Source organism: Arsenicibacter rosenii, from assembly GCF_001870735.1.
GTDB classification, from domain to species: Bacteria; Bacteroidota; Bacteroidia; order Cytophagales; family Spirosomataceae; genus Arsenicibacter; species Arsenicibacter rosenii.
On sequence record NZ_MORL01000022.1, the window covers coordinates 1 to 57,671 of the forward strand.

47 protein-coding genes, 1 tRNA gene and 1 riboswitch (1 of these 49 running past the window's edge) are annotated in these 57,671 nt (G+C 50.7%); of the genes, 21 read left to right on the forward strand and 27 right to left on the reverse strand.

The features are described from left to right. Window positions 1-178: 178 nt before the first annotated feature. Window positions 179-252: transfer RNA gene (locus BLX24_RS24405), tRNA-Gln, on the reverse strand. Between the two features lie 132 nt (window positions 253-384). Next, window positions 385-1,266: an ACP S-malonyltransferase gene (fabD, locus tag BLX24_RS24410; RefSeq protein WP_071505845.1), complete on the reverse strand. Its 882-nt coding sequence runs from the start codon at window positions 1,264-1,266 to the stop codon at window positions 385-387. 440 nt (window positions 1,267-1,706) lie between these two features. Between fabD and BLX24_RS24415 the strand changes: the two genes are divergently transcribed. Genes BLX24_RS24415 through BLX24_RS24425 form a run of 3 tightly spaced genes read left to right on the forward strand, consistent with a single transcriptional unit; the run spans window position 1,707 to window position 5,195 of the window. Continuing rightward, window positions 1,707-2,402 (forward strand): succinate dehydrogenase cytochrome b subunit, encoded by a 696-nt coding sequence (locus tag BLX24_RS24415; protein ID WP_071505846.1) that lies wholly within the window; start codon window positions 1,707-1,709, stop codon window positions 2,400-2,402. A gap of 51 nt (window positions 2,403-2,453) precedes the next feature. Beyond that, window positions 2,454-4,391: a fumarate reductase/succinate dehydrogenase flavoprotein subunit gene (locus BLX24_RS24420; RefSeq protein WP_071505847.1), complete on the forward strand. Its 1,938-nt coding sequence runs from the start codon at window positions 2,454-2,456 to the stop codon at window positions 4,389-4,391. Window positions 4,392-4,442: 51 nt separating this feature from the next. Continuing rightward, window positions 4,443-5,195, forward strand: a complete 753-nt coding sequence (locus tag BLX24_RS24425) for a succinate dehydrogenase/fumarate reductase iron-sulfur subunit (protein WP_071505848.1) — start codon at window positions 4,443-4,445, stop codon at window positions 5,193-5,195. Between the two features lie 74 nt (window positions 5,196-5,269). Here the strand turns inward: BLX24_RS24425 and BLX24_RS24430 are convergent, their stop codons facing one another. From BLX24_RS24430 to BLX24_RS24445, 4 genes are read right to left on the reverse strand one after another with little or no spacing between them, the layout of a single operon-like run. After that, complete coding sequence (locus BLX24_RS24430; protein ID WP_071505849.1) at window positions 5,270-6,520, reverse strand: ABC transporter permease; 1,251 nt, start codon at window positions 6,518-6,520, stop codon at window positions 5,270-5,272. 50 nt (window positions 6,521-6,570) lie between these two features. Continuing rightward, window positions 6,571-6,996, reverse strand: a complete 426-nt coding sequence (locus BLX24_RS24435; RefSeq protein WP_071505850.1) for a GNAT family N-acetyltransferase — start codon at window positions 6,994-6,996, stop codon at window positions 6,571-6,573. Continuing rightward, window positions 6,990-7,913, reverse strand: coding sequence for a hydroxymethylbilane synthase (gene hemC / locus BLX24_RS24440; RefSeq protein WP_071505851.1), 924 nt, complete (start codon window positions 7,911-7,913; stop codon window positions 6,990-6,992). Before hemC ends, BLX24_RS24435 begins: the two co-directional genes overlap by 7 nt. Before the next feature lie 38 nt (window positions 7,914-7,951). Continuing rightward, window positions 7,952-8,749, reverse strand: coding sequence for a polysaccharide deacetylase family protein (locus BLX24_RS24445; RefSeq protein WP_177225916.1), 798 nt, complete (start codon window positions 8,747-8,749; stop codon window positions 7,952-7,954). A 167-nt stretch (window positions 8,750-8,916) separates the two neighbouring features. On the opposite strand from BLX24_RS24445, the gene BLX24_RS24450 reads away from it, so the two are divergent. Then, window positions 8,917-9,336 carry an Hsp20/alpha crystallin family protein gene (locus BLX24_RS24450; RefSeq protein WP_071505853.1) on the forward strand — a complete coding sequence of 140 codons (420 nt, stop codon included), beginning with the start codon at window positions 8,917-8,919 and terminating at the stop codon, window positions 9,334-9,336. A gap of 153 nt (window positions 9,337-9,489) precedes the next feature. Here the strand turns inward: BLX24_RS24450 and metH are convergent, their stop codons facing one another. Further along, window positions 9,490-13,266, reverse strand: a complete 3,777-nt coding sequence (metH, locus tag BLX24_RS24455; protein ID WP_071505907.1) for a methionine synthase — start codon at window positions 13,264-13,266, stop codon at window positions 9,490-9,492. 91 nt (window positions 13,267-13,357) lie between these two features. Beyond that, window positions 13,358-13,530, reverse strand: a riboswitch (SAM riboswitch). 94 nt (window positions 13,531-13,624) lie between these two features. Between metH and BLX24_RS24460 the strand changes: the two genes are divergently transcribed. From BLX24_RS24460 to pseC, 8 genes are all read left to right on the forward strand, one after another. Beyond that, window positions 13,625-14,506, forward strand: a complete 882-nt coding sequence (locus tag BLX24_RS24460) for a Ppx/GppA phosphatase family protein (protein ID WP_071505854.1) — start codon at window positions 13,625-13,627, stop codon at window positions 14,504-14,506. A 306-nt stretch (window positions 14,507-14,812) separates the two neighbouring features. Continuing rightward, a complete protein-coding gene (locus tag BLX24_RS24465; RefSeq protein WP_177225917.1) occupies window positions 14,813-15,718 on the forward strand; it encodes a GNAT family N-acetyltransferase in 906 nt (301 codons plus the stop codon). 76 nt (window positions 15,719-15,794) lie between these two features. Continuing rightward, complete coding sequence (locus tag BLX24_RS24470; RefSeq protein WP_071505856.1) at window positions 15,795-16,700, forward strand: hypothetical protein; 906 nt, start codon at window positions 15,795-15,797, stop codon at window positions 16,698-16,700. Window positions 16,701-16,703: 3 nt separating this feature from the next. Continuing rightward, window positions 16,704-17,720, forward strand: a complete 1,017-nt coding sequence (pseB, locus tag BLX24_RS24475) for a UDP-N-acetylglucosamine 4,6-dehydratase (inverting) (RefSeq protein WP_071505857.1) — start codon at window positions 16,704-16,706, stop codon at window positions 17,718-17,720. A gap of 30 nt (window positions 17,721-17,750) precedes the next feature. Beyond that, window positions 17,751-18,143 (forward strand): hypothetical protein, encoded by a 393-nt coding sequence (locus BLX24_RS24480; RefSeq protein WP_071505858.1) that lies wholly within the window; start codon window positions 17,751-17,753, stop codon window positions 18,141-18,143. Beyond that, the gene (locus BLX24_RS24485) at window positions 18,140-18,562 is read left to right on the forward strand and encodes a helix-turn-helix domain-containing protein (RefSeq protein ID WP_071505859.1); all 423 of its coding nucleotides are present in this window, start codon (window positions 18,140-18,142) and stop codon (window positions 18,560-18,562) included. The genes BLX24_RS24480 and BLX24_RS24485 overlap by 4 nt, the downstream gene beginning before the upstream one ends. Beyond that, window positions 18,546-18,968 carry a hypothetical protein gene (locus tag BLX24_RS24490; protein WP_071505860.1) on the forward strand — a complete coding sequence of 141 codons (423 nt, stop codon included), beginning with the start codon at window positions 18,546-18,548 and terminating at the stop codon, window positions 18,966-18,968. The genes BLX24_RS24485 and BLX24_RS24490 overlap by 17 nt, the downstream gene beginning before the upstream one ends. Before the next feature lie 15 nt (window positions 18,969-18,983). Continuing rightward, entirely contained in the window at window positions 18,984-20,162 is a 1,179-nt protein-coding gene (gene pseC / locus BLX24_RS24495; protein WP_071505861.1) for a UDP-4-amino-4,6-dideoxy-N-acetyl-beta-L-altrosamine transaminase, read from the forward strand. A 301-nt stretch (window positions 20,163-20,463) separates the two neighbouring features. Here pseC and lpdA read toward each other — a convergent pair whose 3' ends face one another. Next, on the reverse strand, window positions 20,464-21,885 hold the full coding sequence (gene lpdA / locus BLX24_RS24500) for a dihydrolipoyl dehydrogenase (protein ID WP_071505862.1): 1,422 nt from the start codon (window positions 21,883-21,885) through the stop codon (window positions 20,464-20,466). A 185-nt stretch (window positions 21,886-22,070) separates the two neighbouring features. Between lpdA and prfB the strand changes: the two genes are divergently transcribed. The 5 genes from prfB to BLX24_RS24525 all read left to right on the forward strand — a co-directional run bounded on the left by prfB (window position 22,071) and on the right by BLX24_RS24525 (window position 26,473). Then, a protein-coding gene (gene prfB / locus BLX24_RS24505) for a peptide chain release factor 2 (protein ID WP_143092794.1) occupies window positions 22,071-23,148 on the forward strand; the annotation gives its coding sequence in 2 pieces (ribosomal slippage) (window positions 22,071-22,130 and window positions 22,132-23,148; 1,077 coding nt in all). 231 nt (window positions 23,149-23,379) lie between these two features. Continuing rightward, window positions 23,380-24,111 carry a copper homeostasis protein CutC gene (locus tag BLX24_RS24510; RefSeq protein WP_071505864.1) on the forward strand — a complete coding sequence of 244 codons (732 nt, stop codon included), beginning with the start codon at window positions 23,380-23,382 and terminating at the stop codon, window positions 24,109-24,111. A gap of 54 nt (window positions 24,112-24,165) precedes the next feature. After that, window positions 24,166-25,827 (forward strand): sodium:solute symporter family protein, encoded by a 1,662-nt coding sequence (locus tag BLX24_RS24515; RefSeq protein WP_071505865.1) that lies wholly within the window; start codon window positions 24,166-24,168, stop codon window positions 25,825-25,827. Between the two features lie 33 nt (window positions 25,828-25,860). Next, complete coding sequence (locus tag BLX24_RS24520) at window positions 25,861-26,061, forward strand: hypothetical protein (RefSeq protein WP_071505866.1); 201 nt, start codon at window positions 25,861-25,863, stop codon at window positions 26,059-26,061. Between the two features lie 58 nt (window positions 26,062-26,119). Further along, entirely contained in the window at window positions 26,120-26,473 is a 354-nt protein-coding gene (locus tag BLX24_RS24525; protein ID WP_071505867.1) for a YraN family protein, read from the forward strand. A gap of 3 nt (window positions 26,474-26,476) precedes the next feature. Here BLX24_RS24525 and BLX24_RS24530 read toward each other — a convergent pair whose 3' ends face one another. The 14 genes from BLX24_RS24530 to BLX24_RS24590 all read right to left on the reverse strand — a co-directional run bounded on the left by BLX24_RS24530 (window position 26,477) and on the right by BLX24_RS24590 (window position 41,163). Continuing rightward, complete coding sequence (locus tag BLX24_RS24530) at window positions 26,477-26,947, reverse strand: hypothetical protein (protein ID WP_071505868.1); 471 nt, start codon at window positions 26,945-26,947, stop codon at window positions 26,477-26,479. A 123-nt stretch (window positions 26,948-27,070) separates the two neighbouring features. Next, on the reverse strand, window positions 27,071-28,210 hold the full coding sequence (locus BLX24_RS24535) for a 2-isopropylmalate synthase (RefSeq protein ID WP_083422154.1): 1,140 nt from the start codon (window positions 28,208-28,210) through the stop codon (window positions 27,071-27,073). A 517-nt stretch (window positions 28,211-28,727) separates the two neighbouring features. Then, the gene (leuB, locus tag BLX24_RS24540) at window positions 28,728-29,798 is read right to left on the reverse strand and encodes a 3-isopropylmalate dehydrogenase (RefSeq protein ID WP_071505869.1); all 1,071 of its coding nucleotides are present in this window, start codon (window positions 29,796-29,798) and stop codon (window positions 28,728-28,730) included. 60 nt (window positions 29,799-29,858) lie between these two features. Then, complete coding sequence (locus tag BLX24_RS24545) at window positions 29,859-30,245, reverse strand: GxxExxY protein (protein ID WP_071505870.1); 387 nt, start codon at window positions 30,243-30,245, stop codon at window positions 29,859-29,861. 27 nt (window positions 30,246-30,272) lie between these two features. Further along, window positions 30,273-31,559, reverse strand: a complete 1,287-nt coding sequence (ilvA, locus tag BLX24_RS24550) for a threonine ammonia-lyase (protein ID WP_071505871.1) — start codon at window positions 31,557-31,559, stop codon at window positions 30,273-30,275. Window positions 31,560-31,703: 144 nt separating this feature from the next. Beyond that, window positions 31,704-32,747 (reverse strand): ketol-acid reductoisomerase, encoded by a 1,044-nt coding sequence (gene ilvC / locus BLX24_RS24555; RefSeq protein ID WP_071505872.1) that lies wholly within the window; start codon window positions 32,745-32,747, stop codon window positions 31,704-31,706. 163 nt (window positions 32,748-32,910) lie between these two features. Next, window positions 32,911-33,213, reverse strand: coding sequence for a GIY-YIG nuclease family protein (locus tag BLX24_RS24560; RefSeq protein ID WP_071505873.1), 303 nt, complete (start codon window positions 33,211-33,213; stop codon window positions 32,911-32,913). 102 nt (window positions 33,214-33,315) lie between these two features. Beyond that, entirely contained in the window at window positions 33,316-33,849 is a 534-nt protein-coding gene (gene ilvN / locus BLX24_RS24565; RefSeq protein ID WP_071505874.1) for an acetolactate synthase small subunit, read from the reverse strand. Window positions 33,850-33,851: 2 nt separating this feature from the next. Next, complete coding sequence (ilvB, locus tag BLX24_RS24570; RefSeq protein ID WP_083422155.1) at window positions 33,852-35,624, reverse strand: biosynthetic-type acetolactate synthase large subunit; 1,773 nt, start codon at window positions 35,622-35,624, stop codon at window positions 33,852-33,854. A 46-nt stretch (window positions 35,625-35,670) separates the two neighbouring features. Then, the gene (gene ilvD, locus BLX24_RS24575) at window positions 35,671-37,368 is read right to left on the reverse strand and encodes a dihydroxy-acid dehydratase (protein WP_071505875.1); all 1,698 of its coding nucleotides are present in this window, start codon (window positions 37,366-37,368) and stop codon (window positions 35,671-35,673) included. A 317-nt stretch (window positions 37,369-37,685) separates the two neighbouring features. Next, the gene (locus tag BLX24_RS34095) at window positions 37,686-37,901 is read right to left on the reverse strand and encodes a type II toxin-antitoxin system RelE family toxin (RefSeq protein ID WP_218160718.1); all 216 of its coding nucleotides are present in this window, start codon (window positions 37,899-37,901) and stop codon (window positions 37,686-37,688) included. A gap of 12 nt (window positions 37,902-37,913) precedes the next feature. Beyond that, complete coding sequence (locus tag BLX24_RS24580; RefSeq protein ID WP_071505876.1) at window positions 37,914-38,135, reverse strand: hypothetical protein; 222 nt, start codon at window positions 38,133-38,135, stop codon at window positions 37,914-37,916. Between the two features lie 97 nt (window positions 38,136-38,232). Next, the gene (locus BLX24_RS24585) at window positions 38,233-40,668 is read right to left on the reverse strand and encodes a 3-hydroxyacyl-CoA dehydrogenase/enoyl-CoA hydratase family protein (protein ID WP_071505877.1); all 2,436 of its coding nucleotides are present in this window, start codon (window positions 40,666-40,668) and stop codon (window positions 38,233-38,235) included. 24 nt (window positions 40,669-40,692) lie between these two features. Further along, on the reverse strand, window positions 40,693-41,163 hold the full coding sequence (locus BLX24_RS24590; protein ID WP_071505909.1) for a MarR family winged helix-turn-helix transcriptional regulator: 471 nt from the start codon (window positions 41,161-41,163) through the stop codon (window positions 40,693-40,695). A gap of 465 nt (window positions 41,164-41,628) precedes the next feature. Between BLX24_RS24590 and BLX24_RS24595 the strand changes: the two genes are divergently transcribed. The 3 genes from BLX24_RS24595 to BLX24_RS24605 are packed head-to-tail and all read left to right on the forward strand — an operon-like array spanning window position 41,629 to window position 47,173. Further along, window positions 41,629-42,888, forward strand: coding sequence for a TolC family protein (locus BLX24_RS24595; protein WP_071505878.1), 1,260 nt, complete (start codon window positions 41,629-41,631; stop codon window positions 42,886-42,888). Between the two features lie 28 nt (window positions 42,889-42,916). Next, window positions 42,917-44,008 (forward strand): efflux RND transporter periplasmic adaptor subunit, encoded by a 1,092-nt coding sequence (locus BLX24_RS24600; RefSeq protein WP_071505879.1) that lies wholly within the window; start codon window positions 42,917-42,919, stop codon window positions 44,006-44,008. Between the two features lie 51 nt (window positions 44,009-44,059). Next, window positions 44,060-47,173, forward strand: a complete 3,114-nt coding sequence (locus BLX24_RS24605) for an efflux RND transporter permease subunit (RefSeq protein WP_071505880.1) — start codon at window positions 44,060-44,062, stop codon at window positions 47,171-47,173. Here the strand turns inward: BLX24_RS24605 and BLX24_RS24610 are convergent. The 3 genes from BLX24_RS24610 to BLX24_RS24620 form a co-directional block, all read right to left on the reverse strand. Beyond that, window positions 47,170-48,270, reverse strand: coding sequence for a hypothetical protein (locus BLX24_RS24610; protein WP_071505881.1), 1,101 nt, complete (start codon window positions 48,268-48,270; stop codon window positions 47,170-47,172). The genes BLX24_RS24605 and BLX24_RS24610 overlap by 4 nt on opposite strands. After that, on the reverse strand, window positions 48,267-48,917 hold the full coding sequence (locus BLX24_RS24615; protein ID WP_071505882.1) for an ABC transporter ATP-binding protein: 651 nt from the start codon (window positions 48,915-48,917) through the stop codon (window positions 48,267-48,269). Before BLX24_RS24615 ends, BLX24_RS24610 begins: the two co-directional genes overlap by 4 nt. Before the next feature lie 148 nt (window positions 48,918-49,065). After that, entirely contained in the window at window positions 49,066-50,418 is a 1,353-nt protein-coding gene (locus BLX24_RS24620; protein WP_071505883.1) for a vanadium-dependent haloperoxidase, read from the reverse strand. 196 nt (window positions 50,419-50,614) lie between these two features. Here BLX24_RS24620 and BLX24_RS24625 point away from each other — a divergent pair, with 196 nt between their 5' ends. Then, window positions 50,615-52,117 (forward strand): bifunctional metallophosphatase/5'-nucleotidase, encoded by a 1,503-nt coding sequence (locus BLX24_RS24625; protein WP_083422156.1) that lies wholly within the window; start codon window positions 50,615-50,617, stop codon window positions 52,115-52,117. Window positions 52,118-52,139: 22 nt separating this feature from the next. On the opposite strand, the gene BLX24_RS24630 is transcribed toward BLX24_RS24625, so the two are convergent. Further along, window positions 52,140-55,502 carry a VCBS repeat-containing protein gene (locus BLX24_RS24630; RefSeq protein ID WP_071505885.1) on the reverse strand — a complete coding sequence of 1,121 codons (3,363 nt, stop codon included), beginning with the start codon at window positions 55,500-55,502 and terminating at the stop codon, window positions 52,140-52,142. 1 nt (window position 55,503) lies between these two features. Continuing rightward, window positions 55,504-57,671, reverse strand: the 3' portion of a protein-coding gene (locus BLX24_RS24635) for a VCBS repeat-containing protein (RefSeq protein ID WP_071505886.1). It continues 1,171 nt past the right edge of the window; 2,168 of the gene's 3,339 nt are visible here — the last part of the coding sequence; the start codon falls outside the window, past its right edge; it ends in the stop codon at window positions 55,504-55,506.

Here is a 57,671-nt window from a genome sequence, read left to right on the forward strand (position 1 = left end):
AAGATTAACTATCTCGCAACTTGGATTAGTCTCTAATAGGAATTTATAAACGAAATAAAGAAACATTTCTTATATGATATATTATTGGTTTATAGTTTACTGATACTAAGTGCTTATGGTATAAAACCCCTGAAATGTAAAAAGCCTGCAAGTGTTAGCTTGCAGGCTTTTTTGGGGTTGGTTGCCCGAGAAGGATTCGAACCTCCACAAACAGAACCAAAATCTGTCGTCCTACCCTTAGACGATCGGGCAATCCTGAATTGCGAGTGCAAAGATAATGCACTTTTGTGTCATTTGTCAAGAATCCGGCCTAAAAAAATGTGTTTTCAGCCAGATTCCTGACCTTAACAAATTGATAACAAAAGGCTTATTGCCCGAAAAAAATTAAACACCAGCGGTTTCCGCTGCCGGCGAAATCTTCTTGACCAGCCCTTGTAAGACCTTTCCGGGGCCGCACTCGATGAATTGCGTCGCGCCATCGGCAACCATAGCTTCTACTGACTGTGTCCAGCGTACCGGTGCGGTCAGCTGAGCAATCAGGTTCGCTTTGATCGCTTCGACGTCTGTAGATGGCTGTGCGTTTACGTTCTGATAAACCGGGCACTTAGGCTGGCTAAAGGTTGTATCGGCAATGGCACGGGCCAGTTCTTCCCGGGCCGGTTCCATCAGTGGTGAGTGGAACGCACCGCCTACCTGCAATGGCAGAACGCGTTTCGCGCCGGCTTCTTTCAGTTTCTCACCCGCTATCCGGACACCTTCGAGGCTACCCGAGATGACCACCTGGCCCGGGCAGTTGAAGTTGGCCGGGACCACCACTTCGCCGGTGGCGGCCACTTCGGCGCAGATGGTTTCAATTTTATCGTCGGCCAGACCCAGAACCGCCGCCATCGTCGATGGCTGGAGTTCACAGGCTTTCTGCATCGCTGCCGCCCGCTGTGACACCAGTTTCAGGCCATCTTCAAACGAAAGCGCGCCTGCTGCGACCAAGGCCGAAAACTCACCCAGGGAGTGGCCTGCTACCATTTGTGCATCAAACGAATCGGTGGTCAGCGCCAGAGCGACCGAATGCAGGAAAATGGCGGGCTGGGTGACATTGGTTTGCTTCAGCTCTTCGTCGGTGCCTTCAAACATAACTTTTGTAAGGCTGAACCCCAGGATTTCGTCGGCTTTGTCGAACAGTTGACGGGCTTTTTCGGAGTTCTGGTATAAGTCCTGCCCCATTCCCTTAAACTGGGATCCCTGGCCCGGAAAAACGTATGCTTTCATACTTATATTTGAGGTAAAATGCATGCATTCATGCCCTTAGTGGATAAGATGCCATGCAAAGAGACAGCACAAAATAAGAGGGATTCAAAAACTAATCCAAAAGCGGCCGTTATTCGCCCTAGATAGTAACCAATAATTGATTTTATGTAACTAATTATGGATGGCTTACGTTGCTATAGTAAAGCAAAGTCCGATGTTTGTTTAAAGATTTTTTCAGAATATTAAACAAAAAAAATAAACAACCGGTTAGCCATTTAGTTTTTGGTAACTGTTTGTACCAATTTCAAATAAGTGCTCATAATTGCTAAAATAAGCATAGAAAGTTGGATGCATCGGGTTTGTGCTTTAGTTTTGGCACGCCTGTATAGGTAGTCAACCTGAAGGAGTTGCCTGAAGGATTAATTACAAACTTTTTCCGTATAAACTGTGCTTTACGCCGTATGTCTTGGGTAACACAAACGCTTTCCAGTTCCCTTGGTCGCAAGGTTATTATGTCGCTGACGGGGTTATTTTTATGTTCGTTCCTGATCGTTCACGTAGCAGGTAACCTCCAGTTGTTTAAGGGCGATGGCGGTCGCGCGTTCAATGAATATACCTACTTCATGACGCACAATCCGCTGATCATTACCGTTTCGTATCTGTTGTACACCTCAATCATTGTGCATGCTTCGATGGCGCTGATTCTGACGCGTCACAACCAGGATTCGCGTCCGGTGAAGTATGCGTACGCTAAGCCGGAAGCCAACAGCCCATGGTCGTCGCGGAATATGGGTGTGCTGGGTACTGTGCTGCTGATTTTTATCGTGCTGCACATGCGTACGTTCTGGTTCGAAATGCACTTTGGCAGTGTGCCGATGGCCGAGTATGACGGCAAGGAATACAAAGACCTCTATACTGTGGTCGTGGCTGCGTTCTCGCAGTTGTGGTACGTGGCAGTATATGTTGTGTGTATGATTGCGCTGGGCTATCACCTGGTGCATGGTTTCAAAAGCGGTTTCCAGACGCTGGGTATCCGCCACAAGAAATACACACCGCTGATTGAATTCCTGGGCACATTCGTGTTCGCCATTGTTATTCCGGCTTTGTTTGCCGTGATGCCAATTTACATGTATTTAAAAGTTAACGGGATTATTTAATGCAGGAATGATTGGGTGATTCACTCAATCGCTAATTCACTCATTAGCTTTATGAAACTGGAGTCAAAAATTCCTGAAGGGCCGCTCGCCGAAAAATGGGCACGGCACAAGTTCGGTCTGAAGCTGGTTAACCCGGCTAACAAACGTAAATATGAAATCATTGTAGTGGGTACGGGTCTGGCAGGCGCCTCAGCGGCAGCCTCTCTGGCCGAACTCGGCTACAATGTAAAAGCATTCTGCTTCCAGGATAGTCCGCGCCGGGCGCACTCTATCGCGGCACAGGGTGGTATCAATGCTGCTAAAAACTATCAGAATGATGGTGACAGTGTGTACCGGTTATTTTATGACACCGTTAAAGGCGGTGACTACCGGGCGCGCGAAGCCAACGTGCACCGGCTGGCCGAGGTCAGCGTCAATATCATTGACCAGTGTGTGGCACAAGGTGTTCCGTTTGCACGGGAGTACGGCGGATTGCTGTCGAACCGTTCATTCGGCGGGGCGCAGGTGTCCCGGACGTTCTATGCCCGTGGTCAGACCGGACAGCAACTGTTGCTGGGTGCTTATTCAGCACTGAGCCGCCAGGTAGCTACCGGTAAAGTGAAGATGTATACCCGTACTGAAATGCTTGACCTGGTGGTTGAAGGCGGCAAGGCACGGGGGATCATCACACGGAACCTGGTAACGGGTAAAATTGAATCGCACTCAGGTCATGCGGTATTGCTGTGTACGGGTGGATACGGTAACGTATTCTATTTGTCAACTAACGCAATGGGCTCGAACGTAACGGCGGCATGGCGCGCACACAAAAAAGGGGCGTTGTTTGGCAACCCTTGCTTTACGCAGATTCACCCAACCTGTATTCCGGTAAAAGGAAATTACCAGTCGAAGCTGACGCTGATGTCGGAATCGTTGCGTAACGACGGCCGTGTATGGGTGCCGAAAACGGTTGAAATGGCTGAGCAGGTGCGCAAAGGCCAGCTGAAACCAAGTGCTATCAAAGAAGAAGACCGTGACTACTTCCTGGAGCGCCGTTATCCGTCATTCGGTAACCTGGTGCCCCGCGACGTGGCTTCACGGAACGCAAAATACGTATGTGACGAGAACCGTGGTGTTGCTTCAACCGGCCTGGCCGTATTCCTTGATTTTGCCGATGCGATCAAGCGTGACGGTAAGAAAACGATTGAAGCTAAATACGGTAACCTCTTTGAGATGTACGAAAAGATTACCGACGATAACCCGTACGAAACGCCGATGATGATCTATCCGGCGGTTCACTATACCATGGGTGGTCTGTGGGTGGATTATAACCTGATGACGACCGTACCGGGTTGCTACGCCCTGGGTGAAGCCAACTTCTCGGATCACGGTGCAAACCGGCTCGGTGCTTCGGCACTGATGCAGGGGCTGGCTGATGGCTACTTCGTTATTCCTTACACAATCGGCGATTACCTGGCTACCATCGGGCCATCTGACAAACTGCCGGTAGACCATCCTGCGTTTAAACAGGCTGAAGCCGCAGTTAATGACCAGATCAAACACCTGATGTCGCTGAAAGGCAAGAAAACGGCCGAAGAAATTCACCGTGAACTGGGCCTGATCATGTGGGATTACTGCGGTATGTCGCGGAGTGCCGAGGGGCTGAAAAAAGCGAAAGGACTGATTCAGGAGCTGCGTAAAGAATTCTGGTCGAACATCCGGATTACGGGTGATGCCGACGAACTGAACCAGGCGCTTGAGCTGGCCGGTCGTGTTGCCGATTTCCTTGAACTGGGCGAACTGATGGTTGATGACGCCCTGAACCGGCAGGAATCATGCGGTGGTCACTTCCGGGAAGAATACCAGACAGAAGATGGCGAAGCACAGCGTGACGATGCGAACTTTGCGTACGTTGCTGCCTGGGAATACAAAGGCGAAAACCAGCCGGAAGTATTACACAAGGAAGAACTGGTGTTCGAAAACGTTAAACTGACTCAGCGTAGCTATAAATAAGTTATCGGCAGCCGGATCCGAAACGGCAGCCATCTGTTAATCGCAGAAGCCATGAAAATTAACTTACAAGTCTGGAGACAGAAAAATAGCAATACAGCGGGGAAAATGGTTGAGTACAAACTCGACAATATTTCACCGGATATGTCTTTCCTCGAAATGTTCGACGTCCTGAACGTTGAACTGATGCATAAAGGCGAAGAGCCTGTCGCGTTTGACCACGACTGCCGCGAAGGGATCTGCGGGATGTGCTCTATGTACATCAACGGTCGTGCACACGGTCCGCAGACAGGGGCTACGACTTGCCAGCTGCACATGCGTTCATTCAGCGATGGCGATACCATCGTTGTGGAGCCATGGCGCGCCCGGGCTTTCCCGGTTATCAAAGACCTTGTAGTCGACCGGACCGCATTTGATCGTGTGGTACAGGCGGGTGGTTATGTATCGGTTAACACCGGTTCGGCGCCGGATGCCAATGAAATTGCGATTTCGCGCGAGGTGGCCGAAGAAGCGATGGATGCGGCTCAGTGTATCGGTTGCGGGGCCTGCGTAGCGGCTTGTAAGAACGCATCGGCGATGCTGTTCGTAGCGGCTAAGGTTTCTCACCTGGCTGTGTTGCCGCAAGGGAAACCGGAACATCTGGCGCGTGCTGAGAAAATGGTGGCACAGATGGACGAAGAAGGCTTCGGTGCCTGCTCGTTTACGGGTGCCTGCTCGGTAGAGTGTCCGAAATCAATCTCACTGGATCACATTGCGCGTCTGAACCGCGAGTATCTGGGAGCCAAACTGTCGTCGACCAACGTATAGGCGTACAATATACAGTTATAAAAAAGGCGGGGAAAACTCATTTCCCCGCCTTTTCTTTTGCTTTGGTAGCCGGCTTATTCCTCAGCCAGCGTCCGTGAAATATTCATCCGGTAAACCCCGATAGCGGGCAGCGCTGCGGCTACTAAGCCAATCAGGACGGCCGCAACAAGAATAAACCATTCCTCGCGCAATACACCGAATGCAGCCAGATTATAATGGTATTGGCCCGCAACTGACGCCGAGAGCCCCCAAAGGCCCAGGCGGCTGAACAACAAGCCCAGTACAAAGCCAATCAGTGCCAGCACGAGTCCTTCGAGCAGCAGCATGCCGAATAGCTGGGTACGGGTAGCGCCCATCGACAGCATCAGCGCCATTTCGTATTTCCGTTCTTTCAGGGAGTTATACAACGATACAAATACGCTGATCCCGGCAATGATAATAATCGCCAGTGCCAGATACTGTAACGTATCCACTCCGACGCCCAGCAACTCAAATAACCGGTTAATTTCAATATTCGGTAAGGCTGCCTGTAATTTCGAGTTACTGTTGATGCCCCGCGCCAGCATCATACCCAGCGGGTTGCGGAACTGAATCAGCATGCTCGTAATTTCGCGGTGCTCTTCGTGCTCGTGGTCTTCTCCGGCCGCCGCCTCATGATCATGGTCTTCACCTTCAGCATGGGCCTCTTCGCCTTCGTGTTCGTCGTGGCCATGTTCGTGAATGGCCCAGATGCTTGATACGTTTGTCAGAATCAGCTGGTCGGCAACGGTATTGCTCGGGTTCAGTACCCCGACGACCTTGTATTTTTTATCGGCATGTTCTTCACCTTCGGCATCCAGACCGTGCGAACCGGCGAAGGTATCACCGATTTTTAGGCCTGTCGCTTCGGCAACCCGTACGCCGATCACACACTCCATATCTTCGCGGAAAAGCTGTCCCTGACCAACCGTCGCTTCAAAATGATCAAGGTACTTTTTGGTGGTACCTACGATGCGGAACGACCGGTAATTATCGCCCATTGACAGCGGAATCGCCGTTTTGATCATCGGGTTGCGGGTGAGCCGCTCGGCTTCGTCCAGCGGAATATTGCCTACCGGTGCGTCGATCTGGTAAATACTCGACAGAATCAGCTGAAGGGGGCTGCCTTTTGCGCCAAGCACCATGTCGATGCCTTTGATATTTTTCTTAAACTGATCATCGAGCTGTTTATTCAGCAACAGCAGTAACGAAATGATGGTAATCCCCAGTGTCATCAGCAGGCCGCTAAGAAAGCTGCTGAGGGGTTTGTCTTTCAGGTTGCTCCAACTGATTCGAAAAAGATTCATACCGCAGTGTGTGCGTAAAAGATAGATTGTTGATAAAAGCAGGGTTGCCGTTACAAATCTAGCCGAAAATGATGGCTCACAATATTAAATCGCTTCTTTAGATAAAGCCGGTGCGCATCATATCGGGCCGGCGCGTGTCCGGAGTCGAGGGTGACGCAGGTGCAACCCAGCGTGCGGGCTTCGTCAATGACAAAATCGAGGAGGGCGTTGGCATAGCCTTTTCCCCGGGCTTCCGGCAATGTCGACAGGTCGTCGATATACAGCGTTTTTCCGCTGTAAAGCAGATTCATGATTCGGTAGCTGATTGCAGCCGGTACGGTGCCTTCGTCATCGACAAAAGCCAGATGAAAGCCTTCCTGTTGCTGTAGCTGCACCTGTGGTACAATCTGTTCAGGCGATAGATGGGGGCGCAGGGCCAGAATAGCCGGTATACACCGTTCGATATCGGCAGGGGTAAGGGCTTTCCGGATCATAATCGTTCGCGGATGGTTTTAAGCATCTCTTCACCGCCTTTGGCCAGCAGGCTTTCGGCCAGTTGCTGCCCCAGCTGTTCGGCTTCGGCAGGCGGGGCACTGAATGTTTCGCGCAACACCTGCTGACCATCCAGGCTAATGATGCCGCCGGTCAGTTCAATGGCATCGCCGTTCCATTGTGCGAGACCAAATACCGGAATGCTGCAACCGCCTTCCAGACGGCGTAAAAACGCGCGTTCGGCTTTCAGGCAGGCCTCGGTGGGTTCGTGGTTGGTGAGCTGGCGTATCTGCTGTTGTTTCTCCGGGGAGAGCGTGCCGGCAATTTCAATCGCCACGCTGCCCTGGCCAACGGCTGTCGTGAACTCATGTAAGGGCAAGTGCTCTGCGATCAGGTCGTCGTACTGCATCCGGTGAACCCCCGCAAAGGCAAGCAGTAAGGCATCACACTGCCCTTCGTCGAGTTTGCGGAGCCGCGTTTGCAGGTTACCGCGCATGTCGACCACCTTAATATGCGGGCAAAAATGCTTGAGCATGGCCACGCGGCGTGTAGATGAGGTGCCGATAACAAAGGCCTGCCCGCTGGTCAGCGACAGGTGTTTATTACGGCTCACGAGTACATCGTTTACCTGCTCACGCTCTGTAAACGCAAGTATGTGTAAATCGGCCGCTAAGGAAGACTGCAGGTCTTTGGCACTGTGTACGGCAATATCGATGCTGCCGTCGCGCAGCTGATCTTCCAGTTCCTGGGTAAAAACGCCTTTGCTGCCAATTTTCGACAGTGACCGGTCCAGAATCTGATCGCCTTTGGTTTCAATCAGGACCAGCTCTGAAGTGAGGCCGCCCTGCTGTAAAAGGGATTGAATGTATTCGGCTTGCCAGAGGGCCAGCCGGCTGGCTCTCGTTCCAATTTTAATATGCATGCTTTGTTGTTTTTTCAGGTTATTAGGCTACCTTGTGGTTACAAAAGTTTACCCCACCTGATTTTACGCTTAAACGCAGAAAATGAGTCAGTTCCGCGAATATCAATTCGGTTTATATCAAAAAGATTCCGGATTGGTAACGGGTTAATCCGGTTGCCGATCCGGAATCCGAGCTGAATGCCGGCGGCCTGCATGGCGTCCTGCATCTGCTGACGGGCAGCCGGTTTTTTGGGCCGGCCCCCATACGGATAGGCAAACGCACTAACCATCGGTAATGCCATCTCCTGCGCTGCCTGTTTGTTTTCGGTCAGATCATTACGGATACCATCCACATCAGTATGTTTATAATTGATATGCCGGTGAGAATGATAGGCCAGTGAAATTAAGGAAGACGTTAAACCTTTCAATTGTTCTGCCGTCAAAAGGTTGTCGGCCACAAACGATGGCGCATCCCTGTCCCACGCGTTTACATCGCCGACATAGGCGGTCGGGACAAAAATAGTCGCCGGTGTCGGATGTTCTTTGAGGATTGGCAGTGCATAGGTCAGATTGTTCGCATATGCGTCATCAAACGTAATCAGTACCGGACGTTTGGGAAGCGAAGAGCGCTGGTCCCGGGCATAGGCCAATAAATCGGGCATGGTAATGACCGAATAGCCGTTGGTATGCAGGTATTGCAACTGCTGCCGTAGCTGTTCTGGTGTTACGGTAAGCATGTCCGTATGTGCGGGGTCCACTTTGTGGTACATGAGCACCCGGAGCCCTTTTTGTCGTTTGTGGAGGATTAGCCCCACTATCACCACAAAAAGCAACACGGCGAGCAATATGATCCACATGGACATTTTGGACGTTTTTTTTCGGTAAGTGGCAAAAATACGCCAAAACGTCGCATTTAGCCATTTTTTTGATGAATTTTCCTGACAGCCTGACTGTTAGGAATGGTGAGAAGCCAATCGGCACGACATTTGAATAATTATAATCAGAACAGTAAACGACAGATACCATGAAAGCCATCGAAAATGTATTCAGCGGAACAGGTGGGCAGATCGATTTGCTTAATACGCTTTATGGCGGCTCAAGCATGACGACGATGGATGTTCAGCGCGAGGAAGATCGCCTGGTCATCACCCTGTCGGCTCCCGGCGTAAAAGCCACTGCTTTTAACGTCCTGGTTGAAGGAAACAAATTAGTGATTTATACACTGCTGGTCAGTAATTCTCATTTTCAGGAGGACGACGGCTCAGAGGATGCCATTCCGCAACGGCTGGCGGTCCCGATGTTCCTGCGCGTTCTGGACATTCCGGATTTTGTAAATGCTGATCAAATTGAAGCCTTGTACGAAGAAGGCAATGTAATGGTGCACCTTCCGTTTAAAAACGAAGAACAACTGCACCGCCGCATTAATATCAAAGATTTATTCTAAATGGAGTGCTCCGGAACGGTTGGCATCGGATTTTGATATTCGCCTGAAAATCATGCGTGAACCTTCGGAATATTATCTTCCCGTATTCGGGACATACTAGTCCCGTCGACATATATAAAAAGGCCGTTTCTCCGGAAACGGCCTTTTGTTTTGTCAGGCGTCGTAGCTCAGTACAGGCGCCAGCCATCGTTCAGCATCTTCGATACTCATCTGTTTGCGGTGAGCGTAGTCAATCACCTGATCCTTCGTGATTTTACCAACGGCAAAATACTTGGATTCAGGATGGCTGAAATAGAATCCGCTCACCGATGAAGCCGGATACATGGCAAAGCTTTCTGTCAGCTCAATGCCAATCTGGTTGGCGTCGAGGAGTTCAAACAGGGTTGCCTTTTCGGTATGATCCGGACAGGCCGGATAGCCCGGAGCGGGCCGGATTCCCTGATAGTTTTCTTTAATCAGTTCATCATTCGAGAATTGTTCCTGTGGCGCATAGCCCCAGAATTCTTTCCGTACCCGCTCGTGCATCAATTCGGCGAAGGCTTCGGCCAGCCGGTCGGCCAGCGCTTTCACCATGATGCTGTTGTAATCGTCGTGGTCGCGGTCATATTTGTCAAGCAGAGCTTCGATGCCGATCCCCGCCGTTACGGCAAACCCGCCGATGTAATCTTCACGGCAGCTGTCGAGCGGCGCAATGTAGTCGGCCAGGCTGATGTTTGGCAGACCGGGTGCCTTTTGATTCTGCTGGCGCAGGAAATGCAGCACCGCTTTGGTATCATAAACCAGCTCACCGGCTTCTTTGGGCGTTACGGCCAGCTGACCGCTCAGTTTATACTCAATGTGCCGGTGTGAGCCGTGGCGTTCGCATTGCGTTTCATGAACAATCTCCTCAAACTCATGGAGCAGTACATCATCCTCGGTCGCATTGGCCGGGTAGAAACCGACAACGGCTTTGGCGGTCAGGAGCTTCTTGCTGATGATTTCATTCAGCAGGGCATTCGCATCATCGAACAGTTTACGGGCCTCAACACCGACGGTTGCATCATCGAAAATTTTCGGGTATTTGCCATGCAGCTGCCACGTCTGGAAAAACGGCGTCCAGTCGATGTATCTGGCAATTTCAGCCAGTGAATAGTCGTGGAAGTACCGATTGCCGAGAAACACAGGTTTCACGGGGTTAAAGTTTTTCCAGTCAATCACGGTGCGGTTTGCGCGGGCTTTATCAATCGTCAGTGAATTCTTTTCTTTCTGCCGTTTGGCGTGGTCCTCGCGGATACGGACATACTCGGCCTTGATCTCCTTAAAGATGTCTTCACGGATCACCATATCCTGACTGGTTAGCCGGCCGGCCACCGGCACACTCCGGCTGGCATCCAGGACATGGATAACCGGCCCCGAATAGTGCGGGTCAATTTTTACGGCCGTGTGAATGCGTGAGGTGGTAGCCCCGCCGATCAGCAACGGAATCGTAAAACCCTGCCGCTCCATTTCCTTGGCAACGCCCACCATTTCGTCGAGCGACGGCGTAATCAGCCCGCTTAATCCAATGATGTCGACGTTTTGCTTACGGGCTTCTTCCAGAATTTTCTGGGTAGCTACCATCACACCAAGGTCAATGATCTCGTAGTTATTACACCCTAATACGACACCGACGATGTTTTTGCCGATGTCGTGTACGTCGCCTTTTACGGTGGCTAACAGGACTTTACCGGCCGCTGCTGCCCCGCCTTCCTTCTCGGCTTCGATATACGGAGTCAGGTATGCTACGGCTTTTTTCATGACGCGTGCCGATTTAACCACCTGCGGCAGGAACATTTTCCCTTCGCCGAAGAGGTCACCGACCACATTCATACCATCCATCAGCGGGCCTTCGATCACATCCAGCGGACGTTTTACCTGCTGCCGGATTTCTTCTACGTCTTCGTCGATGAAATCGGTAATGCCTTTCACCAGCGCATGTTTCAGCCGGTCGCGGACCGGTTCGTTACGCCAGCCATTGTCCTGTACGATTTCTTTGCCTTTTGCCTTAACGGTTTCGGCAAACGTCACCAGCCGTTCGGTGGCATCATCGCGGCGGTTCAGGATAACGTCTTCAACGCGCTCCAGCAAATCGGCCGGGATGGTGTCGTAAACGGCCAGCTGCCCGGCGTTGACAATGCCCATATCCATGCCGGCTTTGATGGCATAATACAGGAAAACCGAGTGCATGGCCTCGCGGACTACCTCGTTGCCACGGAACGAGAACGAGATATTGGATACCCCGCCCGACACTTTGGCCAGGGGCAGATTTTCCTTAATCCAGCGGGTCGCGTTGATGAAGTCAACAGCGTAATTGTTGTGTTCGTCGATACCTGTCGCTACCGTCAGGATATTCGGGTCAAAAATGATATCCTGCGGCAGAAAATGTACCTTATCGACCAGAATCCGGTAGGCGCGTTCGCAGATTTCGATCCGGCGTTCGTAGTTATCGGCCTGACCGGCTTCATCAAACGCCATCACAATCACGGCGGCTCCGTAGCGTTTCACCAGATTGGCCCGCTCGATAAACATCTCTTCGCCTTCTTTCAGCGAGATGGAGTTAACGATGGCTTTTCCCTGTACGCATTTCAGACCGGCTTCGATCACTTCCCACTTCGAGGAGTCGATCATAATCGGAACGCGGGCAATATCCGGCTCGGCGGCAATCAGGTTCAGGAAGGTGGTCATCGCTTCGACGGAGTCGAGCATGCCCTCGTCCATGTTTATATCGATCACCTGCGCGCCGTTCTCTACCTGCTGACGGGCAACTGATAAGGCCGCATCATAGTCACCCGATTTAATCAGGCGGGCAAACGCTTTGGACCCGGTTACGTTCGTCCGTTCGCCGATGTTAACGAAATTGGTATTTTCGGTAATCTTCAACGGCTCCAGACCGCTGAGCTTCTGATACGGTTCCGGCTGCGGAAACGGCCGTGGCTGGTAGCGGGAGGCCACCTCGGCAATGGCCGCAATGTGGTCGGGTGTCGATCCGCAGCAACCACCAATGATATTAATGAAGCCCGATTGAATAAAGTCTTCGACCTGCGCTGCCATGCTGGCCGGGGTTTCGTCATACTCGCCGAATTCGTTTGGCAGACCAGCGTTCGGATAAGCAGAGACAAAAAACGGGGCTTCTTTGGCAAGCGTCTGAATATACGGACGCATCAGTTCGGCACCGAGCGCACAGTTGAGTCCCACGCTCAGCAAGGGCAGGTGTGAAACTGAGTACAGGAAGGCCTCCGTCGTCTGTCCGGAAAGCGTCCGGCCCGATGCATCGGTAATCGTTCCCGATACCATGATCGGCAGCGGCCTCTGTCCTTTGTCGGCAAAATATTTGTCAATGGCGAACAGGGCCGCCTTGGCATTCAGGGTATCAAAAATGGTTTCAACGAGCAGAATATCCGATCCGCCTTCGACCAGACCGGCTACTTGCTCGTAATAGGCATCGACCAGCTGATCGAACGTAACGGCGCGATACCCCGGATTGTTGACATCCGGCGACAGGCTGGCCGTACGGTTGGTTGGGCCCATAGCACCGGCTACAAACCGCGGCCTTTCCGGATTCTGTTGGGTATAGGCAACCGTAACTTCTTTGGCAATGCGTGCTGATTCGTAGTTCAGTTCATACGCCAGCGCCTCCATATGGTAGTCGGCCATGGCGATGGTCGTTCCACTGAAGGTATTGGTTTCGATAATGTCGGACCCGGCGTCCAGATATTGCCGATGGATTTCCTGAATAATCGCCGGTTGTGTCAGCGACAGGAGATCATTGTTGCCTTTCAGATCGTGAGGCCAATCCGAAAAACGTTTGCCCCGATAGTCGGCTTCTGTCAGGTTGTACCGTTGAATCATCGTACCCATGGCGCCATCGAGTACGAGAATACGGTTTTGCAGGAGTTCGTTAATCTTCTTCAAAACGGCATTTGTCATTAACCCGTCTGCTAAAGGCAGCGGGTGTGGTGAAGCTAGCATTTCAGGCTTAACAGAAAGGGCGGGAGCGTAGCGCAACTTATCTGTCCCCATCGGCTGGGGTGGAACGTAGCACCGTTTTTTTTAGCAAAAAGCGTGCAGACAATAATCAATTATCAGGGCTTATTGGTTATTGTTCAGACACGTTGTGCCAAAAAAGGGTTGCTAAGACTTCGTTGGGTCCGGTCCCTCGGTCTTTCTTGATAAGCAATTCTGCAAAAGTACACAGTGTAAGCGTCATAGCCAAAAATAGACTACTTTTGGAGCTTCGTAAAAGGTTAATACCTTTATCACTTCACGATTTATGAAAATTGCAGCCATTGATATCGGGTCTAACGCGGCCCGTCTCCAGATTTCAAACGTTCTGCACAACGGCGATGTCATCAGCTTTAAAAAGGTCGAATACGTCCGCTTTCCGCTGCGGTTAGGGCATGATGTATTCACGTTCGGGGCGTTGACAGAAGAGAGCGAAGCGCGTACGACCAAACTCATGCAGGTGTATAAGCTGTTGATGGAACTGCACGAAGTAGAAGCCTACATGGCCTGTGCCACATCGGCCATGCGGGAATCGGAAAACGGCCCTGAGGTGGCCGAGCGTATTTTAGCGTTGACCGGCATCAAAATTCATATTATTGACGGCAAACGGGAAGCCGAACTGATTAATAACGTAGTCGTACAGGCACTGGATAACCGTCAGTTTCTGCACATCGATGTCGGTGGAGGCAGTACCGAGCTGAACCTCTACCAGAACCGTGAAAAGATCAATTCCCGTTCGTTCAAGATCGGGTCGGTCCGGCTGCTGGAAGGGAAAGAGTCTAAAGGCGCGTGGCGGTCGATGCACGAGTGGATTGAGGAAAATGTTGACCGGTCGCAGGAGGTGATTGCGGTCGGAACGGGCGGCAACATCAGTAAGCTGTTCAACCTGGCGTCTAAGCACACTGAACTCTCGACCACTATCGATGAAATTGAGCGCATTAAGGACTACATCGCCCAATATAGCCTCGACGACCGGATCAACAAATTACGGCTTAACCCCGACCGGGCAGACGTGATTCTGCCGGCAGCCGAGATTTACCTGTCTGCTATGAAATGGGCCGGTGCCACCGAAATTGTTGTGCCGGATCTCGGATTAAAAGACGGACTTATTCAGCTGGCATACCAGCAGTTATGCAAAAAAAAGAAGTAGCCTGCTCTGGCATGACACTTGCTTGATACAACAAAGAACCCCGGCGATAGGATCACCGGGGTTTCTTCCGACATATTCTCTCTATTTACACTTTCTCTAGGCTTACCTGAATAAGCACCTCATCATTAGACGAAGGTTGACAGGTAGAGTAACAAGACTATCTGTAATATCTATTTTACATACCGTTTGTAGTTTCTGTGGCTAATGTAAGCAAATCTGGCTTTCCTTTTTTGTTTTTGCTGGTCTTTAGATGGTTACATGTCAGGTTCTTATGTTGTCCAATATTACAAAAACGACTCCTCCCGAATGTTAACTTCATTTGGGGCATCTGGTTTTTTGTATAATGATGACCGGCACCTGCGTATACAGGGAAACCAGGTATTTCATCATTTTTGTATCATAGACCAGCAGACCGGGCAACCGGTTGCACGCTGTACATTCTTTCAGCAATCATCCCGCTGGTACAGTCCGTTTTCGGCTCCGTTCGGGTCGCTTGAATGTACCATTTTATTGCCGGGCCAAGTACTGGATGCTCTGATTGAACGAATCGAATCGGAGATGCGCACCCTGGCAATTGACGCGGTGTCAGTTAAACAACCGCCGGATTGTTATGCGCCCGAACAGACGACACTTTTTATGGAACGGTTGTTAAAAAAAGGCTTCCGGATTACGTCGGCTCCTGTAGTATATTATCTGCCGGTAACGTCTGATGATCTCCGTACACGCATGGCTGCTCAGGAGGTACGCCGGTTGCAGAAGTCCGAACGGGCGGGGTTTACCTTCCGGCAACTGACTGAACTGCAACCCGACCAGGTAATTGCCTACTGGCAGCAACGGCGGGCTGAGCAGCGATACCCGCTAACCATTGCTCCGGAACAACTGCGGCTTCTGCTAACCGAAATGCCTGACCGGTTTCCGGTTTTCGTGGTCGAGTCTGACGGAGAGTGGGCGGCTATGAGCGTTTGTGTACGGGTCAGTGCTTCCATTCTGTATCATTTCCTGCCGGTTGACACCGGGCGATACCGGAGCGTCAGCCCGATGGTCATGCTCATTCACGGCCTGTACCAGTATTGTCAGCAACAGGGTATTCGGTTGCTGGACCTTGGTGTTTCGCTGGATGATCACCGGCAGCCCAAACCGGGCTTGATTCGTTTTAAACGCAATATGGGCGGCCTCCCGTCGCCGAAGCTGAGCTTTGAAAAGTGGCTCTGACGGTGAACCATGCCCGTTTCCTGAATTTTCGCTTATTTTGTCTTATCAATCCAAACTAGCAGGGCAGCACGCTTGCATGATAGAGGTCATTTATAAGTCACTGAGTACCTGGTTAACCGATCTGGCTAACTCACTGATTTCGCTGTTAAAAATTCTTGTTCAATCATCGTTTCGGCTTCGTCTTCCTGCCCGGCAAAAAGCAGTATGCTCGGTTCTCGGGAATGGTCCTTCCCTGAATACCTCTCTGGAAAAAGACCTTGAGTTTATTCTGCAGACCGAAATAGTCTGTGTCAATAACTTTGCGCATTCGCCGTATTTCCTGCAATTAAAGCCGCAGGACTATGTCATCGCCGATCCGAATTACTTTGTTTTTACGGAGCAGACAACCGACCGTGACGATATCCGGCAGACGCTCGGGGTATTTCTGGCTTCGGTCGACTGGCCGATGTATCTGTATGTCCCCCGGTTTGCCAAAGGGTCGTACATCATGAATACGATTGAGGCGCGCAATCCCAATATCAAACCGGTATATTTTAACTATACCGTAATCAAGGGCTTCCGCTGGTTCCGGTTTCGGTTATACAAGGCCGGGCTAGGCATCGGGCAGTCGCAGACGGTGATTGTATCGGCCTTGTTTCTGATGCTGAGCCGGCAGTTCGACACGATTTACCTGTTCGGCGCTGACCAGTCATGGCACGAGCAAATCCGCATTGATGAGCAGAATCAGCTGCTGATGCAGCAGATGCATTTTTACGATAAGCCGAAAGATGTGGCGTATGTGCCGGTTTATGCCGATAAACACCGCACAAAAACCCATTCGATGGCTGATCAGTTTTTGTCGCTTCATAAGGCCTTCCGTGGCTATGAGGTCTTGCGGGAATACGCAGACTACCTCGGCGTTCGTTTGTTGAATGCCAGCAGCAAGAGTTATATCGACGCCCTGGAACGGGTGCAGTTAAAAAAGTCTAACGCAGCATCATAATCTATGCTTGATTTAAATAATAAGTCGATCCTGATTACCGGTGGCACCGGCTCATTCGGTAAGAAGTTCGTGGAAATGGTTTATAAGCGCTATCCGGACGTGCGGCGGGTGGTTATTTATTCGCGTGATGAGCTGAAACAGTTCGAAATGTCACAGCATTATCCGACATCGGTCTATAAGTCGATCCGCTTTTTCATCGGCGACGTGCGCGATGGTGAGCGTCTGAAACGGGCCTGCGAAGGCATTGACATCATTGTCCATGCGGCGGCACTAAAGCAGGTACCGGCTGCGGAGTACAACCCGATGGAGTGCATCAAAACAAACGTTTTTGGCGCTGAAAACGTGATCAATGCCGCGTTAGACAATGGCGTTAAGCGGGTCGTGGCCCTATCGACCGATAAGGCAGCCGCGCCGATCAACCTATACGGAGCCACAAAACTATGCTCGGATAAATTGTTTGTGGCAGCCAACAACATGAAAGGCAGCCGCGATCTGCGGTTCTCGGTGGTCCGGTACGGTAACGTAATCGGGTCGCGGGGGTCGGTGGTGCCGTTCTTCCTCGAAAAACGGAAAGAAGGCGTCTTGCCGATTACGCACAATGAAATGACCCGCTTCAACATCTCGCTGGAAGAAGGGGTAGAAATGGTACTCTATGCGCTGGAACAGGCGTGGGGCGGCGAAATCTTTGTACCAAAAATCCCGTCGTACCGCATTACGGATGTCGCTACGGCGATTGGTCCGGATTGCGAGCAGAAGCTGGTCGGTGTGCGGCCGGGTGAAAAACTGCACGAAGAGATGATTACCGAAACCGATTCGCTCAATACGATCGAAACGGACCGGTATTATGTCATTACCCCCTCAACGCCGATCTGGGAGGTAGAGGATTACCTGAAGGCCTTCAACGCAACACGCGTACCGATGGGCTTCAAATACAATTCCGGCACCAATACCGAGTGGCTGACCGTCGAACAACTGCGCGATCAGGTTCGCCGGCACGTAGATCCTGATTTTGTCGTTTAAGTGTATTTGTTTAGCTTTAGCTAAACTTCGATGGCCGTTTTTTCGTTAAAAAGAATAGATGCAATCAAGGCGAGGCAGGAAGTTGATGAGTTAGTCATTGATGGAATCGGTCAGTTAAAGGCATTTGAAAAAGAAATTAACGAAAAGCACGAGCGTTATAAAACAGAGCTGGAGATGCTATATGTATATATGGAGTTTGTGGCTCAAGGACAGTCCCTGAACGACACAAAATTCAGAGATATAACGCCTCATGGAGAAACCGTTAAGGAGTATGAGTTTAAATCAAAACATCTGAGAATATACGCAATCAAAAAGCCTAATGGAAAGATTGTCTTGCTAGGTGGATTGAAAACTACTCAAAAGGCTGATTTCAAGCGCTTTCGATCAATAAAAGAACAGTATTTAAACGCACAGAGACCATGACACGCGCAGAGTTATTGGAAAGTAAAGGGTATTGGATTGCTAAAGTCCAGCTAGACTTATATAATGAACTCGATGCCTACATGGAAGCAAATGGCCTGAACAGAACACAACTCGCAGAGCGGCTTGGGGTTACGAAAGGCTATATATCACAAGTATTGAATGGCGATTTTGATCATAAAATCAGTAAACTAGTTGATCTGGCCCTGATAATGGGTAAAGCTCCTGTAATCACATATCCGAAATTAATAGATGTGATCATTGCAGATGCAAATGAGGAAAATGAAGAAAGTATACTTCCTTTTCAGTACTCAGTAGCTGGTGGCGTACAGGTTGAGAGCCTGGAAATTGACTATGAACATACAAGTAGTAATACACTGGACCCCAATTACTATTTTACGTATAATGAAGAATCACGTTGATTTGCGCATACACTCAGTGTTGGATATAGCATTCTCCGTTCGTCATATTGATTTTGTGGACCCCTCCAGAATAGCTTATCAAGTTAGCGGTAAGTTATTAAATGTTCAGCCTGATCCGAAATTACTTGGATTTGAAACTGAAGTTATTTGCGCGCAGCAAGACGAGAACAAGGACCGTGTGGAAGTAATGCGCTATGTAAATCAGATGACTTTTTACATTGAAAATATGGAAGAAGTTATCAATGAAAGTGTTAACGGGAAACCTAAAATTGATAAGGCACTTGCCCGTATTCTTTTGGACATTACGATTCCTACAATTAGAGGTATTCTAATTGGCAAAACAGCCGGGACGGGTTTAGAAAAATGTTATTTACCCCTTATTAAGGCAGACAAGTTAATTCCATAAGCGGATAGAGGCAGCGTGAAGCAAGTTAATCCCATTCCATACGGTCGGCAACATATCACCGACGACGATATTCTGGCGGTCAATGACGTACTGCGGTCGCCTTTTCTGACGCAGGGCCCCAACATTGCGGCCTTTGAGGCGGCTTTTGCTGCGTACATTGGCGCAACATATGCCGTCGCCATTGCCAACGGGACGGCGGCGTTGCACCTGTGTACGATGGCGCTGGGCGTACAGCCAGGCACCAAAGTCATTACGACACCGATCACGTTTTCGGCTTCGGCCAACTGTGTGCGGTATTGCGGTGGTGAGGTGTATTTTGCGGACATCGATCCGGAAACAGCGTTGCTCGACCCCAAAGCCGTCCGGGCTTTGCTGGAGGCCCATCCGAAAGGTACGTTTTCGGGCATTATTCCTGTCGATTTCGCCGGGTACCCGGTCGACCTGCCGGCCTTCCGGCAGCTGGCCGATGAGTTTGGCCTCTGGCTGATCGAAGACGCCTGCCATGCGCCGGGGGGCTCCCTGACGACCGCTGACGGGAAAACCTACCGCTGCGGTGACGGCTCGCTGGCCGATCTGGCCATTTTCAGCTTCCACCCCGTGAAGCACATTGCGAGCGGAGAAGGGGGAATGATCACGACCAACGACGAAAACCTCTATAAGCACCTGCTGCGGTTGCGGACGCACGGTATTACCAACAAGCCGGACGAATGGACGGAGTTACAGCCGGGTGAACCGGAACGGGGGGGCTGGTATATGCAGATGCAGGAACTAGGCTATAACTACCGCCTGACCGATATGCAGGCGGCTCTGGGACTAAGCCAGTTGTCGCGGGCCGACCAGATGCTTGCCCGGCGCCGGCAGATTGCTGCCCGTTACGACGAAGCATTTGCGGGCACGGCCGTGAAAACCATCGTACCGGCCGCATCAGCGGGGCATGCCTATCACCTGTACGTTATTCAGGTAGAGGACCGGAAGGGGCTGTATGACTTCCTGCGGACGAAGCAGATTTTTGCGCAGGTGCATTATATTCCGGTGCATACCATGCCGTATTACCGGCAATTTGGCTGGAATTGGGGCGATTTTCCGCATGCGGAGCAGTATTATGCCCGTTGCCTGAGCCTGCCCATGTACCCGACCCTTACCGACAAGGAGCAGCAGTACGTCATCGATACTGTGATTACTATGATTAAATGAAGACTATGATTAAAGGATTAGATGATTGAGTGATTGAATGATTTTGTAGATAGAAATAACAGAGTTGAGCCAATGCGGCCTGAAAAACAGACAGGATTACATGATTAACAGGGGTTCTTTCGGTAATCCTGTTAATCATGTAATCCTGTCTCCCAAAATCACTTAATCATTCAATCACACTAATCATAGTCCGTGGAAAGAAATCATTGAATCATTCAATCACACCAATCATAGTCCGTGGAAAGAAATCATTGAATCATTCAATCACACTAATCATAGTCCGTGGAAAGAAATCATTGAATCATTCAATCACACTAATCATAGTNTACAGGTGGATGGCTTCGTCGTAGGCGGCTTCGGTGGCGTCTTTGATCGCTTCCGACATGGTTGGGTGCGGGTGAACCGCTTTCAGGATTTCATGGCCGGTTGTTTCCAGACGACGGGCTGCCACTACTTCGGCAATCATTTCCGTAACGTTGTAACCAATCATGTGGGCACCTAACCACTCACCGTATTTCGCGTCGAAAATCACTTTCACGAAACCTTCCGGCGCGCCTGATGCCTTGGCTTTACCTGAGGCTGAGAACGGGAATTTGCCCACTTTGATCTCATATCCGGCTTCACGGGCAGCTTTTTCCGTATAACCAACCGATGCGATTTCCGGCGTACAGTACGTACAGCCCGGAATGTTGTTGTAGTTCAGTGGCTCTACGTGTGGCAGACCGGCGATTTTCTCTATGCAGATGATGGCTTCGGCAGAAGCAACGTGTGCCAGGGCCTGACCTTTTGTACAGTCGCCGATAGCGTAGTAGCCATCAACGTTGGTGCGGTAGTAGTCGTCCGTAACGATTTTGCCGCGGTCGGTGTTGATACCGGTTTCTTCGAGACCAATGTTTTCGATGTTAGCCACCACACCCGCTGCCGACAGTACCACATCGACATCAAATGTTTTTTCCCCGTCCGGCGTTTTTACGAATACCTTGCAACCGTTGCCGCTCGTATCTACCTTCGTTACTTCCGATTTGGTATGAATCTCAACACCCAGCTTTTTGTATTGCTTGGCCAGTTCTTTCGAGATGTCTTCATCTTCTACCGGAACAATGTTCGGCATAAACTCAATGATGGTCACTTTGGTACCCATGCTGGCGTATACATACGCAAACTCAACGCCGATCGCGCCGGAACCGATGACCAGCATTGAGTCCGGACGTTTTTCCAGCGACATGGCTTTGCGGTACTCGATCACCTTCTGGCCATCGATCGGGACAGCCGGCAACTGACGGGCACGGCCACCGGTAGCAATAATGATGTGTTTGGCTTCGTACGTCGTCGCTTTACCGTCTTTGTCGGTTACTTCCACTTTTTTGCCGGGAATCACTTTCCCCGTGCCGTTAATCACATCGATTTTATTTTTCCGCATCAGGAACTGTACGCCTTTGCTCATGCTGTCGGCTACCCCCCGGCTACGTTTAATTACGGCACTAAAATCAGCATTGGCGTCGCCTACGGTGATTCCGTAATCCTTAGAATGTTTGATGTACTCAAACACCTGTGCGCTTTTAAGCAGGGCTTTTGTGGGAATACAGCCCCAGTTCAGACAGATACCGCCTAAGTTTTCACGCTCGATGACGGCTGTTTTCAATCCTAACTGCGAGGCCCGAATGGCGGCTACATAACCACCTGGTCCGCTACCGACGACAATTACATCGTATTGTGAAGCCATTTTTAGCTAATGTATTATGAAGAATGTAAAATGGACAATGCTATACTTGAGCAACACAAAGGTAACGGTAAAAGTTGATTTCGCCCGAAACAACTACGGCCCTCTCTTTTGTTCTATCTTTGCAGGGCCTTTGGCGGGGAGCATCCGCTCACGGGCTCATTCACAATTCATTAATTGACAAGTTCATGACAACTGAGCAGTTGAAAGACTTGAGGGTCAGAGTAGAGGCCCTGAGGGGGTATCTTTGACTACGATAACAAGAAAGAACAGCTGAAAGAGCTGGAGCAGCAAACGTTTCAGCCTGAATTCTGGACCGACGCTGAGCGGGCCGAAAGTACCATGAAACAAGTCCGCTCCCTGAAAGGATGGGTAGGCGGATATGATAAGATAGATGCCCGGCTGGGTGACCTTGAAACGCTGTTTGAGTTTTACGAAGCAGGGGAGGTTACCGAAGAAGAAGTCGACGCGGATGCCCGTAGTTTCGTCGTAGCCCTCGAAGAGCTGGAGCTGAAAAAAATGCTCAGCAATGAGGAGGACCAACTGGGCGCCGTACTCGAAATTAACTCGGGTGCGGGCGGTACCGAAAGCCAGGACTGGGCCGATATGCTTTACCGGATGTACCTGCGCTGGGCCGAAAAACACGGTTATACGGTGAAACAGGTCGATTATCAGGATGGCGATACGGCCGGGATTAAGTCGGCAACGATTGAAGTAGACGGTCCGCTGGCCTATGGCTACCTGAAGTCCGAAAACGGGGTTCACCGGCTTGTGCGGGTGTCACCGTTCGACTCGAATGCGCGCCGCCATACCTCATTCGCTTCCGTATTTGCCTATCCGCTGGTCGATGACTCAATTGAAATTGAGGTGAATCTGGCCGATATCGACTGGGATACCTTCCGGTCGGGTGGTGCCGGCGGGCAGAATGTAAACAAGGTTGAAACGGCCGTGCGGCTGCGCCATAAACCATCCGGTATTATCATCGAATGCCAGCAGGAGCGGAGTCAGCTGCAAAACAAGGAAGTGGCGATCCGCCTCCTGAAATCGAAACTGTATCAGATTGAGGTGGAGAAGCGGAACGCGGCCCGTGCCGAAGTTGAAGCCGGTAAGAAGAAAATCGAATGGGGGTCGCAGATCCGCAGCTATGTACTTGACGACCGCCGCGTGAAAGACCACCGCACCGGTTTCCAGACATCAAACACGGATGCGGTGCTGGATGGCGACATTGACGGATTTATCAAGGCCTACTTGCTCGAACAGGGATAATCGGCCCGAAAGCTCAACATACAAGACGAAAAACGCCCTCTGCGGGGGCGTTTTTTTGTTGTCAACACAGCCAGAAAAAGCGTAGCTGAATAAAGAACCTTTCACTTATTGTGTGCGACAAATCAGGGTGCAGGCCAGTTTATTTGTCTGAATCCATAAGGTTGAAGCGTCGTTTTTCATATAATTTCCCCGTTTCGTATTAATTTCCGATCTCATAAGCGTATTACCAGAATGACTATTGAAGTTTGTGCTTTTTCGCTTTCGGCCTGCCTGACTGCTCAGGAAGCGGGTGCGGGGCGTATTGAATTGTGTGGTGGGTTCAGCGAGGGCGGCACAACCCCGAGTGCAGGGCTGATTCAGCAAGCCCGTCAACAGCTTCAGATTCCGATCTATGTCATGATTCGTCCGCGCGGGGGCGATTTTTTGTATTCAGCCGCTGAACTTGACGTAATGAAGGCTGATATTGAGGTCGCCAAACAGCTGGGTGCCGATGGCATTGTCCTGGGGCTGCTTAACCCCGACGGAACGGTTGATGAAGAAAACACACGTATGCTGATCGACCAGGCAAAACCGCTGGGCGTTACCTTTCACCGCGCCTTTGATATGGCTGCCGATCCGTTCGAAGCCCTCGAAGCCGTTATCCGTACCGGTGCCGAACGCATTCTGACCTCCGGTCAGCAACCGTCGGTGCAAACCGGTTTGCCGTTGCTGAAAGAGCTAGCCCGACGCGCCGCCGGACGCCTTGAAATTATGGCCGGTGCAGGGGTAAACGCCCAAAATGCGACTCAGTTAAAAGACGCCGGTGTCCATGCCTTACACCTGAGCGGAAAACGCATCGATGAAAGCCCGATGATATTCCGGCAACCAAATGTGTCGATGGCCTCGGCTGCCCTTGGCGAGTATGAACGCGTAGAGGCTGATGCACCGGCAATCAGCGCGGTTGTCGGCCAGGTCAGTCATTAATCCGTATTACCTTGATGAAACATAACCCTTTATTACTTTAACCCTTCGTTTTTCATGCATATTGACCTTGGACTTCTTGATTATCTGATCATTGTCATCTACTTCGTGTTTGTGCTGGGGATTGGCTTTCTGATCAAACGTACCGTTAAAACGAGTAACGACTTCCTGATGAGCGACCGCTCAATTCCGCTCTGGATTACGTCTTTAGCCTTTGTGTCGGCCAACCTGGGCGCACAGGAACTGATCGGGATGGGGGCTTCCGGTGCTAAGTACGGCATCATGACCAGCCATTTTTACTGGGTAGGCGCCATTCCGGCCATGGTGTTTCTGGGCGTTTTTATGATGCCTTTTTACTACGGAAGCCGTGCCCGTTCGGTGCCTGAGTACCTTGCCCTGCGGTTCGACGAAAAAACACGCGGGCTGAACGCCATCAGTTTTGCCGCCATGACGATTTTCTCGTCGGGCATTTCGCTGTATGCCCTGGCCCTGCTCCTGGAATCGATTCTGGGTTGGGACTTTAATGCGTCGATCTTTCTGGCGGCTGTTATCGTTATGGTGTACACTTTACTCGGCGGGCTGACGAGTGCGGTATATAACGAAGTCCTCCAGTTCTTCCTGATTGTGCTGGGCATTGCGCCGGTCGTTTTTATCGGCCTCGATAAAATTGGTGGCTGGGAAGGTGTTGTGCAGAACCTGAGCCCTAAAATGACCAGTACCTGGCGGTATATGGGTTCGCCGGAAGAGAACCCGATGGGGGTCGATCTGGGCAGCATGTTATTTGGTCTGGGCTTTGTATTATCGTTTGGCTACTGGTGTACAGACTTCTTGGTGGTACAGCGGGCTATGATTGCCAAAAATATGTCGGAAGCCCAGCGGACACCGCTGATTGCGGCTATCCCGAAAATGTTTATTCCGTTTGTGGTTATTCTGCCGGGCGTGATCGCCATTGCGCTCCAAACTATGGGCGGTGATTACCAGATTCCGATGAAAGCCGATGGCAGCTCGCCGAACTATGACCTTGTGATTCCATCGATGCTGTCGAGTTTTTACCCGACCGGTTTGCTCGGCGTTGGCCTCACGGCACTGATTGCGTCGTTTATGTCGGGAATGGCCGGTAACGTAACGGCATTCAATACCGTCTGGACGTTTGATATCTATCAGGCTTATATCAACAAGAACGCAAGCGACGAGCATTACCTCCGCATGGGTAAAATGGCCACCATTTTCGGGATTGTGGCGTCGATCGGAGCGGCTTATCTGGCAACGGCCTTTAATAACATCATGGATTATCTGCAGCTGGTCTTCGGCTTCGTCAATGCCCCTTTGTTTGCCACGTTTGCGCTGGGGATGTTCTGGCGGAAAACAACGGCCAACGGCGCTTTCTGGGGCTTATTGCTGGGTACGCTGGCTGCTGCGGCGACCCACGGCCTGACGCTTGCTGAAGGAAAAGGTGCCTGGATGGGTAACCTTCACGAGTTTTCTTCGTCTATGAGTCAGAACTTTATGATTGCCAGTATCGCCTGGATTGTTTGCTTTGTTGCAACGTATGTCATTAGTCTGTTCACGGAGAAAAAAGATGAAAAAGAACTGGTTGGCCTGGTCTACAGTCTGACGCCGAAACCGGAAGGAAACTACAAAACCGTATTAGAAAATCCGATGTTTCTGGCGGCCATTGTCATTGCACTTACCCTGGTACTTAACCTGATCTTTTTATAACCGACAACTGTCTCATTCAACTGTAGTTAAGACATGAAACCGAGTTTATTTGACCTCCGATTTGTTATTGGTCTTTTCTTCCTGATCATTGGACTGATTGTCATTATTGCTTCGTTTGGCGAAAGCAAAATCGTAGACGGCAGCCAAATCAATCTCTATGCAGGCATCGTATTTATCGTGTTTGCAGGGGGAATGCTGCTGAGCTTCCGGGCGAGTCAGAAATCTGATTCATAAACCAGTATACATAGGCCCTCTCTGTGCCTGACAGGTACGGGGAGGGCTTTTTCTTTTTATGGCTGAACACAACAACACCGGCCGCGAAGGGGAGACTATTGCTGCCAGTTACCTCGAACGTCAGGATTATTTAATTCTGGAGCGGAATTACCGCCATCACCACGCCGAAATCGACCTGATTGCCCGCAAGGGAAAGATGATCGTTTTTGCGGAGGTAAAGACCCGGACCAACCTCAGCTACGGGCTGCCGGAAGAGTTTGTTTCCTACACAAAGGCCAAACTCATCATGCGGGTGGCCGAACATTATATTTTCGCCAAAAACTGGCAATACGACGTTCGGTTCGACATTATTGCCGTTACGATCAACGGCAATAATGTCGAAGTAAAACATATTGAAGATGCGTTTTGCTAATGATTATACCGTGACGGTGGCAGGTTCCAGAACGCTGTCCGGCAACTGAATTCTGGCCAGCAGCTGCTCTTCAAGCAGGTTGGCCCACTCAGTCATGTACAACACCACATCATCGCGGAGGTTGTGCTTCAGATAGCGCCGTTCGGCAGGCAGCCGCTTCAGGATCTCCCGATCCGAGAGTTTTTCCAGATGTTTTAAATCTTCCAGCATCAGGCCTGCTCCCAGCATTTCGCTGATAACCAGATCAATCGGCATCAGACTGGCGGTGCAATAGTCGTCGACCTGTTCGTTCCAGTCGCCATACCGCTGCATGGCGTAGGCGTGAATCTGGTCTTTGTTCAGTTTGGTAAGCTCCTGAGCCAGATTGCCGCAGTTGCAACCGCCCATATGCCCCCATTGATAGGGTGCGCCCTCTTTCAACTTACGGGCCGTGCGACGGAGGGCGTCAATTAATTGAAGGTTTGGTCGTGCCATACAAGTTGGTTTTTCGGGTGAGAACCGTGTGTATAAGCGTTTTGTTTACCCTAATATACAGAAAAATCCCGACCTGCGCAGGCCGGGATTTTTCTGTAATACGGATCGGTTTATCGTACAGGATTAGCGAACCAGTTCCATCAGGTCTTTATCGTTTACCTGCTTACGGACATCAGCCATGTCGAGGAAACGCTTATAGATGCCATCGAGTGTTGGCTTGTCATACCGGAAGCCCAACAACTCAAGCCGGTGTTTCAGCGCGTGGCGACCGCTGCGGGCCGTCAGTACAATGGATGACTCAGGAACCCCAACATCATGTGGGTTCATGATTTCGTAGTTTTCAGCGTGTTTCAGGAAGCCATCCTGGTGAATACCCGATGAGTGGGCAAACGCATTCCGGCCCACAATCGCCTTGTTGGCCTGTACCGGCATCCGCATCATTTGTGACACCAGATTGCTGACAGGGAAGAGACGCGTCGTATCAATACCTGTTTCCAGGCCTAAATCCTTGTGCACTTTCAGTGCCATCACAACTTCTTCGAGTGAGGTGTTACCCGCCCGCTCGCCAATTCCGTTGATCGTTACTTCGACCTGACGGGCTCCGTTGGTAATACCAGCCAGCGAGTTTGCCGTTGCCAGACCAAGGTCGTTGTGGCAATGGATCGAGATAACGGCCTTGTCGATGTTCGGTACGTTATTGAACAGGTACTTGATTTTTGCCCCGTATTGTTCAGGCAGGCAGTAGCCGGTCGTATCCGGAATGTTGACGACGGTAGCTCCCGCCGCAATAACGGCTTCGGTCAGCCGGGCCAGGAATTCAAGGTCGGCACGGCCAGCGTCTTCAGCATAGAACTCCACATCGTCGATCAGGTTCCGTGCATACTTCACGGCAGCCACTCCTTGCTCAAGTACTTTATCACGCGTACTGTTGAACTTATTCCGGATGTGAATGTCTGACGAACCAATTCCGGTATGAATACGACCTAGTTTGGCGCTTTTGAGGGCCTCTGCTGCAGCATCAATATCACCCTGGATGGCGCGTGACAAGGCGCAGACCCGCGGAGTGGTCACTGCCTTTGAGATTTCGACCACCGACCGGAAATCACCGGGGCTCGAAATCGGGAAACCGGCCTCGATAATATCAACGCCCAGCCGTTCCAGTTCTTTAGCGACTACAACTTTTTCTTCGGTTGTTAACTGGCAGCCCGGCACTTGTTCGCCGTCTCGCAGGGTTGTGTCGAAAATGTAAACTCGCTGGCTCATGTTGCCTACTTAATTAGGTTTGATTGGTTTGACGATGGCACAAAAAAAGCCCTTCTTCTGAGAAAGGGCCTCTGGTTTTATACAGACATATCCCCTCTCTCAGCGTTGCTTCTGACAACGTAGCAGCATACTCTTGAGTGGTTGGGATTGCTTAAAGTCCATTGCGAAATTTCGCTGATTGCGTAATTACACCACAAAAATATTAAAAAATTAAAACCCGTCAAGTTTGGCCACATAAAAAAGTTAACAACTTGTTAACGGCATCTATCTTGCTGGCTTGTAACGATTTGGCGTATAGATAGAAAAATATTATGATTTCTTTTAATGTAGAAGCTACTCCAAATAAATGTCTCCTGAACCCGGAAAAATCAATATTTTGATTGGCTGGCAAAAACAGAAATATTTTAATTGTTACGCTAACTGTTTTGTAATCAGCGGGAAGAGCAGTACAAAAGCCGGAATGGCGGAATAGAAAAAGGCCTCTGTTCCGTAACGGAACAGAGGCCTTTGCGGGTTTTTACAGAGCCGCCAGGACTTGCTCGCCCATGCCTGCTGTGTTCAGAATTTTGTCGGCCGGAGTCGATGCATCTGCGATGTCCCGTGTCCGGTATCCGGCTTTCAGTACCTTATCAACAGCATTTACAACCGCATCGGCTTCTTCCTTCATGCCAAACGAAATGTCAAGCATCAGCGCAGCCGACAGGATAGAGGCCAGCGGGTTGGCTACGCCCATGCCTGTAATGTCGTGGGCTGATCCGTGGATCGGCTCATACAGACCGGTTGTGTCGCCAACGGAGGCGGAGGCCAGCATGCCCATTGATCCGGCGATCTGCGAGGCTTCGTCGGTCAGGATGTCACCGAAGATATTGCCGGTTACCACTACGTCGAAGCGTTTCGGGTCTTTGATCAGCAACATGGCTGCCGCATCGATAAACTGGTGTTCTACTGCTACTTCCGGGTAACGCTTCGAAACCTCCTGGATCACTTCCCGCCACAGCCGTGATGATTCCAGTACGTTGGCCTTATCAACCGAGCATAGTTTTTTCCGGCGTGTCATGGCAGCGTCGAATGCCTTGATGGCGATGCGTTCGACTTCGTAGCGGCTGTAGATCATGGTGTCGTATGCCGTATCGCCGTTGTCTTTGCGGCCACGCTCCCCGAAGTATACGTCGCCGGTCAGTTCGCGGAAGAACAGAATGTCAGCGCCTTTCAGGATTTCGGGTTTGATGCTTGATGCGCTCAGCAGCTCGTCGAACAGCTTAATCGGGCGCAGGTTGGCATACAGACCTAAAGCCTTCCGGATGCCTAACAGGCCTTGTTCCGGGCGAACTTTAGCCGTCGGGTCGTTATCATATTTCGGGTGGCCAACGGCACCAAACAGGATGGCGTCAGAGGCTAACGATTTGGTAATGGTTTCTTCGGGCAGGGGAGAACCGGTGGCTTCGATAGCGGCATGGCCGATCAGAGCCTCATCGTACGTAAACTCGTGGCCGTACTGAGCGGCGATTTTATCGAGTACTTGTTTACCAACGGCCGTTACTTCCTGGCCAATGCCGTCGCCGGCGATTACTACTATGTGTTTTTTCATTTTATTATGGTTTATCAACCACGGAGTTGCACTGAGTTTTGCACGGTGTTACACAGAGTATTACATAACGTATCGCTTTATACCGTTTCTCATACTAGTGACATTGAAATTTAACAGGTACCCTATTTTGTATTTACCCAGACGCATGTAAGTAAGTAGTTGAGCTGTATGCACATCTGTAAAGGCTTCAACAGCTTTTAACTCCAATACAATAGCATCATTGACAAGCAGGTCTATCCGATAACCACACTCTAGTCGTACATCCTCAAAAACCAACGGCATTGGCTTTTCTTTTTCTACCTGTAATCCTGCCTGTTGTAGCTTGTAATACAAACATTCTTTATAGGCACTTTCCAGTAATCCAGGGCCTAACCCTGTATGAACCAGAAATGCTTGTTTCAAAATGAGGCTGGTCAGCTCATTATATTCCGTGTAACTCTGTGCCATGACTCTGTGTAACTCTGTGGTTAAGTGTCAAATCAGAAACTCAAACAGATCCGGCTTGTCGTTCAGGTATTCGAAGGCGATGCGGGCGTCGCGCATACGGGCGAGAAGGGGTTCAAAATCGGCTTTTGCTTTCAACTCCACACCGACAAGGGCAGGGCCACGCTCGCGGTTTGTTTTTTTCGAGTACTCAAACAGCGTAATGTCATCGGTAGGGCCTAATACATCGCTCAGAAACTCCCGGAAAGCGCCGGAGCGCTGCGGAAACCGGATGATGAAATAGTGCTTCAGCCCCTCATACAGCAGGGAGCGCTCTTTGATCTCTTCCGTCCGTGTGATGTCGTTGTTACCGCCGCCAACCAGACACACTACATTTTTTCCCTTGATCTCGTCTTTCAGAAAATCAAGAGCGGCGATGCTCAGCGCACCGGCAGGTTCGGCAACAATTGCTTCTTCGTTATAGAGGTTCAGAATGGTCGTACAGACCTTCCCTTCCGGGACGAGTATGATTCGGTCCAGGTTCCGGCGGCAGACCTCAAAGGTCATTTCGCCCGCCCGTTTGACGGCGGCTCCGTCGACAAACTTATCGATTTCATCAAGCGTAATGACGTGACCTGCGTCCACAGAAGCTTTCATGGTCGGCGAACCAAGCGGCTCAACACCAATCAGTTTGGTCTTCGGGCTGAGTTGTTTGAAGACGGTAGATACGCCTGACGCCAGCCCACCCCCTCCAATCGCCATCAGAATGTAGTCGATCCGGAAGTTTGCATCCTTGAAGATTTCGAGCCCTACCGTACCCTGACCCTCCATAACCTGTAAGTCATCGAACGGGTGAACGAAGGTGCTGTCGTGGGTATTAACGTACTCAACAGCCGCATGGTAAGCATCGTCGTAGGTATCACCGGTCAGGACAATCTCGACAAATTCTTTTCCGAACATCCGCACCTGTTTCACCTTTTGGGCCGGGGTGGTGGTGGGCATAAAGATGATGCCCGTTACCGCCATTTTACGGCAGGCATACGCCAATCCCTGGGCGTGGTTACCGGCACTGGCACAAACCACGCCTTTCGCCAGGGCTTCGGACGATAAGCTGGCCATCTTGTTGTAGGCGCCCCGGATTTTATAGGAGCGGACGACCTGCAGATCTTCGCGTTTCAGGAAGATATTGGCCTGATAGCGATCCGAAAGATTGATGTTTTCCTGAAGAGGCGTATGAGTGGCCACACCGCGCAACCGGTCGGCGGCCTGAAAGATGTTATCGAGGTCGGGGAAAGCGCTGAACGGGTCGACCGTGTCGACCGTGTCTGTTGAGGCCATAAGCGGGGGACTGTTTTGGGCGTAATAAGAAACCACAAAGAACACTAAGAACGCGCAAAGAACACAAAGCCGGGAGCCCTGTGTACTTTGTGCAAACCTTGGCGTTCTTTGTGGTTAAGACCTTTTAGCTGAAAACCGGTCTGATTAGTTACGCTCCGGGCGCAGGCTACGTACGGTAGCACCTGAACGCCACATTTCTGATTCGCGCAGCTCTTTCAGTTCTTCTTCCAGTTTTTCACGGTAGTCGGGCTGTGAGTTCCGTGTGATGGATACACGAGCCTGCTCGCCTGATTTAACCGAGTTATACAGTTGCTCGAATACCGGCTTCGTTGCATCGCGGAATGGTTTCCACCAGTCAAGAGCACCACGCTGCGCCGTTGTTGAACAGTTGGCGTACATCCAGTCCATACCGTTCTCGGCAACGAGTGGCATCAGTGACTGTGTCAGCTCTTCTACTGTTTCGTTGAACGCTTCTGACGGTGAGTGGCCGTTTGAACGCAGTACTTCGTACTGAGCGGCAAAGATACCCTGAATAGCACCCATCAGTGTACCACGCTCACCGGTAAGGTCAGACGTAACTTCTTTGTAGAAGTCTGTCTCAAACAGGTAACCTGAACCAACACCGATACCCATGGCGATGGCTTTGGTGCGGGCCTGGCCTGTGGCGTCCTGATAGATGGCGAAGCTTGAATTCAGGCCTTTGCCTTCTACAAACAGGCGACGCAGTGATGTACCTGAACCTTTAGGGGCTACCAGGAATACGTCAACGTCGGCAGGAGGAATAATGCCTGTCTGGTCTTTGTATGTTACGCCGAAACCATGCGAGAAATACAGCGACTTGCCAGCTGTTAAGTATTTCTGTACGGTTGGCCAAAGTTCAATCTGAGCGGCATCCGACAGCAGGAAGCAGATGATTGTACCACGCTCCAGGGCTTCTTCGATTTCGAACAGCGTTTCGCCCGGAACCCAGCCATCAGCAACGGCTTTGTCGAAGGTTTTACCTTTACGCTGGCCAACGATTACGTTGAAGCCGTTATCGCGCATATTCAACGATTGGCCGGGGCCTTGTACGCCATAACCAATAACAGCGATTGTTTCGTTCTGGAGGACTTCTCTGGCTTTTTCAAGAGGAAATTCTTCGCGGGTTACTACTTCTTCTTCTACACCGCCGAAGTTGAGCTTTGCCATGATTGGACTGGTTTTATGAAAAAATTATGGTAAAATGAACTGTGTACGCTAATGATCCTGAATAGCCTGATTATCTGGTGTATACCATTTGTCATCCCGACGTCAGGAGGGATCTCTGGCGTCAGAAAATCCCGTTTGACTTATACTGTTCTGAATGCTGACATCATCCCTGAATTTCACCGTTCAGAAACAGCCACTCCGGATTAAACGATTCGATTAAAGCAATCTTTTTCGCTCGCCGCCATCCTTTTATTTCTTTTTCACGATCAATCGCATTGCGAATGTATTTGTGAAATTCCCAGTATACCAGGTTGTAACAGAAATATTTGCCTGCAAATGTATCGTCTTTCCCCCGTGCATCATAATGTTCCTGCATACGTCTGACCAGATCGTTGGTAACACCTGTATAGAGTACGTGTTTTTCAGGATTTGTCGTTATATACACGTAAAAGGCAAAGTCCGGCATGGTATTTCTTAATTGTCTTTGGTTATCACTGCCTGAGTCCCATTGTCAGCCTTTCCGCATCAAAAACAAATGAGATCCCTCCTGGCGTCGGGATGACAAAAACTACAAATAGTATTCCCACTCAGCTTCAGGCAGATACTCGACCAGACCTTTTTCGGTCTTGCCGACAGCTACCCGGCCTGAACGTACAAATTCAAGGATTTCGTGCTGCCTGAGATACTCGAAGAAATCGAAGATTTCTTTTTCTGTACCGGTTTTTTCAATCACCACGTAGTCTAAGCCCCAGTAAACCACCCAGGCTTTATACTGCTTGTTGATCGTCTCGATGTCCAGGGTTTTGGCGTCGAGCGGGGTTGAGATTTTGAACAGGGCGATTTCGTTGAAGACAATTTCGTCGTTCAGATACCCGAAAACGGCCATCACTTCAACGATCTTCCGGATCTGGCGCACCAGTTTTTCCACATCTTCGCGGGAGTCATGCTTGATGACAATCGTGAAACGGGATACCCCTTTGCGTTCGGTTTCCGAAACAGTCAGGCTTTCAATATTGATACGGCGACGGGTAAAGATGATCGTGATCCGGTTCAGTAATCCGATCGTGTTGCCGGTAAAGATACAGAGCGTGTAGGTTGTCATGATTACTCCAGGCGAATGTGTGATATTGGCGCTCCTGCCGGAACCATCGGGAATACGTTTTCTTCTTTTTCGACCACTACTTCGAGCAGGTACGGGCCGTCGTGGGCCAGCATTTTCTCCAGTGATGCATCCAGATCTTCGCGCTGGTTGCAGGTATGACCGTCGACGCCGAACCCTTTGGCAATCGTGATGAAATCCGGATTCTGAAGCTCCACGAACGAATACCGGCGCTCGAAGAACAGTTGCTGCCACTGGCGCACCATGCCGAGGAAATTGTTGTTCAGGATGATTGCTTTGACCGGTACTTTGTTCTGGGCAATCGTTCCCAGCTCCTGTAGCGTCATCTGGAAACAACCGTCGCCGATGATGGCGACCACCTGACGATCCGGCGCACCGACCTGTGCCCCGAAAGCAGCCGGCAGCGCAAAGCCCATTGTGCCCAGACCCCCTGAGGTGACCAGACTGTTTGGCCGGCGGAATTTATAATAACGTGAGGCCATCATCTGGTGCTGCCCTACGTCGGTGACCAGAATCGATTCGCCGTTTGTTTTGGTTGACAGCAGGTCCAGCACCTCACCCATTTTGATTTTTTCGGTCGTTGGCGCCAGTGACGGAACCGTGATTTTGGCGTGCTCGACTGCGTCAAATTTTTTGAACTCATTCAGCCAGACCGCGTGGTTATTCGGCTGAACAAGCGGCATCAGGGCGTTCAGCGCTTCTTTGGCATCGCCAACAACCGGTGCATCGGCCTTGATAATCTTATCAATTTCTGCGGGGTCGATTTCGATATGTACCACCTTTGCCTGCTTGACGAAGGCGCTGACATCGCCGGTTACCCGGTCGTCGAAGCGCATACCAATGGCAATAACGAGGTCGCACTTATCCGTCTGCACGTTGGCGCCATAGTTGCCGTGCATGCCCAGCCAGCCGACATAGTTTGGGTGATCGGTTGAAATCGACGACTGACCCAGCAGGGTCGTGGCCACCGGAATACCCGTTTTCTCGACGAAGGCTTTTAGTTCTTCTTCGGCTTTCGAAATCAGAATACCGTGACCGGCAAAAATGTATGGGCGTTGTGCTTTATTGATCAGCTCAGCCGCTTTTTCAATTTGATCCTGCTTAGGCACTACCCGTGGACGGTAGCTGATGATCGACTGGCAACGTTCGTACACAAACGGCTCTGACATCAGTTCGACCTGCGCATTTTTAGTGATATCAATCACCACCGGGCCTGGCCGGCCCGACTGGGCGATGTAGAACGCCTTTGAAATAATTTCAGGGATTTCGTCGGCGCTGGTAATCTGATAGTTCCACTTCGAAATCGGCATGGTAACACCAATTACGTCCGTTTCCTGGAAGGCATCCGTTCCCAGCAGTTTCCGGCCTACCTGACCAATCAGGCACACCATCGGGGTGGAGTCGATCAGAGCATCGGCAATAGCCGTGACCAGGTTCGTGGCGCCGGGGCCCGACGTAACGAGGCAGACACCTGCGCGGCCGGTCACCCGGGCATAGCCCTCGGCGGCATGCCCGGCCCCCTGCTCATGACGGACCAGAATGTGGTTAATGCGATCCTGGTAATCGTACAGGGCGTCGTAGACGGGCATGATCGCACCTCCCGGATAACCAAAAATTGTTTCGACACCTTCGGCAACGAGCGCTTTCATCAGGGCTTCGGCACCCGAGATGATTTTAGCGGGCATTTCAGCCGGCACTGTTGCGGCCCCATTGGGTTGTTGGGCTTCCGTTTCGGATAATAAAACCGTTGCTTCCATGACGGTTATTGGTGTTTTAGTTGTTGTCTTTCGCTGTTACTGTCTGTTATTCTTCGTCGGTAACGCAGCCTTCATCAGCCGGTTTTACGGAGCGGATGAACTTACCGAGTGCACCTCTCGTAAATTTCGGCGCGGGTTTTACCCACTGACTGCGGCGGAGCTCCATTTCTTCGTCCGAAATGTGCAGCGTCATTTCGCGTCCTTCGGCGTCCAGTGTAATGCGGTCACCGTCTTTTACAAACGCAATCGGGCCGCCCTCATACGCTTCCGGCGTGATATGGCCGACCACGAAGCCGTGCGTACCACCTGAAAAACGCCCGTCGGTAATCAACGCAACCTTATCGCCCAGACCGGCACCCATGATCGCCGATGTCGGCTTCAGCATTTCGGCCATACCCGGTCCGCCTTTCGGCCCTTCGTTCCGGATAACAATCACCTGACCCGGCTTAATTTCGCCTTTCGCCAGAAAGTCCAGAATTTCGCCTTCGTGCTCGCAAACTTTGGCAATGCCTTCAAACCGAAGTCCCTCTTTCCCGGTGATTTTGGCGACCCCGCCCCGTGGCGCGAGGTTGCCGTATAATACCTGAATGTGGCCGGTCGCTTTCAGCGGCTGCGACAGCGGGAACACAATCTTCTGTGATTCAAACTCCAGATCCGGCGCTTCGGCCAGGTTTTCCGCAACGGTTTTGCCCGTAACAGTCATGCAGTTGCCATGAATCATGCCCTGACCGTGGAGGTACTTCATGATGGCCGGAATACCGCCAATGGCCAGTACATCTTCCATGTAGTATTTGCCGCTTGGCTTCAGGTCGGCCAGTAGCGGTGTGCGGTCGCTGATGGCCTGAATGTCGTTCAGCGTCATCGGCAGGCCTGCCGCCCGTGAAATAGCGAGGTAATGCAGTACCGCATTGGTCGATCCGCCCAGCGCCATTACGATGGTCAGCGCGTTTTCCAGCGATTCGCGGGTAATAATATCTTTGGGCGTAACACCCAGCTCCAGCAGGCGCTTCATGGCGGCCCCGATCTTACGGCATTCATTCTGTTTGCCTTCGTGGGTTGCCGGATAACTGCTGCTGAACGGCAGGCTCAGGCCCATCGCTTCGATACTCGATGCCATGGTGTTGGCCGTATACATACCGCCGCAGGCTCCCGGGCCCGGAATCGAGTTCTGAATAACGCCTTTGTAATCTTCGTCAGAGATATTGCCTGCCAGTTTCTTGCCGTAAGCTTCAAATGCCGAAACAATGTCCAGCTTCTGCCCCTTATAGTGGCCGGAGCGGATTGTGCCACCGTATACCATGATACCCGGCCGGTCGATACGGGCCATCGCCATCACCGCACCCGGCATGTTTTTATCACAACCTACCACCGTAATGACTCCGTCATACCACTGGGCATTTACGACTGTTTCGATGGAATCGGCAATCATATCCCGGCTTGGCAGCGAATATTTCATCCCGGCATTACCGTTGGTCATCCCGTCAGAAACGCCGATCGTATTAAAAATCAGGCCGACCATGTCATTTGCCTGCACGCCTTGCTTCACATACACAGAAAGACCGTTGAGGTGCATGTTGCACGGGTTTCCTTCGTAGCCGGTGCTGGCAATGCCGATTTGCGGCTTGTCCAGATCGCTTTCGGTAAGGCCAATGCCGTAAAGCATGGCTTGTGCGGCCGGATTACTTACTTCCTGGGTTAGTGTACTGCTGTAGCGGTTCAGCTTAGTTGTTTCTGTTTGTGACATGGTCTTATGCGTAGATGGCTTTGGTAAAGGGTTTAGCAATAGCCAGGTTTTGTTGTCGTTGGTATCAGTTAGCAAAAAGCCCCTTCTCGCAGTGAGAAGGGGCTCAACCGTTGTCGTAACGTCCCGATCTCACGCTGGTTTACCAGGTGACTAGCTCAATAATGACGATGACGGTTGATGAAAACATTTATTTTGAACTAATAGTGAAATTTCGCTGTGGGTGTAAATCACGCTGTAAAGGAAATAATCCTTTTTTGATTGTGCAAGGGAAATGAGATTTTTTTAACGAAAAAAGCCAAAGGGTTAGTCCTTTGGCTTTAGTTGTAAATATCTTTTCTATGCCCGATATCAATAACCAGTATGATTAGCTGACCATCCTCTATTTCATAAACAATCCGATAAGCACCGATCCTGATTCGGTAGCCGGTGCGTCCCTTCAGTTTTTTGTATCCAACAGGTCTTGGATTGTCAGCTAAGGCACGGAGACGGCTGACGATACGCGAATACTCATTCTGAGCAAGCTTTTCCAGAATTTGCTTGCACGGTTACTGATCTGAACTTGATAAGCCACTCTTTCTACGTTTAGCGTCAACTCTTGTTAAGGCAGCTTCCAGCGGTTGAAAGGTAAGCTTCTCTGTTTTGGCAGTATCGTATAATTTGACGGTATGTGCCTCATCAAGTTCATCAATGAGTTTATTGTAATCTTTAATTGACAGGATTACGCCTGTTCTTTTTCCTTGATCGTCAGTTATGAATTGTGGTTTCATAAATAGCTGTATCTATGCGTACTGAATTGTATTCTGGTATTTTCAAACATAAAAAAGGGCTTCCGTTCGGAAGCCCTTAAAAATAATCAAAATATCGCTAATTCCGGAGTGGCTTACCGCCCGACAGCAGGCTCTGAATCCGTTCCAGGGTTTTCTTCTCGCCGGTCAGCGAGAGGAAGGCTTCGCGCTCCAGATCAAGCAGGTACTGCTCGGTAACGGTCTGCGGGCTGCTGAGGTCACCGCCGCAAATAACGTAAGCCAGCTTATCGGCAATCTTCACGTCATGGTCAGAAATATAGCGGCCCATACGCATGGCCGCAACACCTGCCTTGAATAAGGCGATACCTGTTTTACCCTGTACCTTAATATCATTTCGCTGTTTAGGCTGCACATAGCCGTTTTCCGCCAGTTCAACAGCAACTTGTTTGGCTTCGGCAATCAGGCGGCTGCGGTTCAGCACAATCTGCGCCGACGGTAGCAGGTAGTTCATCTCGCGGGCTTCCTGCGCCGAGGTCGATACCTTCGCCGTGGCGATATTCATAAATGCATTTTGCAGAATATTCAGCTCCGGGTCACCGGTTTGGTATAGGTCGCTGGCGCGGGCGGCCATCTCCTTCGTTCCGCCACCGGCCGGAATCAGACCAACACCCACTTCAACCAGTCCCATGTAGGTTTCGGAATGAGCCACCACACGGTCTACATGCAGATTCAGCTCACAGCCGCCGCCGAGCGCCAGGGAGTGCGGCGCACCGACCACCGGAATCGACGAATAACGGGCGCGCATCATCGTTTGCTGGAACTGTGAAATCATCAGGTTAATTTCATCGAATTCCTGCTCGATGGCAAACATGAACAGCATTGCCAGGTTGGCACCAGCCGAGAATGCCTCCGTCGATTCGTTGCCGATAACCAGACCACGGAAATCTTTTTCGGCAATGGCAATTGATTTGTTGATACCCTCAATCACCTCTGCACCGAAGGTATTCATCTTCGTATGGAATTCCAGATTCAGAATGCCATCGCCCAGATCATACAGCGTTGCCCCGGCATTTTTCCAGACAACATTGTTGCTCAGGTTCTCCAGAATGATGAACGACTCTGTGCCCGGAATGGTCTTATAGCCCTTCGCCGGAATGTCGTAGTATTTACGAACACCGTTTTCTACCTTATAGAAGCTGTCGAAACCGGCGTCGAGCATGTCGTAGACCCATTGAGCCGGTTTCTGACCCTGCGCTTCAATCAGTTCAACACCTTTGCGGACGCCGATGGCATCCCAGGTCTCGAACAGGCCCATCTGCCAGCCGAAGCCGGTTGTGATGGCGGCATCGATGCGATACAGCTCATCCGAAACTTCCGGAATACGGTAGGTAGCATAACGGAAGCCGTCGGCAAACGTGCGGCGGTAAAACTCACCGGCTTTATCTTTACCGGCCAGCAGTACCGGAAAACGTTTTTTCAGGCTGTCAATAGCCTTGGTACTTTCCAGCGTCGCAAATTTTACTTTCTGTGACGGCTGATAGTCAAACGTGTTCAGGTTAAGCGCCAGAATCAGCGTTTTACCGGTTTCGTCTTTTGTCTTTTTATAAAAACCCTGACCGGTTTTGTCGCCCAGCCATTTGTTTTCCATTAACTTCTGAACGGAGCCCGGGAGCTGGAAGCTGTCGCGCGACTCATCGTGCGGCATTTTTACCAGGTTATTGGCAACATTGACCGTTGTGTCCAGACCAACGACGTCCGACAGCCGGAACGTCCCTGATTTTGGCCGGCCGACTACCGGCCCGGTTAGCTTATCGACCTCCTCAACCGTCAGTCCCATGTCTTCCGCAATCCGGATCGTCTGGATCAGGGCCTGAATACCAAGGCGGTTCGCAATAAAGCCCGGTGTGTCTTTGCAGAGAACGGTTGTCTTGCCCAGATACAGGTCACCGTATTTCATCAGGAAGCCGATCACGGTTTGATCGGTGTCGGGTCCCGGAATAATCTCCAGCAGACGCAGGTAGCGCGGCGGGTTAAAGAAGTGCGTACCGCAGAAATGCTTCCGGAAATCGTCCGAACGGCCTTCGGCCAGCAAATGCATCGGAATCCCTGAGGTATTCGTCGTAATCAGCGTACCCGGCTTGCGGAATTGTTCTACCCGCTCATAAACCGACCGCTTGATATCCAGCCGCTCCACAACGGCTTCGATCACCCAGTCGTAGGTCGCAATATCCTTTAAATTATCATCGAAATTGCCCAGCTTCACGCGTTCGGCAAATTTGGTGCTGTATAGCGAGGCGGGGGAGGCTTTCAGCATGGCCTGCCAGGCATCGTTTACTATCCGGTTGCGAACGGCCGGGCTCTGCAAGGTTAGTTTTTTCGCCTCTTCGGCAGCATTCAGTGCCGACGGTACAATGTCGAGCAGGAGTACTTCAACACCAATGTTGGCAAAATGAGCCGCAATCCGCGACCCCATAATACCTGAGCCCAAAACGGCTACACGCCGGATGGTACGGTTTTTCGTTTGTGTCTGTGGTTTTGAAAGGGTTGCCTCCATATGTCAGGAATTAAAAATCGGTATTTAATCCAGCGGAAGTTCTTCGGCCTCGCTTGATTTAACTTTCTGATTTTCTTCTTCAACGATGCGGTTAATGTCTTTGATTACATCGAAGAAAATGACCAGTTTATCGAGCGGAATCCGCTCGCGGATCATATTATTAAACTGAATAACACCCTGGCGGGCTATTTCCCGTTTTTCCTTGCCGGTTTCAGTCAGTAGAATCCGTACAAAACGCTTGTCGTTTTCATCGACCTCGCGCCGTATCCAGCCGCGTTCTTCAAGGCTTTTCAGCATCCGGACCAGACTGCGTGGTTCCATACCCAGCATGGGGCCGATCTTCGTGGCGGGCGTACCCGTATCCAGATCAATGTTGAGCAGCACATAGCCGATGGCCATGGTCATATCGTACCCGGCCGCATAGGCGTTGTACATCCTTGATATGGCATGCCAACCCCATTTTATGTGAAAATCAACGGTTTTCTCCTTCTTCATGCCTTTGCGTTCGTACATATTGCTGTCTGTACAAAACTACAAAAGTTTGATAATAGTATGCAAGCATAATAATTTAAAAAATGAATGATTACCTCTTTTTAATTATACATCACCTGGCCAGGCGTTGAAGAAAATTTAATTTGTTATTAATAAAATGACAATCCGCTTATTATCAGAATGTTAAAAGCCATTAATAAAATTGCTAAAATAATATAGTGCCTAACGAGCTGTTTTGCAGCAGATTATATAAACACTTTGCCGGCACACGTCTCCGTAAAGCTGCATCTATTTTAATAAGTATTTAACTATCAGGGCCTTCGCTGACCCGTAACTTTGTCAGGTATTAGGGAGCAAAAGATTCATCTATAGATAGATAGCAAATCTATACCCCTTCAGATATATAAATATCCGGTTAAAAAATAAAAGATTTAAGGCCTTATTGGCCACCGCCACAACCTTGCTACTATGCGTAAACGATACCTTATTTGCTTTTCTATCCTGTTGTCGATAAGCCGTTTATCTGCCCAGGATACGTTGACGCTCACTGCCCGGCAGGTAGATAGCCTGTTTATACAACGCAACTTACTGGTGCTGGCAGGCCGTTATCAGATTGACGCCTCGCAGGCTTTTATCCAGCAGGAACGGCTTTGGGACAACCCATCGCTGACTTCGGAGTGGAGCCTGTATAACCCGTCGCGCCGGCGGGTACTGGATGTAGGAAATGGCGGACAGAAAGCGTTTTCGATTCAACAGACGGTGGTGCTGGCCGGCAAGCGCAGTAAACGGATTGCCCTGGCCATGGAGAATGCACGGATGACCGAAAGCGAGTTTGGGGAACTGCTGCGGGCTCTGAAATTCGAATTGCGCACACAGTTTTATACCCTGTTCTTTCTGCAGAATACGCTGGCCATTTTTTACCAGCAGCAAAACCGGCTGACGGATATTATCAATGCGTTTGAACGGCAGTATGGTAAGAATAACGTCTCGCTTCGTGAGCTGGTGCGGTTGAAAGCACTCCGGTTTCAGCTTGACAATGACCGGCTTGAGCTGGAATTGCAACTGACCGAAGCGCAGAAAAACCTGCGTAATCTGCTGCAAAGTAATGCTGTCATTAAGCCGGTCGTGGCCGCTAACCTGCTGATTGCCCCGAATTCGGCCTTGCCGGCGCTGGATGAGGCTACCAACGCGGCTATACAGAACCGGCCGGATCTGCAAAGCGCGGAGTCGCTGGTGAAGCAGGCGCAGATCAATGTCGCTCTTCAGAAATCACTGGCCGTACCTGACCTGAGGCTGGGAGCTACCTATGATCAGAACGGGAGTTATGTCGCTAACTACACCGCCTTTACGGTAGCGCTGGACTTACCGTTCCTGAATAAAAATCAGGGGAATATACGGGCCGCTCAGGCACAGGTAAATTATAACATGCAGCTGCAGCGTAACCGCCGTTTACAGATCGAAAACGAAGTGCGGGCTGCCTTTCAGAAAATTCAACAGGTTGAAACGGCCTATAAACAGGTCGATCGTACGTACCTGAGCCAGTTCGAAGAACTGAATCAGGGGGTGTTCCGGAGTTTTGAAAAACAAAACCTGTCACTGGTCGAATTTGTCGACCTCTTTCAGAGCTATCTCGACAATATCCGTCAGCTCAACCGCCTGCGGGCCGACCGTATCAATGCGCATGAAGAACTGAACTATGTTGTTGGTACTGAGCTCGTCAAATACTAAACTATCCCTTTCTCAATCTTACTAAACCATGAAATCGCTTTCTTTTATTGCCTTACTGCTGCAGTCGGGTCTGTGGATAGCCTGTTCGCACGGACACAGTGATGATACCGGCGTACCCGCCAAAGGATTTGCCCTGACTGACACTATGATGAACCGCATTCAGACCGATGTGGTGAAGCTGGAACCGATCCGTAGCCAGCTGCGGCTGACCGGGAAGGTTGTCCCCGACGAAAACCGGGTGATCAAGGTATTTCCGCTCGTGGGCGGTTATGTGCGGGATGTACGCGCCGAGCTGGGCGACTATGTACAGAAAGGACAGGTGCTGGCCGTCATTAAATCCGGCGAAGTGGCAAGCTATGACCGTGAGTTGCTGGAGGCGCAGTCGGATGTGCGGGTAGCGGAGAAAAATCTCCGGATTGCGCAGGAAATGAAAGAAGACAAACTGAACGCCGAACGGGATGTTATTCTGGCGCAGAAAGAACTGGAGCGGGCCAAAGCCGAACTGGACCGGATCAGTGAGATCTTCCGGATCTTCAGCGTTAACAGCAAGTCTGAGTATGTCGTGAAATCGCCGATTTCAGGTTATGTCATTCAGAAAGAAATCAACCGGGATATGCAGCTTCGGTCCGACGACGGGGCGCCTTTGTTTGTAATTTCACAGCTGAATCAGGTCTGGATCATGGCCAATGTGAATGAATCAGACATCGGGAAAATGAAGCTGGGGCTACCAGCCAATATCCAGACCTTGAGCTACCCCGACCAGACCTTTCACGGCGAAATTGATAAAATCTATAACGTACTCGACCCTGAGACAAAAACCATGCAGGTGCGTATCCGGCTGGATAACAGTAAGATGCTGTTGAAGCCCGAAATGCATGCCACGGTCTACATCGGAATGACGGAAGGAGGAAGTATGGCCGCTATTCCGGCAAAATCAGTCATTTTCGATAAGAGCAAATCGTTTGTCATGGTCTTTAAAGACCGGCAGCATATAGAAACCAGGGAGGTAAGTGTTTACCGCTCCCAGGGTGACCTGGCCTACATTCAGAAGGGAGTAAAAGCCGGCGAACGGGTGATCAGTAAGTATCAGTTGCTGGTATACGATGCACTGAACGATTAATTACGGGTATAGCCCTGTCCTGACAACCGCCTTTAGCCATTCCTTCCCGCTATGAACAAGTTTATCAAAGCCATTGTAACGTTTTCATTAAAGAATAAATTTTTTACGTTTTTTCTCGTCGGTATCCTTACGGTTGCCGGCTTGTTCAGTTATCTGAACACCCCGATTGAAGCATTTCCTGACGTAACGAATACCCAGATCATTGTGGTTACGGAATGGAACGGGCGCAGTGCGGAAGAGGTAGAACGCTTTGTGACGGTACCGATTGAGGTAGCCATGAACTCGGTGCAGCGCAAGACCAACGTCCGGTCTATTACGATGTTTGGCCTGTCGGTCATGAAAATCATTTTTGAAGATGATGTTGATGACTTTTTTGCCCGTCAACAGGTTAATAACCAGTTGCGGACGCTGTCATTGCCGGAAGGCGTTGAGCCGGATATTCAGCCGCCATACGGGCCTACCGGTGAGATTTTCCGGTATACCCTGCAATCGCCCACGCGTGATACCCGTGAGTTGCTGACCATCCAGAACTGGCAGATTGACCGGCAGCTGCGGTCGGTTCCCGGGGTAGCGGATATTGTTGCCTTTGGGGGGCGGGAAAAGATTTATGAGGTGAGTGTCAATCCTTTACAGCTGCATAAGTACAACATTACCCCGCTCGAAGTATACCGTGCCATTACCGAAAACAACCTGAATGTCGGCGGCGACGTGATTGAGAAAAACGGACAGGCCTACGTGGTGCGCGGTATTGGTTTGCTGACCAACATTGAGGATATTGAAAACATCATCATCGACGAAATCAATGGTACTCCCGTTCTGGTACGCAATGTGGCACAGGTACTGGAGTCGGATATGCCGCGGGTCGGGCAGGTAGGCCTCGACGATAACGACGATGTGGTCGAAGGAATCATCGTAATGCGGAAAGGCGAAAACCCGAGCGATGTGCTGGCGCGGGTAAAGGATAAAATCGCGGAAATCAACGAAAAAGTGCTGCCATCGGATGTAAAGATGGTGACCTTTTATGACCGCGATAACCTGATGCGGTTCTGTACCAAAACGGTGCTGCACAACCTGGCCGAAGGAATTCTGTTCGTCACCGTGATCGTTTTTCTGTTTATGGCCGACTGGCGGACAACAGTGATTGTATCGATTATCATCCCGCTGGCGCTGTTGTTTGCTTTTTTGTGTATGCGCATCAGAGGCATGTCGGCCAACCTGCTGTCGATGGGTGCTGTCGATTTCGGAATTATTATCGACGGGGCGGTGGTCATGGTCGAAGGGATCTTTGTGTCTCTCGATCATCTTGCCCATGAGCGGGGTATGGAAAAGTTCAACAAGCTGTCGAAGCTGGGTCTGATCCGGAAAACGGGTGCTGAAATGGGAAAGGCCGTCTTTTTTTCAAAGCTGATTATCATCACGGCCCTGATTCCGATTTTCTCGTTTCAGAAAGTCGAAGGGAAAATGTTTTCGCCCCTGGCCTGGACACTGGGCTTTGCCTTGCTGGGTGCGCTGATTTTTACGCTGACGCTGGTGCCGGTGCTGTGTTCAATCCTGCTGAAAAAAAATGTGCGGGAGAAAAACAATCCGATTGTCACTTTTTTTGACCGTACTATTACGTCGGCCTTTAACTGGACCTATAGCCATCAGCGCCTTAGTATTCTGGGTTCTCTGGTGTTTATGGGGCTTACGTTTGGTTCGGCAACGTTGCTGGGTACGGAGTTTTTGCCGCAACTGAATGAAGGCGCGCTGTGGGTAGAAGCCAAGCTGCCAATGAGCAGTTCGCTGAATGAGACGGTAAAGCTGGTGCGGACACTGCGGGCGAAACTAATGGATTTTCCGGAAGTCAACGGCGTGTTGTCCCAGACCGGACGGTCTAATGACGGCACAGATCCATCGGGTTTTTACTACGTGCAGATGCAGGTAAACCTCAAACCGAAAGACGAATGGGAGCGTAAAATTTCGACGGATGATCTGATTGAAGAGATGGATGGCCGGCTGAAAAACTTCCAGGGGATCAACTACAATTATTCGCAGCCGATTATTGACAATGTTGCGGAGGCCGTGGCCGGGATGAACGCATCAAATGCCGTTAAAATCTTTGGTAATGACCTCAAGGAGCTGGATAAATACGCCAATCAGGTCATTGCTGCCATCCGCGACGTACCAGGAGTGAAAGATGTCGGTATTCTGCGAAACGTAGGCCAGCCGGAAATGAGCATCCATGTTGATAAGCAGAAAATGGCCCTGTATGGCGTGAAGGTAGGTGATGCCGAGGCCGTTATCGAAATGGCAATCGGGGGTAAAACCGCCACGCAGCTCTACGAGGGCGAACGGAAATTTGACATTCGGGTGCGCTATCAGCCGGAGTACCGGAAAAATGAAGAAGATATTCAACTATTGATGGTGCCAACCATCAAGGGTAGTAAAATACCGCTTAAAGAGATTGCCGAAATCAAAACCCTGACCGGTCCGGCGTTTGTTTACCGGGATAAAAACAAGCGGTTTATAGGCGTGAAGTTTTCGGTTCGGGAGCGCGATCTGGGCAGTACCATTGCCGAAGCCCAGGCCAAAGTCCGGCAGGCTGTTCATCTTGAAAAAGGCTATGAAGTTGAATGGACGGGCGAGTTCGAGAATCAGGTCCGGGCCTCGAAACGCCTCGGGCAGGTAGTACCGATCAGTCTGGTGGCCATCTTTGTGATCTTGTTTATCACCTTCGGGAATGCTAAAGATGCGGGGCTTGTGTTACTGAATGTGCCGTTTGCCCTCATTGGCGGCATTCTGGCCCTGCACGCTACCGGTACTATTTTCGGCATTTCGGCTGGGGTCGGGTTTATCGCCCTTTTCGGTATCTGCGTTCAGAACGGGGTCATTCTGATTTCCGTTTTCAATAAAAACATGGCTGCCCGTATACCGCTCGATGAAGCAATCCGGCAGGGCGTTCAGTCGCGGATCCGGCCGGTTGTGATGACGGCCATGATGGCGGCTATCGGGCTGCTGCCTGCCGCTGTTTCGACCGGCATTGGTTCAGAAACCCAGAAGCCACTGGCCATTGTGGTAATCGGCGGGTTAATTACGGCGACTATCCTGACACTGCTGGTGTTCCCGATTATTTACCGGTTTTTCTACCGGCATAAAGTACACCGGATCAGTGACCTTGATTCTTAACGCGTTTCCCAAACCGACTGTGGATAATACCGGATAAACAGTATGCTGGCGGTCAGCCATCCCGAACCCGCCAGCAGCCAGACGGGTAATTGGTACATAATTGCAAAGAAGCCACCGATGAGTAGCCAGAAAAGGGCCGGAAAAAGCTCGTCGGGCAAACGGTGGCGCTTAAACAACAGGCTGAATTCCAGTAGCGTCAGGCTGAGCGCGAATGCCCATATACTCAGCATGGCCGTCAGCGACTGGTCATGAGGCCGGTACCGGACGAGCAGTATGGCTTCCGGTAGCAACAGCACGGCAATCTGAATCATATACCGGAGCAGCCGTCGGAGGATAGAAACCGGCAGGTTCCGGTAAAGTACCAGTGACTCGTGTTCAAACTGATAAAGGCGATAGACAATGGTAATATGGGCGAGGGCTGCCAGCAACCCTCCCAGGCCGAAAAGCCGTAAGTCATAGTCGTCGGTAGGGTAAAGAGCGGCAAGACCAAGCAGGACAAGCAACGTGCCTGTTTTGGTAAGCAACAAGAGTACCGGCTGACGGCTCAGTAAATACCGCAGGAAAAAAAAGAGGTAGGGGGTTGTAAAACGCTGACTGAACCAACTGCCCAGCTTTCCCGAAAAGCGTTCGGTTGCAGGGTTCCGAAGGATACGGGTATACCAGATCAGCGGCCAGGTCGCAAGGGCTGCGATGGCCAGCAGGATGACGGTCAGAGAGAGCCAGATACCGGCATTGATGGCCATCGTGGCCACAAAACCGGCATAGACCAGCACCGGAAGCAGGAGCTGCAACTGCGTAAGCACCAGCACCAGCCATTGTGTGGGGACTGGAATCAGCCGCAGGTGGTGCAGGAAGGGTTCATCATGTAAGACACGGGCCGCAAAACGGGTGGTGTGGAAACCATATATGGCCCAGATGCCGATGTATATGGCCAGCACAAAATGCGTTCGTATGGCCACCTCCGCCAGCGTAATGTGTTCAATTGCCCGTAAAAAACTCCCTGCAATCAGAAAGACTACGGCCAGCAAACCGGCATTCTGCTCATAGAAAGGCTTGACGATGGTCCTGGTCAGCACCTTCGTGAGGATACCTGTCATACCGGGCCGCTGGTTAAGGGTTCCTGCGTTAGTGTTTGCTCCTGTACCCGCCAGACCGACTGAACCGGCAGACTCGTCAGGTTAAAATCCTGATGGGATGACAGCAGGAAACTCACACCTTGCTCATGATAGCGGCGAATCAGGCGGCTTACCGTTTCGGTAGCCTGCTGATCAAGTGTAACAAGAGGTTCATCCAGTAAAATCAGCAGTGGGTCCCCCAAAAAGCCAATCACCAGCGACGTTTTTTTTAGCATACCGCTCGAATACGTGCCAACGGGGGTTTTCATGAAGTCACGGATGCCAAAAGCATCAATCAGTTCGTCTATCTGCATACCGGATGCCTGTTTGGCCGTACCGACCCACTGAATAAGCTCCCACGCCGTCAGAAAGCCGGGCAAGGCCGGTTCCGCTTCACTGTAATTTACCCTGAGCCGGTACGGTACCGGATGACGCCGGCAATCCCATTGGCCGTTGAGTACAATCTGCCCGTCGAAGGGCAGCATGCCGGCAATGGATCGGAAGAGGGTGGTTTTACCCGACCCATTGGTGCCTTTAACCCAGTGAATACCCGCCGGCAGCTGCCAGTCAGGCACCTGAATAACCAGCCGGTTATGATATGATTTTGCAAAGTGGGTGAGTGAGAGCATAAGATCAGAAGAATATACGGCGAATCTAGCCAAACCAATGCAAAAAGCTCCGGTGTTCAGGACAACCGGAGCTTTGTATCAATGAATGGTAATCTGCTTTTGACCCGGTTACGGGATGTTGATGATGGTAACCGGTCTGTTTCTGAATTTAGCGCTGCGCTACAGATGTTTTCGGGCTTTTTACTTTCTGCAGAATCCAGTTGCCGATTTTCTCACCTTGCACCAAACCCCGATTCAGTGATGACATATAGTGAATACCCCCATAAAAACGGCTTACCGATGCTTCACGGGCTGCATCTTTGAATGACTTGAACGAGCGGACGCCATGACCATACTTAAACTCGGTCGAGTCGACAAACGCAATATTGTCGCCCAGCAGGCCGGTCATTACCGTAGCCGCAGCCGAGGAGATGACACTGTGGCCACTGGTGTACTCGGGGAACGGGGGCGTTTGCAGGAACGGTGCCCATTTCGGGTCAACGTATTTGTTGATAACCGTTTCCGGGCGAACCATTTTACTGCGGTATTTTTCGTCCCAGCAAGAGATAAAGCCATCGGCCAGGGCAAACGACGTAAGCGTATACAGTTCGACCGACTGCATCAGGTTCAGCTTTTGTTTAGCCGCCACCGTTGAGGCAATGTGTAACCAGTGACCACCCGGCGTCATTTTCTTCGAAGCATAGGATACGTGACCGGCTACGTTAATTACAAAAGCATTGTCATCCCAGAAATAAGCAATGTCGTGCTGGTCTTTGGTCAGGTTTTTACCTGTTTCGTATACGTCCATTACCTCCTTGAAGTAAGGACTTCCTTTGGATACATTATAGGCCACCGGGCGCTCCGGCATAAACTGGTTACAGGTATCCATTACCCAGCAACGGATTTTATTCCATTGTGGCTCTGCCGCATCCATATAGGCCGGCGGCGTTGGTACCCAGGTACCTTCTTCGTTGGTAACGGTATGTTTAAAACCCCGTGTCTGCTTATAATGATCTTTCGACGCAAAATCCAGAATGTGTTTGGCCACGGTCTCCCCGTATGCGATAGAACGTTCATAGACTTCGTCAGGAACGCCGTCTTTTTTGTATTGCTCAAAAAAAGCCGGCTCAAATTCATCGTAAAAGTTTGTTGAAAACGTCAGGGCCCGTGCTACCGTCAGGAAGGCTTTCGCACTGGCCAGCGGGAAACAGTATTCCTGACCGGCATCCGGTTTGGGAGCAGGCGCCAGCGTTTTTACTTTACCTGCCAATGATTCGTATTTGGCATCGAAGGGAACAAGGGCCTCATAACCCGCCATGTTGGCATAACCGTAGATCCGGCTGGCTACCGGTGGCGAGAAAATATCATGGATAACCACCTGTGTCAGTTTATCCAGTGCCTGCGTATAGCGTGCCGGATCGGCAGCCTTCGCATTGTATTCTTCAGGAGAGGCTTTTTTCTGGCAACCGGCTACACTGAACAGCACAATAACCAGCCATCCGCAAAGGAGTCGTTTTTGCATAATAAGAAAAGAAAGTTACAGCAGTATTTAACCGTATGTCTAGTGGACTAATGTGGTAACAAAAATAAGGCTTTCTATCGCATTTTTCGTAGAAAAATAAGGATTAAATAGGTGATATTGATCAGTAAACAATAACTTAATGCATAGATAGACCTAATTTGCGTATAGTACCATCATTGTACGAAACCTTTTGACTATGAAGTATAAATACAGTCTTTTTTTGCTGGTCCTCTCGCTATGGATCACAGGGTGCCGGACTACTCAGCCAGTCACCTTGCTGCATATCAATGACGTATACGAGATTACGCCACTCGATAACGGCGCAATCGGGGGTATGGCACGAGTAGCAACACTTAATCAGCAGCTGAAAAAACAAAACCCGCAGACCTATTTCTTCCATGCCGGTGATTTTCTGAGCCCATCCGTTATCGGTACGCTGAAAGAAAACGGCAAAACGATTCGCGGGAAGCAGATGGTGGATGTCATGAATGTGTCGGGCGTGCAGTATGCTACCTTCGGAAACCATGAGTTTGATCTGGACGATAACCAACCGGTCAACCTGCAGGAGCGCATCAATGAGTCGGCATTCCAGTGGCTGGTTTCCAATGCCAAACAAAAGCAGGGTGCAGATTATGTGCCGTTTCATAAAGACCACGATGGTAAACAGGAACTGTTTCCAACCTCGGTTATCCTCAATACTCCTGCTGCCAGAATCGGTGTACTGGCTGTAACGATCCCGGTAAATAAGCCATATGTGCAGTTTGCGGATCCGATTGAGGCGGCTAAACAGGAATATGCCCGCCTGAAGCCCAACTGCGATTTTGTGGTAGCGCTGACACATATTAATGCCGTAGACGATAAGCGGCTGGCCGAAGCATTGCCTGACCTGAAACTCATCATGGGCGGACACGATCATGACAATATGCGGATTCCGGTGGGAAATCTGACGGTATGTAAGGCCGACGCCAATGCCAAAACCGCCTACATCCATCGCCTGCTGATCAATAAACGGACTAAAAAGGTAAAGGTGGTTTCGGAACTGAAGACGATTGACCGCAGCATTCCGGATGAACCGGCAACCGCGCAGGTAGTACAGAAATGGCAGCAGATTGCCGATAAAAGTTTCCGCGATATGGGTTTCAACCAAACAGAGGTCGTGACAGTGGCCACTGAGCCGTGGGATGGCCGCGAAGCATCGGTCCGGAACCAGACGACCGTGTTGACCGATCTGATTGCCAAAGCCATTCATGCGGCGGCGCCGGATGCTGATGTGTCGCTATACAACGGCGGATCAATCCGGGTGGATGATGTACTGAAGGGCAATATTACCCAGTATGACATTGTCCGGATTCTGCCGTTTGGCGGCGAAATACAAACCGTATCAATGACCGGCGAGCTGTTAAAGCAGGTATTGACTACCGGCCGGCAGAATAAAGGGCGGGGTGGTTTTCTGCATTACGATGGGGCGCAATACAACGAAGCAGGTCAGACCTGGACGGTAAAAGGGCAGCCTGTTGATCCGGTCAAGGTGTATAAAGTAGCCATCAGCGATTTCCTGATGACCGGTAAGGAATTCGGTATGAGTTTCCTGACACCGGAAAACCCGGGCGTGAAAGGCATAGAAAAAGCCGACAAATCGAATCCGGGCGATCTGCGAAGCGACATCCGGAAAGCGTTTATCGGCTATTTCAAAAAATAAGTTTAGCGACCCGATGGCCGTGTTACTGAGGCGTTTTAGCTGGGGTAACACGGCTTGTTTTTTCCGGATCAATAACCAGTACGGTCGCGTCGTTCCGGGCAATCACCAGCACCGGCTTGCCGTTTAGCTGTAGCGTAGCGATGCGTTTGATCTGGCCCGTAACCGGCAGTTTGCCAAGTGAGGTCACTGCAAATTCACCTTTCCCTTTGTTAATCAGTAATTTGCCGTAATCGGCATCGTAGCGGCCCATCTGGATATTACAGCCGTAGAAGTTGCCGCCCATGACTACATCCGGTAATTTATCGCCGTTGGCATCAATGAGTTGTGCCGTATAGTAAGGCGCAAGCTGGGCGCTGTATGGCAATGCTTTTACGGTAAAGTTGCCTTTCCCGTCATTCAACAGTATCGCGTTTTCGAAATAGTTGGCTTCCAGTACGCTGGCATTGCCCAACACGTCTTCGCCGATCAGGTCACTCATGCTTGCTTTGGCAAAGTCTTTGGCGTAAATGAACTTCTTCTTAATAAACGGAAACTGCTTTTCGGTCTCGGCTTTGTTGGCAAAAATGACTTCTTCGTTATTGAGGTAATAACTCAGTAGCTGATCCATCTTCTGGTTATTGTCGAAGTCGCTGACGTAGAGCCGGACCGGCTGCTCAGGGGAAGCTTTCAGGCGGCTGTTCAGACCAATGTTTCCCGCCAGAATATCAATGTCGCCGTCGTTGTCAAAGTCGGCGGGCAGGCTAAAATTCCACCAGCCTTTGTTGGGAATCAGCATACGCCTGGTAAAGCGGCCACCGGTATTGTCGAACAGGCAAATACCGTCCCATTCGAGGGTGAGCAGCAAATCCTGATCATTGTCCTTGTCGATATCGACCCATTCTGCGTTTTTCACCAGCCCGACGGTTTTCAGTTCCGGGGCCAGTTGAGCGGTTACGTCAGTGAACCGGCCTGTGCCGTCGTTTTGGAGCAAATACGATTCCGGCGCTTTGCCATATTCAAACGGGATGGTACGGCCACCGATAAAGAGATCCTGCCTCCCGTCGCCGTTCATGTCAACGGCCCGTACGGCTGAAGCGGTCAGGTAAACGTTCGGAAACGCATCGGTTTTGCGGGTAAAATTGCCTTTACCGTCGTTCAGATACAGGCGGGGCTGGCGGTATTCGGATGTACCGGCATACTCGTTGCCGCCGCTGGCAATGACCAGGTCCGGATGAGTATCCTGATTTACATCCACAAAAACCGCGTCAACGTCTTCGTATACACTGTCGGCGGCCAGCGCTGGCTGGCGGCTCCGGCTGAATGTGCCGTTCGCCTGTTGCAGAAACAGCGCATTGACCTGATCCCGGGCTGCTCCCACAAACACATCCTGCCGGCCATCGTGGTTCACGTCGCCGACCGCCAGTGCCGGGCCTTCCATGGAGACCATATTCGGAATCAGGGCTTCACGGTCAAACTCGGTATAGTTGTTTTCAACGTGGCGGTAGTTAAGGCCGGTTTTCTGCGTAATATCCGTGAAGGTTAACGGAGTATCAGTCGTTGGCCGGTGTGCCGCATAGTCGAATACCGGCAGCCCGGTCTGATACGTAACGGTAATGGCCGGTTTGTCAAACGCGATTTTCTGATAACGCCGGTCCGGCCAGATGATCAGCACCGAATCAATGTCGGCTTTATTGCCCAGCCCAACACTCAGCGGAACCTCCATACTCGACTGGAAGCCCCGTACCGGAAACTTCTCGTAGACAAGCCGTTCGGTACCTTTGTATACCAGACACTTTGTGCCGATGGCATTCAGATTCCGGGAAGGACCTTTCAGCTGAATGGTCAGCGACGCTTGCTGAGGGGCATAGGCATTTGCCAGGTTTTCGTAGACAAACGCCTTATCGTTGATGTTGTTGGTTACCACATCAAGATCACCATCATTGTCGAGGTCGGCATAAACAGCTCCGTTGGAATAGGAGGGTTTGTCATTTTCAATGGCATCCTGCAAATCCAGAAAATGCAGGTCGGCCTGGTTGCGGAAGAACTTATTGGGCAGTTTGATCTCCGGCAGCTTGTCAATGAGCGACTCGTCGTTTTCGTCTATTTCCTTCCGTTCGAGCCGTTGCTGAATGTCTTCGTTAGACACAAACTGAATGTAGTCGATGTCGTTCATCCGCTTCGGAATACCGTTGGAAATGAAGAGGTCTTTCCGTCCATCATTGTCGAAATCCATCAGCAGGGGCGACCAGGACCAGTCCGTTGCGTGTACACCGGCATACATACCAATCTCCGAAAACGTGTTATCGCCGTTGTTGAGCTGTAGGTTATTGCGGGCAAACTGGTAGTTGTATCCCTGGCGGATTTTGTATTTGAAAATGTTATAGGAATCCTCCCCTTCCGACCGTTTCAGGATTTCGCGGTCGGCCGGCAGCATATCGAGCGAAATAATTTCGGGGTAAAGATCATTGTTGATGTCGGCAATGTCGATTCCCATCGAAAACTGACTGGTATGTGCCATTTCGTTCGTCAGATCCTCGCGGAACGTCCGGCCATTGGTGCCAGGCTGGTTGATATACAGATAATCATTTTCGTGGAAATCATTACCGATGTACATATCCGGATAGCCGTCGAAATTGACATCGCCGACGCCGACACCTAAGCCGTAGCCCAGCACATCGCTGATGATACCTGCCTGAGCGGTGATTTCGGTAAACCTACCGTTATCATTCCGGAAAAAGCGGTCACCGGCAGTAGGGTGTGTTTTGCCCTGAAATGCCTGACGAAAGCCAAATGTACCGTTCTGGTGTACAGAATGATTAAGCTGAAACATGTCCAGATCGCCGTCCAGATCGTAATCCATAAAAGCTGCCTGTGTGCCCAATCCAACCAGATCGAGGCCATAGGCTTTCGACTGTTCTTCATACACGGGAACCCCTTCTTTGGTGATTTCCTTACAGATAAACAGGAGGTTATGTCCTTTGAAATCCGCAAAACCACCCACCTGACTGATGTATAAATCCAGTTTGCCGTCCTGGTTAATGTCGACTACCGACACGCCGTTAGCCCAACCTTTCTCCTGATTGATGTTAGTTTTAGGCGTTACGTCGTCAAACGTCAGCTTCCCGCGATTGAGGTAAAGCCGGTTTTCCTGCAGGTTTGCCGTAAAGACAAGATCAATCAGGCCATCGTTGTTAAAATCGCCCGCACCAACCCCACTGCCATTGTAGAAATACATGTAGCTGAAAATATTGAGGTCTTTGGTCGGTTTCAGGTCGTTTGAAAAGGCCAGCCCCGTTTGGTCAGCGTCGAGCCGCCGGAACATGGCCGGTGTATTTTTGGGTTGCTGACAACTGAACATGCCGGACAGCAGCAGTATGGATACCAGTAGTTGACTGATTCGTTGCATGTTAGTTGGCCAGTTTAGACAGTCTGGGAGCTGCGTTATTCACCAGCGTAATAAGGTATTTCTGTTGATTGATGACAATCGGGCTGATCTGTTTGACCTCGCCGTCTGCCAGATACCCGCTTTGCCGGTTTGGCACCACGTTAAAGCCGCCTTTCGGCCGGCTCAGCAACACAAGACCACGGCAGGCATCAATCATGCCCAGTTGCGGTAAAAACTCTGAGAAGTTTCCGCCCATGATCAGGTCTTTCTTACCATCGGCGTTGAGATCTTCGCAGGTAATGGCGTTGATGCACGACAACTGCACCGCATCGGGTAGTTCCTGCACCGTAAACTGTCCCTTACCATCATTAACGGCAATGATTGACTTTTTATAATTGACCGTTTTTACCTGACACGCGTTCAGCACGTCAGACGGAAACAGATCTTGCAGTGTTTTGGTGGCGTAGTCGGTGTGTTTCAGGATTTTTGTTTTCAGAAACGGAAACTGCTCGGCCATCTCGCGCTTCAGAAATACCGGAACATCCTTGCCATTGAGGGTTTTAGTCATCACCTTGTCGAGTGTGCCGTTTTTTTCAAAGTCATTGATCCATAGCTTTAACGGCGCCTCGGCTGTAGCTTTCAGGGAGAAATTATCGCCGATGTTGCCCAATACCAGATCGAGATCTTTATCGCCGTCAACGTCCAGTACGCCAACACTGCCCCAGAAGCCGTTCAGCTCGCTGAGTTTGTCGTCGGTTTTTGTAAGCCGGCGATTCTGGAAGCGGTAGACCTGCGGAGCCATCCAGTCGCCAACCAGAATCAGTTCTTTTTTCTGGTCACCATTGAGGTCGGCCCAGGCAGCATCCCGTACCATACCAGCCTCAAAAAGTTCCGGGGCCAGTTGTCTGGTGACGTCGCGGAACTCGCCGGTGCCATTGTTTTCATACAGAAAATGCTGCGGGTTCAGCCCATACTGTCCGGGATAGCTCCGGCTGCCAACGAACAGGTCGAGGTCACCGTCGTTATCAAAGTCATACGGCCGGACCACCGACGTATTCATCGTGTTGGGTGGCAAAGCCCGGGCATTAATGGAGAAGTTGCCTTTACCGTCGTTGGTATACAGGCGGTCCATCAACTCACGGGAGCCCATGGCGGCTTCATTGCCGCCGCTGCCAACGTATAAATCGAGATCACCGTCTTTATCGGCATCAAAAAACTCGGCTGCTGTGTCTTCAAAACCGGTGAAGTTTTTGAAGACATCCTGATCTGTGGCTCTAAAGCCGGCGGCGGTCTGGATGTAGAGCTGCTTGGGCTGCATTTTAGCTCCACAGATGTATATATCCTGACGGCCATCGCCGTTTACGTCGCCAATAGCTGCCTTCGGCCCCTCGTTCGAGAGCTTCATCGGGATATTCCGCTCATTGAAAAAGTCCTCGTAGCTGTTTTCAACATGGGGCGCAAACGGGCTGTTAACCGTCGTTAGCAAGGGCTTGAGAGCGGGTTCAGCGGCCTTAATTCCGGTTTTTCCGTCTTTAACCGAAAGCGTAAGCGTTGTTCCCGCTTTGGGTTCTTTCACGACGGTAACCCGGCCGTCATACCAGGTAACCCGCACTGAATCCAGCTGCGTCAAAGCACCTAATCCAACAGTTTGTATGTATTCGGTGCTCGACTGAAAACCCCGTGCCGGTGCAATGTACCGGCTGAAAATCTGCTTTGGTGCAAACAGCTCGATTTTAGAGCCGATAGCGTAGGTATTCTGTCCGTCGCCTTTCAGACTGACCTTGATAAAATGGTTGGTTTCTGCATGGCGTTCGGAGTGATTCTGGTATACAAAACAGGGCTGATTCACGTTGTTGACCACCAGATCCAGGTCACCGTCATTGTCGAGATCGGCATAGGCCGCACCGTTTGAAAACGATGGATCGGCAAAGCCGAACTCGTCGCCCTGCTCTGAGAACCGCAGGTTTTTATTGTTATGAAAGAAATTGTTCGGAATCGGCCGCGAAGGCATATTCCTGACGATTTCGTCGAACTGCTTTTTTTCGCCCGACATGGCCATAGTCTGGGCTAAATCGTTAGCAAAAAAGTCGATAAAATCCTGATCAATAACGTCGTGGTAGATGCCGTTACAAACATAGATGTCGTTATACCCATCGTTGTCGGCATCGAACATAAGAGCCCCCCAGCTCC

Bases quoted from the DNA above. Each gene is read 5' to 3' on its own strand.
- ilvB (WP_083422155.1), bottom strand. From the start codon at position 35,624: ATGGAAGCAACGGTTTTATTATCCGAAACGGAAGCCCAACAACCCAAT.
- BLX24_RS24460 (WP_071505854.1), top strand. From the start codon at position 13,625: ATGAAAATTGCAGCCATTGATATCGGGTCTAACGCGGCCCGTCTCCAG.
- BLX24_RS24620 (WP_071505883.1), bottom strand. From the start codon at position 50,418: ATGCAAAAACGACTCCTTTGCGGATGGCTGGTTATTGTGCTGTTCAGT.
- BLX24_RS24595 (WP_071505878.1), top strand. From the start codon at position 41,629: ATGCGTAAACGATACCTTATTTGCTTTTCTATCCTGTTGTCGATAAGC.
- BLX24_RS24430 (WP_071505849.1), bottom strand. From the start codon at position 6,520: ATGAATCTTTTTCGAATCAGTTGGAGCAACCTGAAAGACAAACCCCTC.
- ilvC (WP_071505872.1), bottom strand. From the start codon at position 32,747: ATGGCAAAGCTCAACTTCGGCGGTGTAGAAGAAGAAGTAGTAACCCGC.
- ilvD (WP_071505875.1), bottom strand. From the start codon at position 37,368: ATGTCACAAACAGAAACAACTAAGCTGAACCGCTACAGCAGTACACTA.
- BLX24_RS24445 (WP_177225916.1), bottom strand. From the start codon at position 8,749: ATGTGGATCATATTGCTCGCCGTGTTGCTTTTTGTGGTGATAGTGGGG.
- BLX24_RS24535 (WP_083422154.1), bottom strand. From the start codon at position 28,210: ATGAGCCAGCGAGTTTACATTTTCGACACAACCCTGCGAGACGGCGAA.
- BLX24_RS24630 (WP_071505885.1), bottom strand. From the start codon at position 55,502: ATGCAACGAATCAGTCAACTACTGGTATCCATACTGCTGCTGTCCGGC.
- BLX24_RS24585 (WP_071505877.1), bottom strand. From the start codon at position 40,668: ATGGAGGCAACCCTTTCAAAACCACAGACACAAACGAAAAACCGTACC.
- BLX24_RS24580 (WP_071505876.1), bottom strand. From the start codon at position 38,135: ATGAAACCACAATTCATAACTGACGATCAAGGAAAAAGAACAGGCGTA.
- BLX24_RS24610 (WP_071505881.1), bottom strand. From the start codon at position 48,270: ATGACAGGTATCCTCACGAAGGTGCTGACCAGGACCATCGTCAAGCCT.
- BLX24_RS24560 (WP_071505873.1), bottom strand. From the start codon at position 33,213: ATGCCGGACTTTGCCTTTTACGTGTATATAACGACAAATCCTGAAAAA.
- BLX24_RS24480 (WP_071505858.1), top strand. From the start codon at position 17,751: ATGGCCGTTTTTTCGTTAAAAAGAATAGATGCAATCAAGGCGAGGCAG.
- ilvA (WP_071505871.1), bottom strand. From the start codon at position 31,559: ATGGCCTCAACAGACACGGTCGACACGGTCGACCCGTTCAGCGCTTTC.
- BLX24_RS24520 (WP_071505866.1), top strand. From the start codon at position 25,861: ATGAAACCGAGTTTATTTGACCTCCGATTTGTTATTGGTCTTTTCTTC.
- BLX24_RS24465 (WP_177225917.1), top strand. From the start codon at position 14,813: ATGTTAACTTCATTTGGGGCATCTGGTTTTTTGTATAATGATGACCGG.
- BLX24_RS24590 (WP_071505909.1), bottom strand. From the start codon at position 41,163: ATGAAGAAGGAGAAAACCGTTGATTTTCACATAAAATGGGGTTGGCAT.
- BLX24_RS24515 (WP_071505865.1), top strand. From the start codon at position 24,166: ATGCATATTGACCTTGGACTTCTTGATTATCTGATCATTGTCATCTAC.
- BLX24_RS24615 (WP_071505882.1), bottom strand. From the start codon at position 48,917: ATGCTCTCACTCACCCACTTTGCAAAATCATATCATAACCGGCTGGTT.
- BLX24_RS24510 (WP_071505864.1), top strand. From the start codon at position 23,380: ATGACTATTGAAGTTTGTGCTTTTTCGCTTTCGGCCTGCCTGACTGCT.
- ilvN (WP_071505874.1), bottom strand. From the start codon at position 33,849: ATGACAACCTACACGCTCTGTATCTTTACCGGCAACACGATCGGATTA.
- BLX24_RS24420 (WP_071505847.1), top strand. From the start codon at position 2,454: ATGAAACTGGAGTCAAAAATTCCTGAAGGGCCGCTCGCCGAAAAATGG.
- fabD (WP_071505845.1), bottom strand. From the start codon at position 1,266: ATGAAAGCATACGTTTTTCCGGGCCAGGGATCCCAGTTTAAGGGAATG.
- BLX24_RS24415 (WP_071505846.1), top strand. From the start codon at position 1,707: ATGTCTTGGGTAACACAAACGCTTTCCAGTTCCCTTGGTCGCAAGGTT.
- BLX24_RS24490 (WP_071505860.1), top strand. From the start codon at position 18,546: ATGAAGAATCACGTTGATTTGCGCATACACTCAGTGTTGGATATAGCA.
- BLX24_RS24425 (WP_071505848.1), top strand. From the start codon at position 4,443: ATGAAAATTAACTTACAAGTCTGGAGACAGAAAAATAGCAATACAGCG.
- pseB (WP_071505857.1), top strand. From the start codon at position 16,704: ATGCTTGATTTAAATAATAAGTCGATCCTGATTACCGGTGGCACCGGC.
- leuB (WP_071505869.1), bottom strand. From the start codon at position 29,798: ATGAAAAAACACATAGTAGTAATCGCCGGCGACGGCATTGGCCAGGAA.
- BLX24_RS24530 (WP_071505868.1), bottom strand. From the start codon at position 26,947: ATGGCACGACCAAACCTTCAATTAATTGACGCCCTCCGTCGCACGGCC.
- hemC (WP_071505851.1), bottom strand. From the start codon at position 7,913: ATGCATATTAAAATTGGAACGAGAGCCAGCCGGCTGGCCCTCTGGCAA.
- BLX24_RS24545 (WP_071505870.1), bottom strand. From the start codon at position 30,245: ATGGCACAGAGTTACACGGAATATAATGAGCTGACCAGCCTCATTTTG.
- BLX24_RS24625 (WP_083422156.1), top strand. From the start codon at position 50,615: ATGAAGTATAAATACAGTCTTTTTTTGCTGGTCCTCTCGCTATGGATC.
- BLX24_RS24605 (WP_071505880.1), top strand. From the start codon at position 44,060: ATGAACAAGTTTATCAAAGCCATTGTAACGTTTTCATTAAAGAATAAA.
- BLX24_RS24600 (WP_071505879.1), top strand. From the start codon at position 42,917: ATGAAATCGCTTTCTTTTATTGCCTTACTGCTGCAGTCGGGTCTGTGG.
- BLX24_RS24470 (WP_071505856.1), top strand. From the start codon at position 15,795: ATGATAGAGGTCATTTATAAGTCACTGAGTACCTGGTTAACCGATCTG.
- BLX24_RS24450 (WP_071505853.1), top strand. From the start codon at position 8,917: ATGAAAGCCATCGAAAATGTATTCAGCGGAACAGGTGGGCAGATCGAT.
- BLX24_RS24485 (WP_071505859.1), top strand. From the start codon at position 18,140: ATGACACGCGCAGAGTTATTGGAAAGTAAAGGGTATTGGATTGCTAAA.
- BLX24_RS24525 (WP_071505867.1), top strand. From the start codon at position 26,120: ATGGCTGAACACAACAACACCGGCCGCGAAGGGGAGACTATTGCTGCC.